Raw genomic sequence first — 56922 nt, 5'->3', positions numbered from 1 at the left:
TCGCGGCCGTCCGACGGTCGGTCGACGAGGCAGCCCCCGTCCTGGTCGATGCCGGGGTCACGCTTCCTGACCGCTACCAGGAGAGCTCCGGCGGCAAGGTGTCCGAGGGCAGCGGAACCTTCTACGTCGACCCGTACCTGACCGCCGAACGCTCCTTCCGGGACTCGGTGCTCCTGCTGGCGCGACCGGCGGACTGCCCGCAGTGGTCGAGTGACAAGGGCCCGCCGTACGCCGCGTGGGACGCCGAGCAGCTGATCGCGGAGTGGGCGGTGGCACGCCACGGCGGCCGGCCGGAGGCCTTCAACCGGGAGATGAATGCCTGGCTGCCCCAGATCGATGACGGGGCGACGAGGACCTGGGTCGTGGAGACGTTCGACATGCTGAAGTCGTGCCGGTTCGACCGCATCGTGATGCCGTGGGAGTGAGACGGGCCCGGGGGAGTGCGGTCCGCGCGTGGGTGGCGGGACACGACGGCTTCCGCGTGGGCGCGATGCTCGTCGCCGTCGGCATCGTGGTCTCGCTCTACGCCTACGTGCGCGTTCCCTCGCCGTACGGCGGACCGATCCCCATGTGGTTCCTGACACCGCCGACCCTGGCGATGTTCGCCGCGCTGGCCGTGCAGAACGAGATCCCCGAGGTCGGCTGGTCGACCGGCCGGCTGCGCCGGGCGCGGCTGGGCTGGGCGTTGGCGATGGTGATGCTGACAGGGCTGGCCGCGGCGGTCGTTGGCGCCAGTGCGGGCCAGCACCGCCTACCGGAGCTGACGATGGCGCTGACCGGCCTCACCTTCGGGCTGGCGGTCCTGGTGGGCCGGGGGAGCGTCGCCCTGGGCACGGGCTGCCTCGTCGTCATCGTGGTGTCGACCCGGGCGCTCTACCACCTGACGCCCGCCGGCGTCTGGGAGCGCCTGTCCGGGCCCGGTCAGCTGGCGCTGGGCGCAGCCTGCGCCGGTTGCGTCGTTGCCTACGCTCACGTCGGCCCGCGCAGCTCGCGAGCCGCCTTGACGGGTTAGAAGCCGTGAGGCGGGGCGGCTAGTGCCCGTGGCGCATGGCGGTGCGGAGGTCCTTGTTGAGCTGGCTGATGACGTCCAGCGGGATCTCCTTCGGGCACGCAGCCGTGCACTCGCCGATGTTGGTGCAGCCGCCGAAGCCCTCGTGGTCGTGCTGCGCCGCCATGTCGACGACCCGGCTCCACCGTTCCGGCTGGCCCTGGGGCAGCTCGCCGAGGTGGGTGATCTTCGCGCCGAGGAAGAGCGAGGCGGAGCCGTTGGGGCACGCCGCCACGCAGGCGCCGCAGCCGATGCAGGTCGCGACGTTGAACGCGCGCACCGCGTTGTCACGGGGGACCGGCACCGAGTTGGCCTCCGGCGCGGACCCGGTGTTGGCCGAGATGTAGCCGCCGGACTGGATGATCCGGTCGAACGCGGAGCGGTCGACGCAGAGGTCCTTCAGCACCGGGAACGCGCCCGAGCGCCACGGCTCGATCGTGATCGTGTCGCCGTCCTTGAACGAGCGCATGTGCAGCTGGCAGGTGGTGGTCACCTCGGGTCCGTGCGGCTCGCCGTTGATCATCAGCGAGCACATGCCGCAGATGCCCTCGCGGCAGTCGGAGTCGAACGCGATCGGTTCCTCGCCCATCTCGTTGAGCTGCTCGTTGAGGACGTCGAGCATCTCCAGGAAGCTCATGTCCTGGGAGATGCCGGAGACCTGGTAGGTGTGGATCTTGCCCTTGTCCTGGCTGTCGGTCTGGCGCCAGATCTTGAGGGTCAGGTTCATGTTGCCGCTGCTCACTTGTAGCTCCGCTGCTTCATCTCGATGGCGGTGTAGACCAGGTCTTCCTTGTGGAGGATCGGCGTCTCGTCCTCGCCGGCCCACTCCCACGCGGCGACGTACGCGAACTCGTCGTCGTGACGCAGCGCCTCGCCGTCCTCGGTCTGCGACTCGGCCCGGAAGTGGCCGCCGCAGGACTCGCGCCGGTTGAGCGCGTCGATGCACATCAGCTCTCCGAGCTCGAGGAAGTCGGCCACCCGGCCGGCCTTCTCGAGGCTCTGGTTGAGCGTGTCGGCGGTGCCGAGCACCTTGAGGTCGGTCCAGAACTCGCGCTTCAGCTCGCGGATCATGTCGATCGCCTTGCGGAGGCCCTCGGCGTTGCGCTCCATGCCGCAGTACTCCCACATGATGTGGCCGAGCTCGCGGTGGAAGCTGTCGACCGAGCGGGACCCGTTGATCGACAGGAACTTGGCGATCCGCTCCTCGACCGCAGCCCGCGCCTCGAGGACCGCGGGGTGCGACTCGTCGACGACCTCGAAGGGTCCCTCGGAGAGGTAGTCGCGGATGGTGTGCGGCAGGACGAAGTAGCCGTCGGCCAGGCCCTGCATCAGCGCCGAGGCACCGAGGCGGTTGGCGCCGTGGTCGGAGAAGTTCGCCTCGCCGGTCACGAACAGTCCGGTGATCGACGACTGCAGGTCGTAGTCGACCCACAGGCCGCCCATGACGTAGTGCACGGCGGGGTAGATCCGCATCGGGACCTGGTAGGGGTTCTCACCCGTGATCCGCTCGTACATGTCGAAGAGGTTGTCGTACTTCTCGCGGACCGCGTCCTCGCCGAGCCGCGCGATCGCGTCGGCGAAGTCGAGGTAGACGCCGCGTCGGAAGTCGCCGACCATCGGGCCCACACCGCGGCCCTCGTCGCACATGTTCTTGGCCTGCCGGGAGGCGATGTCGCGGGGGACCAGGTTGCCGAACGAGGGGTAGATCCGCTCCAGGTAGTAGTCGCGGTCCTCCTCCGGGATGTCACGCGGGTCCTTGGTGCAGTCCTCGGCCTTCTTGGGCACCCAGATCCGGCCGTCGTTGCGGAGCGACTCCGACATCAGGGTCAGCTTCGACTGGTGGTCGCCGGAGACCGGGATGCAGGTCGGGTGGATCTGCGTGTAGCAGGGGTTCGCCATGTAGGCGCCCTTGCGGTGCGCGCGCCACGCGGCGGTGACGTTGGAGCCCATCGCGTTGGTCGAGAGGTAGAAGACGTTGCCGTAGCCACCCGAGGCGAGTACGACGACGTCGGCGAGGTGGGTCTCGATCTCGCCGGTCACCATGTTGCGGGCGATGATGCCGCGGGCCCGACCGTCGACGACGATCACCTCGAGCATCTCGTGCCGGGTGTACTCGGTGACCGTGCCGAGCTTCACCTGGCGCTCCATCGCCTGGTAGGCGCCGATCAACAGCTGCTGGCCCGTCTGGCCGCGGGCGTAGAAGGTCCGGGACACCTGGACGCCACCGAACGAGCGGTTGTCGAGCAGGCCGCCGTACTCACGGGCGAACGGGACGCCCTGGGCGACGCACTGGTCGATGATGTTGGTGCTGACCTCGGCCAGTCGATAGACGTTCGACTCGCGCGAGCGGTAGTCACCGCCCTTGACGGTGTCGTAGAAGAGCCGGTGGACGGAGTCGCCGTCCTCCTTGTAGTTCTTCGCCGCGTTGATGCCGCCTTGGGCGGCGATCGAGTGCGCCCGGCGCGGCGAGTCCTGGTAGCAGAACGACTTCACGTTGTAGCCGGCCTCGCCGAGCGTCGCAGCCGCGGCGCCACCGGCGAGACCGGTGCCGACGATGATGATGGACAGCTTGCGGCGGTTGGCCGGGTTGACGAGGCGGGCCTCGAACTTGCGGGTCTGCCAGCGCTGGTCGATCGGGCCGTCGGGGGCCTTGGCGTCGGCGATCGGGGCGCCGGCGGTGTAGTAGCCGGAGGCGTCGTCGTACTGCGCGGGTGAAGGAACGTTGTGCGAGCGGTCGGACGTGAGCGTGGTGTCCGGCATGTCAGTCATGTCAACTCCGTTGAACTTAGGGCCATTGCTCAGCGCGGTCAGTCGATGATGCCGGTGAGGACGGCGATCGGGACGATGGAGAAGCCACCCGCGATCACGATCGCGATGGCGAACGAGATCGTCTTCGCACGGGCGCGGCTGGCCGCCGTGCTCGTCAGGCCGAGCGTCTGGAGGGAGCTCCACACGCCGTGGTGGAGGTGGGCTCCGAGCATCGCCATGGCCGCCAGGTAGATCAGCGTCATCCACCAGACGTCGAAGGTGTCGACGAGCAGGTTGTACGGGTCGTCCGTCTCGCCGCCCTGGACGTTGACCTTGCCGAAGGTGAAGTTGACGAGGTGCCAGACGATGAAGAGGAAGAGGGTCAGGCCTCCCCAGCGCATCAGCCGGCTGGCAGGGATGGCGCCGGTGTGCTTCTTCACGACGTACTTCACCGGCCTCGCATTGCGGGCGCGGCGGGTCAGCTCGATCGCGGCGGCGACGTGGATGATCAGGGCGAGCAGCAGCCCGACCCGCATGATCCAGATGAATCCCATGTGGGGGAGCAGCGGCTCGCCGAGCTCGCGCAGGTGGTGCGCGTACTCGTTGAACGTGTCGTGGCCGGAGAGGGCCTTGAGGTTGCCGTACATGTGCCCGAGCACGAAGCCGACGAATGCGAGGCCACTCACGGCCATCAGCAGCTTCAGCGAGATCGAGGTGCGGGAAGCCCGCGCTCCTTCGACGAGACTTGGCCTGGTCTTCACGGGATCTGCCACGGCCGGTCACGCTACCGCGCGCGCCGTTCACCCGCACATCTGTCCGACTGTGACATAAGTCCCTTCAGGTGGACCTAACCTCCGTGCCTCACCGGTGTGGCCCCTTTCCCAAACGCTGTCGAGTGTGCAGACTCAGTGCTCGACCGTCAGCCAGGCAGGGTGGACGGACCCCCCGGAGGTGCAGGTGTCGACAGGCGTACACGGCCCAGGTAGAGCAGAGATCGAGGAGCGAACGCTCCGCACGGACCGATGGTGGCTGACGCCCCTGGCGACATTCCTGGTCTTCAGCGCGTTCGTCGTCTACGCGACGATCCGCGCGTTCATGGGACGCGACTACTTCGCGGAGCCCTATCTCTCGCCGTTCTACTCGCCCTGCCTCGGTGACTGCGTCGACGGCGCCTCGGACTTCGGCCAGCCGTTCCAGTGGTGGCCGCTCTCCGCCGCGCTGATCATCCTGATCTTCCCGCTGGGCTTCCGGATGACCTGCTACTACTACCGCAAGGCCTACTACCGGGCCTTCTGGCTGTCGCCGCCCGCGTGCGCCGTCGCCGAGCCGCACGGTAAGTACACCGGCGAGACCCGGCTGCCGCTGATCCTCCAGAACACGCACCGCTATTTCTGGTACGCCGCCGTCGTGGTCGCCGTCATCCTGACCTTCGACGTGTTCCTCGCGTTCCGGGCGATGCCGGACGAGTACGCGATCGGTGACGGCGAGACCTCCGGTGTCCACATGGGTCTGGGCACCGTGCTGATGGCGATCAACGTCGCACTGATCTGGCTCTACACGCTCTCCTGCCACTCCTGCCGGCACATCGTGGGCGGCCGGCTGCGGCACTTCTCCAAGCACCCGGTCCGCTACCGGCTCTGGACGTGGGTCTCGAAGCTCAACGCCAGCCATCCCAAGTACGCCTGGTACTCCCTGTTCTCCGTGGCGCTCGCGGACCTCTACATCTACCTGCTCGCCGCCGACGTGATCGACGACCTGAGGTTCTTCTGATGAGCACGATGGGCAGCCGGCACCCGATGACCGGCAACGAGATGTCGGGCGAGGCCCCCGGCGGCATCGAGCGGCGTCAGTACGACGTGGTGGTGATCGGGGCCGGAGGGTCCGGCCTGCGGGCCGCGATCGCCGCCCACGAGGCGGGCGCCAACGTCGCGGTCGTCTGCAAGTCGCTGCTCGGCAAGGCGCACACGGTGATGGCCGAGGGCGGCGCGGCCGCAGCCATGGGCAACCTCTACCCCGAGGACAACTGGCAGGTGCACTTCCGCGACACCATGCGCGGCGGGAAGATGCTCAACAACTGGCGGATGGCGCAGCTCCACGCCCAGGAGGCACCCGAGCGGGTGATGGAGCTCGAGGACTGGGGCGCGCTGTTCGACCGCACCGCCGACGGCCTCATCAGCCAGCGTGACTTCGGTGGCCACCGCTACGCACGGCTCGCGCACATCGGCGACCGCACCGGCCTGGAGATGATCCGCACCCTCCAGCAGCGGCTGGTGGCGCTCGGCATCGACGTGTTCATGGAGTGCACGGTCACCGACCTGCTGCTGAGCCGATCGGAAGCGGGAGACAACGCGATCGCGGGTGCGTTCGCCTACTGGCGCGAGTCCGGCCGGTTCATCGTCTTCGACGCGCCGTCGGTCGTCCTCGCCACCGGAGGATTCGGGAAGGCCTGGAAGGTCACCTCCAACTCCTGGGAGTACACCGGTGACGGTCACGCGCTCGCGCTCCGGGCCGGGGCGACCCTGATCAACATGGAGTTCGTCCAGTTCCACCCGACCGGGATGGTGTGGCCGCCGTCGGTCAAGGGTCTGCTCGTCACCGAGTCGGTCCGCGGTGACGGCGGCATCCTGAAGAACTCCGAGGGCAAGCGGTTCATGTTCGACCACATCCCGGAGTACTTCCGGAAGGAGACCGCCGAGTCCATCGAGGAGGCGGACCGGTGGTACGACGACAAGAAGAACAACCGGCGCCCTCCCGAGCTGCTGCCCCGTGACGAGGTGGCCCGCGCCATCAACGCCGAGATCAAGGCCGGCAGGGGATCACCGCACGGGGGCGTCTTCCTCGACATCGCGTCCCGTCGTACGCCGGAGTTCATCCGGAAGCGGCTGCCGTCGATGTACCACCAGTTCAAGGAGCTGGCGGACGTCGACATCACCGCGGAGCCGATGGAGATCGGGCCGACCTGCCACTACGCGATGGGCGGCATCGAGGTCGACCCGGAGACCGAGCTCTCGGTGGTCCCGGGCCTGTACGCCGTCGGCGAGTGCTCGGGTGGCATGCACGGGTCCAACCGGCTGGGCGGCAACTCGCTCTCGGACCTGATCGTGTTCGGGCGGCGGGCCGGCGACGCGGCAGCGTCGTACGCCGCGGGCCTGGCCTCACGACCGCAGATCTCGGACGACGACGTCGCAGCCGCCCAGGCGAGCGCGCTCGCGCCCTTCGAGGTGGAGGGGGCGGAGAACCCGTACACGATCCAGCAGGACCTCCAGCAGGCGATGAACGACCTGGTGGGGATCATCCGCGAGGGGGCCGAGCTGGAGCGCGCGCTCGAGGAGGTCGACCGGCTCAAGGAGCGGGCGGCCCGCATGTCCGTCGAGGGCAACCGGCAGTACAACCCCGGCTGGCACCTCGCGATCGACCTGCGCAACATGCTGTTGGTGGGGGAGTGCGTCGCCAAGGCGGCGCTCGCCCGCGAGGAGTCGCGCGGCGGGCACACCCGCAACGACCACCCGGGACCGAACCCCGAGTGGGGCTCCAAGAACCTCGTGCTGCGGCTCAACGCCGAGGGCACCGGGGTCGACATGACCGAGCAGGCCATACCGGCGATGCCCGACGAGCTCAAGAAGTTCTTCGAGGAGTGATCCGAGACATGAGCACTGGCTACCAGCTGAAGATGCGGGTGTGGCGCGGTGACGCGGACAGCGGCGCGCTCGGTGACTACGCGGTCGAGGTGTCCGAGGGCGAGGTCGTGCTCGACGCACTGCACCGGCTGCAGGCGACGCAGGCCGGGGACCTGGCGATCCGGTGGAACTGCAAGGCCGGCAAGTGCGGCTCGTGCAGCGCCGAGATCAACGGCAAGCCCCGCTTGCTGTGCATGACCCGGCTCTCCGACTTCGACCCGGCGGAGACGATCACGGTCACGCCGATGCGGGCGTTCCCCGTCATCCGCGACCTGGTCACGGACGTCTCGTACAACTACGAGAAGGCGCGCGAGCTGCCGGGCGTCGAGCTCGGGCCGCGGGACGCCGACGGCAAGCGCCGGATGATGCAGGTCGACGTGGAGCGCGGCCAGGAGTTCCGCAAGTGCATCGAGTGCTTCCTCTGCCAGGACACCTGCCACGTCGTCCGTGACCACGACGACAACAAGCCGGCGTTCGCCGGTCCCCGGTTCTTCCTGCGGTACGCCGAGCTGGACATGCACCCGCTCGACATCCGCGACCGGCGGGACACGGCCCGCGACGCCGCCGGGATCGGCCTGTGCAACATCACCAAGTGCTGCACCGAGGTCTGCCCGGAAGGCATCAAGATCACCGACAACGCGATCATCCCCATGAAGGAGCGGGTCGCCGACAGGAAGCACGACCCGCTGGTGTGGCTCGGCAACAAGATCGGGCTGCGCAACAAGGACAACGACGGCCGTACCGCGACCTGACCGGGCTCAGGGGACCAGCGTGATGGTGATCCGCCGGCCGTCGTCGCTCACGGTCAGCTGACCGTCGGCGCCCTGGTAGTCCCCGGTGCCGCCCGTGACGGCGAAGACGTCTCCGTCGCGGCCGTCGATGTTCGGGATCGCCTTGTTGACGCCGCCGCCCGCCAGCGTGATCGACCCGCCGTCGAGGAGGATCGCCATCGTGCACAGGTGGCCTTCGTACGTGCGGTCGAGCACGACGCACTCGTTCTGGAGCCGGCCGGCGATGGCGCCGTCGGCCCGCAGCGTGAGGGCGCCGATGAACCGGTCGCCGACCGTCTCACCCTTGCGGCCGATGTCGATGTACTTGTCCTCAGCGCCGCGCGGTGCGATGCGGAAGGTCAGCGTGGTGCTGTCGGCGGGCTCGTCGGTGGCGCTGACGGACGACGGGTGGACGGTGAGTGCGCCGGTCGCGGCGACAGCGAGGACTGCGGCGCCGGCAAGGAATGCGGTTGTCTTGTTCATGGCACCACGGTGACCCGTAGCCCGGGCCGTCCGCATCAGCCCAGGGAGCGTCCACGCCGCCCGTCCGGATGACTCCAGGGTCGTTCCTGCGAATGACTCCGGCGCAGCGACGGCGCGACTAGCGTGAGCGCGATGCGTGCGACCGGCCTCCTCCGCGACCACCTCGAAGGCCTGGCGGGCCTCGGGGTGGCGTTGGTCTTCGTCGCCGAGGTCGTCGCCCGCGCGGATCGTCCGCTGCCGCTTCTCGCGCTGACGCCGCTGATCGCCGTCGTGGTCTGGGTACGCCGCCGCGCCGCCTTCATCAGCGCGCTGACGGTCCTGTCCGCCTGGCTCCTCAGCGCGGAGATCGACCACGCCTTCAACGAGGAGGGCGGCGTGGCCTGGCTGATCACCTGGCTGGTCGCGCACTACGCGCTCGGACGGTGGACGGTCGGGGTCGCCGCCTGGGTCGCGCCGGTCGTCGCGGTCGTGTCCGGGGTGGCGCTCGGGTGGGACGACATCGCGGGCGCTGGATCGGCAGACCTTGCCTACTTCGTGAGCGTCACCGCGATGCCGTGGGGCGCCGGGCTCGCCGTACGACTCCGGCAGCAGCACGTGACCGCGCTCCGTGAGGAGAACCAACGCCTGGAGCGGGACCAGGCCGCGGCGGCACGCCGCGCGGTGATCGAGGAGCGGTCGCGGATCGCCCGCGAGCTGCATGACGTCGTCTCGCACGCGATCGCCGTGACCGTGCTGCAGTCCCGTGGGGCGCGGCGGAAGCTCGGCCATGACGAGGCGGCCGTGCGCGATGCCCTCGACGCCATCGAGAGCACCAACGCGGCAGCGTTGAGCGACATGCGACGGCTGCTCGCCGTACTGCGGGACACCGAGCCGGGCGACGACCAGCAACGGCGCCGCGAGCCGCTGCCGTCCCTCTCCCGGATCGACCAGCTGGTGGCGGAGGTGCGGGCAGCGGGCCTGTCGGTCGAGCTCACGATGGACGGCGAGGCGACCGAGGTGCCACCCGGTGTCGACCTGTCGGCCTATCGCATCGTCCAGGAGGCGTTGACCAACGTCCTCAAGCACGCCGGGCGGCAGGAGTCGGCAGCGGTTCGGCTCGCGTTCGGGCCCCGGGACCTGCTGGTCACCATTCGCGACAGCGGCGGCCCCGGGCAGGGCGCCGGTGCTCCGGACGCGAGGTCCGGGCACGGCCTGATTGGGATCCGCGAAAGGGTCGCGGTCGTGGGCGGCGAGGTCAGCGCCGGACCGCATGCCGACGGTGGGTTCGAGGTGCGTGCCCGACTTCCCTACGCCCTGGAGGTCTCGTGAACGCGGAGCAGGGCGGACCCGTCACCGTCGTCATTGCCGACGACCAACCGCTTGTCCGCACCGGGCTCCGGATGATCCTCGCCGAGGAGCCGGACATCGAGGTGGTCGGCGAGGCGCGTGACGGGGCCGAGGCGATTCGTGTCTGCGAGCAGCGCCGGCCGCAGGTGGTCCTCATGGACGTGCGCATGCCGGGGACCGACGGTATCGATGCCACCCGCGCGGTGACCGCGCTCGACGGCGGACCCCGCGTCCTGGTGTTGACGACGTTCGACCTGGATGAGGTCGTCTACGACGCGCTCCAGGCGGGCGCGTCCGGCTTCCTGCTCAAGGACGCACCCGAGGAACGGCTCGTGACGGCGATCCGGGTCGTCGCCGACGGCGGCTCGCTGTTCGCGCCGAGCGTGACCCGGCGCCTCATCGAGGAGTTCGCGCGTCGACGGCCCCGTGCGCCGGCCGGCCTGCCGGGACTGACCGAGCGCGAGACCGAGGTGCTGCGGCTGATCGCCCGCGGGCTGTCGAACGCCGAGATCGGTCAGCAGATCTTCGTCACCGAGAACACGGTGAAGACACATGTGGCACGGATCCTGACCAAGTTGAGGGTCCGCGACCGCGTGCAGGCAGTCGTGGTGGCCTACGAGACGGGTCTGGTGACGCCCGGGTGAGGCGCGAAAGATAAGGCGTCCTCCCGATGCCGCCGGCGCGGCTTAGCGCGAGCGTCGGAGCCGTTCGATCGGCACCGAGGAGGCCACCATGTTCAGCGATCCCTACTTCCAGTCGGAGCTGGCGCGCCAGCGCCAGGCCGACATCCGCTCCGCGGCGCGGGCGGCGCGGACCACCCGGGTGTTCCGGCTGGCACGGCGGGAGGCCCGTCGCCAGCGCCGCGCGGCCCTCGCCGTCGCGACGCCGGCGCCGGTGTCGCTCCCGCCCGCGGCGGCCCTGCTGCAGCAGTGAATGCCGGTGCGCGGTCGGCCCGCGCGTGGGAAGATCCCGGCATGGCGCGGATCCGCAGCCAGGTCATGGTCGGCCGCGATGCCGACCTCGCGACGCTGCTCGAGGTCGTCGACGGGGCCCGCCAGGGCCGGCCGCAGCTCGCGATCGTGACCGGGGAGGCCGGGATCGGCAAGAGCCGGTTGGTGCAGGAGCTCGTCGCCACCCTCGACGACGCCTTGGTCGTGGTCGGGCACGGGGTCGGCCTCACCTCGGGTGAGCTGCCGTTCGGGGTCGTCTCCGACGCACTCGGCGATCTCCTGCGCCAGCGGCCCGACAGCCTGACCGCCCAGGAGCGGGATCAGCTGCGCCCGCTCCTGCCGGGCGGGAGGGGCGAGGTGTCGACCGATCGCGCCCGGTTGCTCACCGGCGTGGTCGCGCTCCTGGAGCGGCTCTCCGCCCACGAGCTCGTCTGCTGGGTCGTCGAGGACGTCCAATGGGCGGATCCCGCGACCCGGGACGTCGTGAGCATCCTGGCCCGTCGGGCGCACGGGCAGCTGGCGGTCGTGGTGACCGCGCGCACGGTGGCGGGGGAGCGCGACGAGGGCGCGGCGTCGTACTTGGAAGACCTGGCGCGACTCCCGGCCGCCCGGCGGATCTCCCTCGGCCGGCTGACGACGCACGACGTCCAGCGCCAGCTCGCAGATCTCGTCGACGAGCCACTTCCTCGTGGGGTCGCGCAGCGCATCGTCGAGATCGGCGACGGCGTCCCGTTCGTCGTGGAAGAGCTCGCCGCCGCCCGGGGGCGGCCGGAGCTCAGCACTGCGGCGGCGGTGGCGGAGGCTCGTCTCGGCTCGCTGTCCGGGTCGGCGCGCCGGCTGGAGGCCGCCGCCGTCGGGGACGGCCACCTGCAGTGGCCGTTGCTGGACGCAGTCGTCGGTCTCGCGCCGGAGGAGCTCGACGAGGCGCTGATGGCGGCGATCCGGGTCGGGATCCTCGAGGAGACGACCTCCCGTGACGGCTGCCGCTTCCGGCACGCGCTGCTGCGTGACGCTGCCGACCGGGCGGTCCCTCCGGCGGCCCGCCGGGCGTGGCACCGCCGCTGGGCGGAGGCAATCGAGTCGCACCCCACGCTGATCGCGCCCGATCCCGCGCTGCTCGCGACCGCCCACCACTGGCACGAGGCGGGGGACGCGGAGAAGTCGGCGCTGGCGGCCGCGGCCGCCGCAGACGCCGCCCGGAGGACGGGATCCGGGACCGAGGAGCTCGAGCTCTGGGCGCGGATGCTCGAGCTGTGGCCGAAAGCGGGTCACGTGCTCGAGGAGGTCGGGGTCGATCATCACGTCGTCGTGGCCTTCATCCTCCGGCTCTCGGTGTCGTCGGGCACCCGCACGATCCGATGCCTCGAGCAGGTCGAGGCGAACGCGATCGACGAGATCGAACGAGTGGCGTGCCGTGTCTGGCGCCACGGGACGCGGTACGGCAAGTCCTTCGAACCGGCGGCGTGGAGTGGCGCGTTCCTCGACGAGCACGAAGAGATGCTCCGTGCGGCTCTCCCCGACCTGCTGGCCCAGACGGCACTGATGTTGGCCACCGGGTTCACGGATGTCTCCGATCCTCGGGGGGACGCGATCCTCGTCGAGATGGAGGAGTTCGCCCGCGCCGTGGGCGACTCCCACTCGGAGCTGATCTGCGCGAAGCTCCACAGCTTCCGGATGTTCGCACGCGGGGAGGCGGAGGCGAGCGTGGCGCGGCTCGAGGCGGTGCTGGCCCGGGTCGAGGACGTGAGCGTCTTCCAGCTGTGGACGGCGGACGGCAACCAGATCTGGTCCCTCGCCCAGCTCGGTCGGTACGACGACGCCGAGGCGGTGATCGCGCGGGCCATGTCCCGGGTGTCCGATCCCTACTCCTTGGGAGTCCCGTTCGACCACATCGCGGAGAACGCCTGCTACGTGTGGATCAGCACAGGCCAGTGGGCTCGGGCGGAGGACCTGGTCCGCTCGGCGAAGCCCTACTGGGGCGCGGGACCGCACTGCTCGGACGTCTACCTCGCCGAGCTGGAGCTGTTGCGCACCGGCCGGCTCTCCGACGCCGAACGATGGACGGCCCTCACGTCGGAGTCCCCGCCGATGGCGCCGGACGTCGACTGGATCACTGAGACGGTCGCGTGGCATCACGGGTGCGCGGGCGACCTCGAGGCGATGCGACGCACCCTCGAGCCCGTCTGGGACGCCTCGCATCCGGTGGCCACGAACGAGCTGTGGCCCGCGGTGCTCCGGGCGATCCGCATCGAGGCCGACGCCGCCGTACGACGACGGGACGCCGCGGACCGGCCGCGGGCGGAGGCGCACCTCGCGCGGGTCTCCGAGGTCGCCGACCTGCTCCACCGGCGAGGACCGGTCAGCCGCGCCTGGACCGCGGAGCTGGCCGCGCAGCAGGCCCGCTTCCGCGGCGAGCCGAGCCGCGCGCTGTTCGTCGAAGCGGTCGAGGCCTGGGAGACCGTCGGCCACCCGTACGACGTCGCCTCCGCCCGGCTGTGCCTCGCCGAGGCGGCGCTGGCCGAGGGCGACCGGGACGCCGCCCGCGGCCTTGCCGAGGCTTCTCTCGCGGTGGCGCGCGACCTCGGCGCCGCCCCCCTGGCCGCAGCGGCAGAGGAGTTCCTCGTCAGGCACCGGCTCGGCAGCCGGTCCGTCGAGGAGCCGGGCAAGGCCGGGTCCCTGACCGGCCGCGAGCGCGAGGTCCTCGCCCTGCTCGCCGAGGGCCGGACCAACGAGCAGATCGCGACGGAGCTGTTCATGTCGCCGAAGACCGCGAGCGTCCACGTCTCGCGGATCATCGCCAAGCTCGGCGCCAGCAACCGGACTGAAGCCGCGGCCGTCGCCCGCAGGGCAGGGCTCGTCTAGGCGCTGGGTGTGACCGCGACAGAAGAGGACGCAGCTCGGCGCGCAAGCACGATCAAGCGGCGTACCGCCCCGATGGCGCACCATCGTCGGGTGACCGCGACCGACTCGTTCCACGACTTCGTCGGCCAGCTCGCCGACGCGCTGGCCGTCCAGCTCAGGTTCGTGGCCCAGCGCGCGGAGGCCATCGAGCACGCCATCGCCGCGACGCCGGCGGAGTCCCCGGCCCGCGCGGAGCTGGTCGCGGAGCGCGAGGCCGCCCAGGTCCACCGGCTGACGGTCCAGGAGCGGGTCGCGCTCCAGGAGGAGGCGCGCGCTGAGCGGCGGGTCGTCCTGCCGCTCACCATGCAGGGTCGGGACCTGACACGTGGCGGTTCGGACACCCAGGTCCGGCGGGCGGCGGCAGGAGCTGCCGTCGACGGCCTGGTCGCTGGTCTCGCCATCGCGGCCTTCAGCTTCCGCCGTCGTACGGCGTAGCGACGTCACCCAGGGCAGTTGCCGACCAGGGCGTCGTGCACCTGCCGGCGCTCGTCCTCGGACAGCTGCTGGAACGCGGCGTACTCGAGGTAGCACGCGCCCATGTCGATGCCGGCCCACGCCGCGTCGCTCATCGAGCCGTCGTTAAGCGTGAGCTGCCAACCGTGGGGCGTCTCGGCGGCGGGCAGGCCGGCCAGGTAGCAGTGCCAGCTGCTGGCGGTCGCCGACGGCTCGCCCGGGCCGGGCAGACCTCGTCGTCGGGGCCGAGGCCGTGGTCCTCGAGGACGAGCCGGTCCGGATAGCGCTCGCGCAGCTGGTTGAGGAGGGCGCGCTCGGCCTCCCAGGACCTGCCGTCGACGAACTCCCAGGCACCGTGCCCGGAGATCGAGACGCGGGTCCGGGTGAAGCTCGACGTCATCGCCTCGGTCGATCGCACGATGCCGGCCCGGTGCTTCGGCGTGGTCAGACCGGCCTCCGCGAGCCGGGCCAGTGACGGACCGTCGACGCCCAGGATGAACGGCTCGGCGTACGCCGTCGAGCACGCGCCGTTGGCGACGTCGACGACCTGCCAGTCGTCCTCGTAGCGACGGGCGACCTCCTGCATGAGCAGCGCGAACCGCTCGAGGAACGGCGGCTGCCAGAACCGGACCGTGCACCCGGATCCGCCGTTGTCGGTCGAGGGATCGACGGGGACGCAGCCGCCGGCCTCGTCCTAGCCAGTCAGGGGCGGCGTTCCCGGCCCGGATCCGCAGCCGGAACCTGATGTCGCGTTCGGCGGTGAGGGTCGCATCGACGGCGGAGAAGTCGTACTCGCCCTTCCGGGGCTCGACCTCCGCCCAGGTCGTGTTGATCGTCCCGAACCGTGCGTAGGGGACGGTGGCGAGCGCCGGCGGCTCGGTCACGACCAGCCCGGCCAGAGCGGGCTTGAACGCCGAGTCGTCGTCGGGGTCGGCGGTCGGCTCGGACGGAGGGGTTTCGCCGGACGAGCACGCCGTGAGTGCCAGGACGCACGCCATCGCCCCGATGCTGGACAGCATCCATCTCCCCACGGGTGACACGGTAGACAACTCCCCGATCCTCCGCCGCGACGCCGTGGCGCATTCCCCCGGGAGGCTTGACCGAAAGACCCCGGAGCAGCCAGCACGAGCTGGTCGTACTCCAGGTCGGTCGCCGCCGGTGGTTACGGCGTCACGCTGATCGTCGAGGACAGCGCCGGCAAGCTCAACCTCGCTCCGCGGCCGGCCCAGAAGGTCAGTGTCAGCTGACGGCTGCGGCCGGAGCGGGGTAGAAGGAGCCGACCAGGTCGTCGACTGCGTCGATCCAGGTACGGCGAACGGCGTGCTCGCGCGCGGCGGCACCCATCAGGTGCCGGTGCCGGTCCGCGGCGACGGCCGCGACCGCGCGACGCAGGTCGCGCGGGTCGGCCGGGTCGTAGAGGAGGCCGGTCTCGAGGTGGCGCACCACGTCGGCGGCGCCGCCCGAGCGCGGCGCCACCGACGGGACGCCCGAGGCCCCGGCCTCGCGCAGCGCGTGGCAGTCGGTCTCGTGCTCGCCGGTGTGGACCAGCACGTCGAGGGTGGGCAGCGCGACGGTCAGGTCGCCGGTCTGGAGCGGGCCGGTGAACCGGGCAGCCGGCAGCCGCTTGGCGAGCCACTCGCGCTCGGGGCCGTCGCCGATCACCACCAGCCGGATGCCGTCGACCTGGGCGAGCTCGGCGAGGCGCCGTACTCCGTTGCGCTTGTGGAGGCCGCCGACGTACCCGACGACCACCTGGCCGCCGTCCTTCGCCCGGGCGCGTGACCACGAGTCGTGCAGCCACGGGTCGCGGAGCGTGGGGGCGAACGCGAGCGGGTCGACGCCGGGCTGCCAGAGCCGCGCCTCGGCTCCCAGCTCGGCGGCGCGGCCGATCATCCAGGGTGCGGTGACCAGCAGGGTGTCGGCCCGGTCGGCGACCTTCGCGCGCCAGTAGTCCGCGGCGAGGTCGTGGATCGGCGACTGCTCGACGACCAGCGTCGCTACGCCGGTGCGACGCGCGTGCTTGAGCGCCTTGCGGCCGACGAACCGCGGCGAGGCCGCGTGCACCAGATCGGGCTCGAACGCATCGAGGGCCGCCCGGGTCTGCGCACCGGTGGGCTCGAGCGGGCGGACGCGGACGACGTCGCAGCCGCGGTACGACGAGAGCCCCGGCCCCGGCGCGATGATCCGGACCGTGTGGCCGAGGTCGACCAGGCGGTCGGCCGTGGCCTTGAGCGTGGTCGTCGTGCTGTCGACCGCGGGATAGAAGCTCTCCGTCACCAGTGCGATCCTCATGACCCCAGCGTGGGCGGCCGACCTTGCCGGTTGCCGATCCAGCGGTGGATCCCCGGTGAACGGCTGCCGCTGGTTGAGGTGCGAGCCCAGCGAGCCTCGAAAACCAAGGTGCCCTTGTCGGTGCCGGCGCCTAGCGTGGCGGACATGGAGATCAAGCTGGAGCTGGTGGCAGTCCCCGTGAGCGACGTCGATCGGGCGAAGGAGTTCTACGAGCGGGCGGGGTTCGTGGTCGACCACGACCACACCGTCAGCGACGAGGTGCGGTTCGTCCAGCTGACCCCACCGGGGTCGGCGTGCTCGATCGCGGTCGGGAAGGGCCTCACGACGATGGCGCCGGGCTCGCTCGACAACCTGCAGGCCGTGGTGGCCGACGCCGACGCGGCGCACGCGGACCTCACCGAGCGGGGGATCGAGGCCAGCCCGGTCGACGAGCAGCCGTGGGCCCGTTTCGTGTACTTCGCCGACCCCGACGGCAACCGCTGGTCGCTCCAGCAGCTGCCTAAGTGGAGCTGAGCGAGTCCGGCTCCACGCCGAGGGTGTGCGGCGACCAGTCGCCCGCGTGCTCCTCGAACGGGCGGTGCGGTCGCCGAACGCGACGGGTTGGTGCGAAGGACTGTCACAGGTACGTCCGCATGCCGGGCGTCTCAAACCTCACACCTTGTAGCGACGGCCTCACGGCGGTTCGTAGGGTGCGCTCTATGACTGACGTCGCCGAAGGCGCCTCCGCCGACGCAGCCGCGACCCCGCTCGCGCTCGCGCAGCCCGAGGACCGGCACAGCCGCGAGGAGTGGGAGGCCGCGACCGCCGCCGTCCTCCGCAAGGCTCGCAAGCTGACCGACGAGGACCCGGACGCGGCTGTCTGGGACCGGCTGACCCACACCACCCTCGACGGCATCGCGATCTCCCCGCTCGGTGTGGCCGGCGGCCCCGAGCCGTCGGTGCGTCCCCGCCGCGCCGGTGCCTGGGACATCCGCGCCCTGGTCTCGAACCCCGACGCCAAGCTCGCCAACGAGGAGGCGCTGGTCGACCTCGACGGCGGGGTCACCAGCCTCTGGGTCGCCGTCGACGAGACGACCGACCTGTCCGCGGTGCTGGACGGCGTGCTGCTCGACCTCGCCCCCGTCGTGCTCGACGCCCCCACCGTGCCGACCGAGGCGGCGCGGGCGCTGCTGGCGTACGCCGCCGAGCGCGGCGTCGCCCTGCACCCCGACAGCAACCTCGGTGCCGACCCCCTCGGCGCGATGCTGCGCGACCTGCCGCTCGCGGTCGAGGAGGCGATCGGTGAGCTCCGCGACCTGGCCGTGCAGGCCAAGGGGGCCGGCGTGCGGGCGATCGTCGTCGACGCGACCGCCGCCCACGACCTCGGCGCCAGCGACGTCCAGGAGCTCGCCTGGTCGATCTCGGCCGGCGTCGCCTACCTGCGCTGGCTCACCGACCACGGCCTCGACCTCGTCGACGCCGCGAACCTGATCGAGTTCCGCTACGCCGCCGCGGACGAGCAGTTCCCGACCATCGCCAAGCTGCGCGCCGCCCGCCAGCTCTGGGCCAGCGTGCTGCAGCACTCGGGGCTGGCGGAGGACGTCGTCGTCGAGCAGCGGCAGCACGCGGTGACGAGCCGGCCGATGCTTAGCAAGTACGACCCCTACGTCAACATGCTCCGCGGCACCGTCGCGGCCTTCGCCGCCGGCGTCGGCGGCGCCGACGCGGTGACCGTGCTGCCGTTCGACTCCGCGCTCGGCCAGCCCGAGCTGTTCGGCCGCCGGATCGCGCGCAATGTCAGCCACCTGCTCATCGACGAGTCCCACGTGGCCGTCGTCGCCGATCCCGCCGGTGGCGCGTACGCCGTCGAGCAGCTCACCGCCGACCTCGCTGCCGCAGCCTGGACCGCCTTCCAGCAGCTCGAGGAGGAGTGGGAGGCCGGTCGCGACCTGACGGAGTTCCGCCAGCGGATCGCCGCGACGGTGGCCGAGCGCGAGCGGCAGGTCGCCCGCCGTACCCGCCCGCTGACCGGCGTCACCGAGTTCCCCAACCTCGCCGAGCAGCTCCCCGCCCGTGAGCCCGACCCGCTCAACGACCGGACCGCCCGCTACGGAGCGTCGTTCGAGGCGCTGCGCGACGAGCCGGCCGCCACGCCCGTGTTCCTGGCCACGCTCGGCACCATCGCCCAGCACACCGCTCGCGCCACGTTCGCCACCAACCTGTTCGCCGCCGGCGGCATCGCGGTCGAGGTGGCCGGGCCGACCTCGGGTGTCGACGAGCTGCTCGCGAAGTACGACGGGCAGCCGGTCGTGTGCCTCGCAGGGACCGACGCGGCGTACGCCGAGTGGGGCGCCGCTGCTGTCGAGGCGCTCCGCGCTGCCGGCGCCCAGCACGTGATCATCGCCGGCAAGCCGGACGCCGTCGACGCGGAGGTCGACGACGCCGCTGCGATGGGCGTCGACGCCCTGGCGTTCCTGACCAGTACTAGGGAGAAGCTGTCGTGACGATCCCGAAGAGTTTCGCCGGGCTCCCGCTGACGCCCGCCGAGCCTGTCGAGGCGAGCAGCGCCTCGACAAGCCCGGCGGACGCGTGGCACAGCCCCGAGGGCATCGAGATCAAGCCGTCGTACGACGCCTCCGATGTCGCAGGCCTGGCCGAGGACGGCTCCCTCGACACGTGGCCGGGACTGAGCCCGTTCCTCCGGGGCCCGTACCCGACGATGTACACGACCCAGCCGTGGACGATCCGGCAGTACGCCGGCTTCTCCACCGCAGAGGAGTCCAACGCGTTCTACCGACGCAACCTCGCGGCCGGCCAGAAGGGCCTGAGCGTCGCGTTCGACCTCGCCACGCACCGCGGCTACGACTCCGACCACCCGCGGGTGCGCGGCGACGTCGGCATGGCGGGCGTGGCGATCGACTCGATCTACGACACCCGGACGCTCTTCGACGGCATCCCGCTGGACCAGATGAGCGTCTCGATGACGATGAACGGCGCGGTGCTCCCGGTGCTCGCGCTCTACATCGCCGCGGCCGAGGAGCAGGGGGTGAAGCCGGAGCAGCTCTCGGGGACCATCCAGAACGACATCCTCAAGGAGTTCATGGTCCGCAACACCTACATCTACCCGCCGGCGCCGTCGATGCGGATCATCTCCGACATCTTCGCGTTCACCAGCCAGCGGATGCCGCGGTTCAACTCGATCTCGATCTCCGGCTACCACATGCAGGAGGCCGGTGCGACCGCCGACCTCGAGCTCGCGTACACGCTGGCGGACGGTGTCGAGTACATCCGCGCGGGCCTCGACAGCGGCCTCACCATCGACCAGTTCGCGCCGCGGCTGTCGTTCTTCTGGGCGATCGGCATGAACTTCTACATGGAGGTCGCCAAGATGCGCGCGGCCCGGGCGCTGTGGAGCCGGCTGGTCCGCCAGTTCGACCCGCAGAACCCCAAGAGCCTGAGCCTGCGCACGCACAGCCAGACCTCCGGCTGGAGCCTCACCGCCCAGGACGTCTTCAACAACGTCGGTCGCACCTGCATCGAGGCGATGGCCGCGACCCAGGGGCACACCCAGTCGCTGCACACCAACGCCCTCGACGAGGCGATCGCGCTGCCGACCGACTTCTCGGCGCGGATCGCGCGCAACACCCAGCTGCTCCTGCAGCAGGAGAGCGGTACGACGTACACGATCGACCCCTGGGCCGGCTCCTACTACGTCGAGAAGCTGACCCATGACCTCGCCGAGCGGGCGTGGGCCCACATCGAGGAGGCCGAGGCCGCGGGTGGCATGGCCGCCGCGATCGAGCAGGGCATCCCGAAGATGCGCATCGAGGAGGCCGCAGCCCGCACCCAGGCCCGGATCGACTCCGGCGCGCAGAAGGTGATCGGCGTCAACACGTTCCGGCTGCCGGTCGAGGACAAGCTCGACGTGCTTCGGGTCGACAACGACGAGGTCTACCGCCAGCAGATCGCCAAGCTGGAGCGGCTGCGGGCCGAGCGCGACCAGGCCGACGTCGACGCCGCGCTCGAGGCGCTCACCCGCAGCGCCGAGTCCGGCGACGGCAACCTGCTCGAGCTCGCCGTCGCCGCCGCCCGTGACAAGGCCACCGTCGGCGAGATCTCGGACGCCCTGGAGAAGGTCTACGGGCGCCACCAGGCCGTGATCCGTACCATCTCCGGCGTGTATCGCGACGAGGCCGGCCTGGCCAACGACGGAGCGGGTGACTCGCTGGTCGCCCAGGTGCGCGCCGCGACCGACGAGTTCGCGGAGGCCGAGGGCCGCCGCCCCCGGATCCTGGTCGCGAAGATGGGCCAGGACGGCCACGACCGCGGTCAGAAGGTCGTCGTGTCGGCCTTCGCCGACATGGGCTTCGACGTCGACGTGGGCCCGCTGTTCTCGACGCCCGAGGAGGTCGCCCAGCAGGCGATCGACGCCGACGTGCACATCGTCGGTGTCTCGTCGCTCGCGGCCGGACATCTCGCCCTGCTCCCCGCGCTGAAGCAGGCGCTGGCCGAGCACGGCCGCGAGGACATCATGGTCTCCATCGGTGGCGTGATCCCGCCCGACGACGTACCGACCCTCAAGGAGATGGGTGCTGCCGCGGTGTTCCTGCCCGGCACGGTCATCGCCGAGTCGGCGCTCGACCTGCTCGCCAAGCTCCGCGACCAGCTCGACCACTGACCCGGTGTCGCCCCCACCACCCGACGACCGGGTAGCGGCGCTCCTCGAAGGCATCCGTGAGGGCCGTCGCGCCCAGGTCTCACGTGCGATCACGCTGGTCGAGTCGACCAGCCCGAAGCACCGCGAGCAGGCCCGCGACCTGATGACCGAGCTCCCGCACGGTGACGCGGTGCGGGTCGGCATCTCGGGCGTCCCCGGTGTCGGCAAGTCGACGTTCATCGAGGCGCTCGGCAGCCGGCTGACGGCCGACGGCCACCGGGTCGGCGTACTGGCGGTCGACCCGTCCAGCGTCCGCACCGGCGGCTCCGTGCTGGGGGACAAGACGCGGATGTCGCGGCTCTCCGCCGACCCCGACGCCTACATCCGGCCGTCGCCGTCGGCCGGCACCCTCGGCGGTGTCGCCCGGGCGACCACGCAGGCGATGGCGGTGCTGGAGGCTGCGGGGTACGACGTGATCCTCGTCGAGACCGTCGGCGTCGGTCAGTCGGAGGTGACCGTGGCGGGCATGGTCGACACCTTCCTCTTCCTCACCCTCGCCCGCACCGGCGACCAGCTCCAGGGCATCAAGAAGGGCATCCTCGAGATCGCCGACGTCATCGCCGTCAACAAGGCCGACGGCGATCGCGAGCAGGAGGCCAGGGGAGCGGCGCGCGAGCTCGCCGGCGCGCTCCGGCTGGTCCGCGGCCATGGCGACGGCGGCGGGTGGACGGTCCCCGTCGTCACCTGCTCCGGCCTCAACGACGTCGGCGTCGAGGACGTGTGGCAGCAGGTCCTGAACCACCGCGGTCACCTCGGCGAGGACGGGCTGGCCAAGAAGCGCGCCGAGCAGCAGCTCGACTTCACCTGGGCGCTGGTCCGCGACGAGCTCGACCAGCGGCTGCGTCACTCCGCCGGGGTGAAGGCGATCCAGGCCGAGGTCCGGGCGGCCGTCCGCGCCGGCGAGCTCACCGCGCCCCTGGCCGCCGACCGGATCCTCGAGGCCTACGACCGCGACTGATCACGGCTAGGCTCATCTCGATGTCCATCTCTTCCGATCCGACCGCCGCCGACCCGAGCCCTGACCAGGTCGAGCGCGTGATCAACCACGTCGTCGAGAAGCACGTGGACGACCTGGTGGACCTGCGTCGTGACCTGCACCGGCACCCGGAGCTCTCCTGGGAGGAGCGGCGTACGACGGACCGCGTGGTCGAGCTGCTCGAGCTGGCCGGCTGGCGGGTGACTCCCTCGCAGCGCAGCGGCGCGATCGCCGAGATCGGCGAGGGCGACCGGGTGATCGCGCTCCGGGCCGACCTCGACGCGCTGCCGGTCCACGACCTGACCAAGGACCCGTGGACCAGCAAGGTGCCGGGCGTCGCCCACGCGTGCGGGCACGACGTGCACACGGCCGCCCTCATCGGCGCCGCGCAGGCACTCGCCGAGGTGCACGGCCGCGGCATGCTCCCCGGCCGGGTCCGGCTGCTCTTCCAGCCCGCCGAGGAAGTCATGCCGGGCGGTGCCGTCCACCTGATCAACCACGGTGTCCTCGAGGACGTGGAGCGGATCTTCGCGCTGCACGCCGAGCCCGCGGTCGACGTCGGCACGATCGGCGTCCGCACCGGGCCGATCACCAGCGCCGCCGACCGGATCGAGGTCCGCCTCGAGGGCACCGGCGGCCACACCTCCCGTCCGCACCTCACCGGCGACCTCACCTTCGCCCTCGCGAAGATCACCAGCGAGCTGCCCGCGGTCCTGAGCCGCCGGATGGATCCCCGCGCCGGTGTCAGCGTGGTGTGGGGCATGCTCCGTGCCGGCGCTGCCCCCAACGTCATCCCGGACCAGGGCATCGCGGCCGGCACCGTCCGGATCCTCGACTCCGTCGCCTGGGCCGGCGTGGAGGCCGTGGTCCGCGAGGCCGTGATCGACATCGTCCGGCCGTACGGCGTCACCGCGGCGGTCGACTACCTCCAGGGCGTGCCGCCCGTGGTCAACGACCCGGTCAGCGCACGGATCATCAACAACGCGGTCGACGCCGTGCTCGGCATCCACCACCGCACCGACGTGCCGCAGAGCCTCGGAGGCGAGGACTTCGGGTGGTATCTCTCGGACGTGCCGGGCGCGATGTTCCGGCTCGGGACGCGCACGCCCGGGGGCGCGACGTACGACCTCCACCAGGGCGACCTCCGGATCGACGAGCAGTCGGTCGCGATCGGAGCCCGGGTGCTGGCGGCAGTCGCGGCGCGGACGCTCATCACCGCTCGATAACAACCTCAGAAACTTTCGTTGCAACCCACCCCGCGGCGGAAACTCGCCGTTAGGGTGCACGGGATGCCCCGCCGTGGGGCCTGACGAGTATCAATCCCAGGAGGATGCCGTGAAGAGAACGGCTCGATTCGCTGCGGTGGGTGTCATCGCGGCCCTCGCCCTGACCGGTTGTGGCAAGAACGACGACGACGGCGACGACAACGAGAACGGCGCCGACGCCAACGCGAGCGTCTGCGAGTCGGCCGACGGGGACGGGCCGGCGATCGGCCTGGCCTACGACGTGGGCGGTCGCGGCGACCAGTCGTTCAACGACTCGGCGTACGCGGGCCTGGAGAACGCCGTCGAGGAGTACGACGCCACCTGTGTCGAGGGTGAGGCGACCGACGGCGAGGCCGAGTCGGCTCGCGAGGATCGTCTCCGTAACATGGCCGACCAGGGCCTCAACCCGATCATCGGTGTGGGCTTCGCCTACAGCGAGTCGGTCAACGCGGTCGCGCCGGACTTCCCGGACATCAGCTTCGCCGTGATCGACGGCTTCGACCCCGACACAGAGCCCAACGACAACGTCGCCTACCTGGGCTTCGCCGAGGAGCAGGGTTCCTTCCTGGTCGGCGTCGCAGCGGCACTGAAGACCGAGACCGACCAGCTCGGCTTCGTCGGTGGTGTCCACAACGACCTGATCAAGAAGTTCGAGGCCGGATTCGTGGCAGGCGCGACGGCCGTGAACCCCGATATCAAGGTCGCGGTGAACTACATCGAGGAGAGCGACCTCGCTGGGTTCAACGACCCCGAGGGCGGCAACCAGGCGGCCACGGCCCTCTACGAGGGTGGCGCGGACATCGTCTACCACGCCTCCGGCGCGTCGGGCTCGGGCGTCTTCGAGGCAGCGGCCACGGCCGACGCGTGGGCCATCGGCGTCGACTCCGACCAGTACCTGACCGCTCCCGCGGACCAGCAGGAGCACATCCTCACCTCGATGCTCAAGCGCGTCGACGTGGCGACGTTCAACATGGTCGAGTCCGTGGTCGACGGGGAGCCGCTCACCAGCTACGTGGTCTACGACCTGTCGCAGGACGGCGTCGGCTACTCCACCTCGGGCGGGTTCATCGATGACATCACCACCGACATCGACGAGTACGCCGACCAGATCATCAGCGGCGAGATCCAGGTTCCGACCGCGCCGTAGTGATCGGCCGAGCACACTGCCGGTCCCGACACCCCTAGGGTGACGGGTAGCTCAGCGAGGCCCGGGTCCAGCCTCTGGTCTGGACCCGGGCTTCGCGGCTGATTCTGGTCGCGCGGAGTGGGGATCGAGGAGGGATCATGACAACCGAGGTCGAGACCGCGCCGGGAGCGGCGCCCCCCGGTGGCGGCGGGATCTCCGTGGTCGGGGTGACCAAGCGGTTCCCCGGCGTCGTGGCCAACCACGACGTCAACCTGACCATCCGGCCCGGAACGGTGCATGCGCTGATCGGCGAGAACGGCGCAGGCAAGTCGACGCTGATGAAGATCCTGTACGGCGTGCAAAAGCCCGACGAGGGCCAGATCCTGGTCGACGACAAGCCGGTCAGCTTCCACTCGCCGACCGACGCGATCAAGACCGGGATCGGCATGGTGTTCCAGCACTTCATGCTGGCCGACAACCTCACCGTCCTGGAGAACGTCGTCCTCGGCGCCGAGGGCCGGTTCGGGATCGGCGACCGGGCCAGAGAGGAGATCCGCCGGATCTCCGACGACTTCGGGTTCGACCTCGACCCGGACCAGCTCCTCGAGAAGCTGGGGGTCGGGCAGCGGCAGCGGGTGGAGATCCTCAAGGTGCTCTACCGCGGCGCCAGGACCATCATCCTCGACGAGCCGACCGCGGTGCTCGTGCCGCAGGAGGTCGACGCGCTGTTCGCGAACCTCCGCGAGCTGCGCGACAGCGGTCGCACCATCCTGTTCATCTCGCACAAGCTCGACGAGGTCCTCGCCATCGCCGACGACATCACGGTGATGCGTCGCGGCGAGACCGTCGGCGAGGCCGACCCGAAGACCGCCACCAAGCATCAGCTCGCCGAGATGATGGTCGGCGCCGAGCTGCCCTCCCCGGAGACGGAGGAGTCGACGGTGACCACGACCCGGATGCTCGAGCTGGCCGGCGTCTCGCTGGTCGACGACGGTGGCCGGTACCTGCTGCGCGACATCGACCTGGCCATCCACCGCGGCGAGGTCCTCGGCGTCGCCGGGGTCGAGGGCAACGGGCAGGCCGAGCTGGTCGAGACGATCATGGGGATCCGCAAGGCGACCGTCGGCACCGTGAGCCTGGCCGACCAGGACCTCACTCGCTGGCCGACCCGGCGACGACGCGAGGCGGGGATCGGATTCATCCCCGAGGACCGGCACCGGCACGCACTCGTCCTGGACGCGCCGCTGTGGGAGAACCGGCTCCTCGGTCACCAGACGAGCCCTGCCCTCAACCGCCGCGGGTTCCTCCGGCGACGAGCCGCGAAGGCGGAGACGTCCCGGATCGTCGAGGCCTATGACGTCCGCACCCCCTCGATCAACACCCACGCCCGGGCGCTGTCCGGCGGCAACCAGCAGAAGCTGATCGTCGGCAGGGAGATGAGCGGTGACCCGATCCTGGTGATCGCCGCCCACCCGACGCGCGGTGTCGACGTCGGCGCCCAGGCGGCGATCTGGGAGCACATCAAGAACGCGCGCAGGGAGGGCCTGGCGGTGCTGCTGATCTCCGCGGACCTCGACGAGCTGATCGGCCTCTCCGACCGGATCCAGGTGATCCTGCGGGGTGAGCTGGTGGGCGAGTTCGACCCCTCGACGGTCACCCCGCAGCAGCTCGGCTCGGCGATGACCGGCGGACGAGGTGATCGCTCGTGAACGCCGGCACCGTGGTGCTGAAGGTCGGGCAGGCGGTCCTCGCCCCGCTGATCGCTCTCGCGTTCGCGGTGGTGGTCACCAGCGTGATCGTGTCGGTGGCCGGGAGCTCGGTCTCCGAGTTCTGGGAGGTCATGCTCGAGCCGCCGAGCAAGCGCAGCTGGGTCAACATCCTCAACCAGACGTCGATGCTCTTCCTCGCCGGGATGGCCGCGGCGATCGCGTTCCGGATGAACCTGTTCAACATCGGCATCGAGGGGCAGTACCTGCTGGCGTCGTACTGCGCCGCGGTCGTCGCCGGTGCCGCACTCCTCCCCGGCAAGCTAAACGTCGCGGCCGCGGTCGTGGTCGCGATGGTCGTCGGTGCGGTCTGGGCGGGGATCGCCGGCGTACTGAAGGTCACCCGCGGAGTCAGCGAGGTGATCTCGACGATCATGCTCAACGCGATCGCGCTCACCCTCGTCGGCTGGCTGCTGAACCAGTACGGCGACTCGGCCGGCCAGGGCCGACGGACGACACCGATTCCCGAGTCGAGCAGGCTCGACGGCTTCTCGTTCTTCGGGTACTTCGCGCAGGCTGACGGCCGGGTCTGGACCCTGTCGTTCGTCGCGATCGTCGTGGGCGTGGTGCTCGCGGTGGTGATCAACCGCACGCGCTTCGGGTTCGACCTGCGGGCGACCGGCAGCAATGACGAGGCCGCGGTCGCGTCCGGTGTCGGCATCAAGAAGATGGTCGTGGTCGCGATGCTGCTCTCCGGAGGGGTCGCCGGCCTGATCTGGCTGCCGGCGTTCTTCGGCGACGGCTACTACTACGGCACCCCGTTCCAGTCGAACCTCGGCTTCACCGGGCTCGCGGTCGCGCTGCTCGGCCGCAACCGCCCGATCGGCGTCGCGGTCGGCGCGCTGCTGTTCGCCTGGTTGAGCGTGCAGGCCAACCCGCTCCAGCTGTTCGCCGACATCTCACCGTCGATCGTCCAGGTCACCCAAGGTGTCGTCGTCCTCGCGGTCGTCGCCGCCTACGAGGTCGTCCGCCGGTTCGGGGTCGCCCAGGAGCAGCGCAGCATCCGTAAGGCGCTGCAGCGGACCGGTCGCCTCGAGGAAGGAGCCGCGACATGAGCGCGACGACCACCGAGGCGAAGCGCCCGGCCGAGCCCACGAGCCGCTTCCGGGTGACCGGTACCGCCCGCGTCCTGCTGATCGTCGCCGCCGTCCTCGTCTCGCTCTCGGCGGTGCGGGTGCTGACCGGCGCCAACCAGATCGACTCGCCGGGCAGCCTGCGGGCCGCCCTGACGGCCACCTGCCCGATCCTGCTCGCCGCCCTCGGTGGCCTGTGGGCCGAGCGGGCCGGCGTCGTGAACATCGGCCTCGAGGGTCAGATGCTCCTCGGCACCTGGGGAGCGGCGTACTTCACCTATTGGTACGACCCCTACGTGGGGCTGCTGGGGGGCATCCTGTTCGGCGTCGTCGGCGGTCTGGTGCACGCGGTCGCCACCGTCACCTTCGGCGTCGACCACATCGTGTCCGGTGTTGCGCTCAACATCATTGCGCTGGGGCTGACGACGTTCTTGGCGGAGGCGTTCTTCGCCGACCTGAACTCCGAGCACGGGCGGGGTGGGCCGCAGCAGCTGACCGGCCTCGACAAGCCGGCGTCCTTCACCGTGCCCGGGATCAGCGACGCTGCGAACGACCTCGCCGACAAGCAGTGGTTCGTGGTGTCGGACCTGGCCAGCTTCGTTGCGGTGGTGACGACGAACATCTCGGTGGTCACGATCGGCGTCTTCGTGCTGTTGCTGGCGACGGCCTACATCCTGTGGCGCACCCGGTTCGGGCTGCGGCTGCGGTCCTGCGGCGAGAACCCGCAGGCAGCCGAGAGTCTCGGCGTCGGCGTGCTGCTGCACAAGTACGTCGCCGTCCTCATCTCCGGCGGGTTCGCCGGCCTCGGCGGCGCCTACCTGGCGCTCGTGTCCTCACCGGGCTTCAACACCAACCAGACGAACGGGCGCGGCTACATCGGCCTGGCGGCGATGATCTTCGGCAACTGGCGACCGGGGGGCGTGCTGGTCGGCTCCGGGATGTTCGGCTACACCGACAGCCTCCGGCTCCGTGATCCCGACACCATCCACGCGCTGCTGCTGTTCGTGGCGTTCTGGTTGCTGGTGCTGGGCGCGTGGCGGGTCTTCAAGGCGTCCCGCACGACCACGGCGCTCGGCCGCCGCAGCTTGTTCGGCCAGGTCGGGCTGCTGGTCGCGGGCATCGTGTTCCTGTTGTGGTACCTGCTGACCGACAGCGTGCCGCGCGACCTCACCAGCATGACGCCCTACCTCGCGACGTTGCTCATCCTCGCGTTCGCGGCGCAACGACTACGAATGCCCAAGGCCGACGGCCAGATCTATCGCAAGGGCAGCGTGGGCTGAGCCGGATGGACGACGAGTTCGACTGGGCCGCACTCCAGGCCGAGGCGGTCGCCGCGATGGGGCACGCGTACGCGCCGTACTCCTCGTTCCCGGTCGGCGCCGCCGCGCGCGTCGACGACGGCCGGGTCGTCGTCGGCTGCAACGTCGAGAACGCGGCGTACGGCGTCGCCCTGTGCGCCGAGTGCGGCCTGGTGAGCCAGCTCCACATCACCGGCGGCGGTCGGCTCACGCACTTCGTGTGCGTCAACGGCGAGGAGGAGGTGCTGATGCCCTGCGGACGGTGTCGCCAGCTGCTCCACGAGAACGGCGGGCCCGACCTGCTGGTGATGACAGTGTCCGGGGTCCGGCCGATGAGCGAGGTGCTGCCCGATGCGTTCGGTCCCGACGACCTCGCTTGACCTGACGTCGGCGGAGGTCATCGCCGACCCCTACCCGTTCTTCGACGAGGAGCGGTCCCGGCACCCCGTGGCCTGGCACGAGCCCACCGGTATGTACCTCGTGTTCGACCACGCCACAGTCAGCGCCGTCCAGCGCGACCGGAGGCTGGGACGCATCTGGGCTGACAAGCAGCCGGCCGACTACCTCGAGCCCTTCAACCTGCTCCACCGCAACCAGATGATGGAGAACGAGCCACCCGAGCACACCCGGCTGCGGCGCCCGGTGGCGCGCGCCTTCGCGCGCGGGCACGTCGAGCGGCTGAGGCCGCGAGTGCGGGAGCTGGCCGACGGGCTGCTCGACGAGGTCGACCCCGCGGGCTTCGACGTCGTCGGTGACTTCGCCGAACCGCTGCCCGTGCTCGTGATCGCCGACCTGCTCGGGGTGCCCCGCTCCTACGCGTCGTCCCTGCGCGACTGGTCGCAGGCGATCGTGCGGATGTACGAGGTGCCGCCCGGACCCGGTGTCGTCGACGCTGCGGTGGCCGCGGCGGCGGAGTTCGCCGGGCTGGTCCGCGAGCTGATCGCGGAGCGGCGTAACGCCCCCCGGGACGACCTGATCAGCGATCTCGCCGCGACCGAGCTCACCGAGGACGAGCAGGTCGCCGCCGTCGTCCTGCTGCTCAACGCCGGCCACGAGGCTTCGGTCAACGTCTTCGGCAACGGTCTGACCGCGATGCTCCGCCGTGGGCTGCGCCCGGCCGACGACGTCGCCGCGACGGTGGAGGAGATGTTGCGCTTCGACTCGGCGCTCCAGCTCTTCGAGCGCACGGCCACCGAGCCCGTGGAGATCGCTGACCTCACGCTCGAGCCGGGCGACAAGGTCGCGGTGCTGCTCGGCTCGGCCAACCGCGACCCGGCGGTCTTCGACCAGCCGGCCGAGTTCCGTCCGGACCGCACCCCCAACAACCACGTCGCCTTCGGTGTCGGTGTGCACTTCTGCCTCGGCGCCCCGCTGGCCCGGATGGAGCTGGTCGAGTCGGTGGGACTGCTCTTCGAGCGTTTTCCCGACCTCGGACTGCGCAACGAGCCGGTCAGCCGCGGCACGTTCGTGTTGCGGGGGTTCACGTCGGTCCCCGTCGGTGGCGGCTTAGGGTTCACGTCATGACGCGCGGATCCCCCCACGATGCCGTCGAGGTCATCAGCAGCAAGCGCGACGGCGCCTCCCTGAGCCGCAGCCAGATCGAGTGGGTCGTCGACGCCTACACCAAGGGCGTGGTCGCTGACGAGCAGATGTCGGCGCTCGCGATGGCGATCCTGCTCAACGGCATGGACCGCCGCGAGATCGCCGACTGGACGGCAGCCATGATCGCGTCGGGGGAGCGGATGGACTTCTCCGGACTGTCGCGCGCCACGGCGGACAAGCACTCCACCGGTGGCGTGGGGGACAAGATCACCCTCCCGCTGGCGCCCCTCGTGGCCGCCTGCGGCGTCGCCGTACCCCAGCTCTCCGGCCGCGGACTGGGCCACACCGGCGGCACCCTCGACAAGCTGGAGTCGATCCCGGGCTGGCGCGCGACGCTCTCCAACGAGGAGATGGTCGCCCAGCTGGAGTCGGTCGGCGCCGTGATCTGCGCGGCCGGCGACGGTCTCGCCCCGGCCGACCGCAAGCTGTACGCGCTGCGCGACGTGACCGGCACCGTCGAGGCGATCCCGCTGATCGCGTCGTCGATCATGAGCAAGAAGATCGCCGAGGGCACCGGCGCGCTGGTGCTCGACGTCAAGGTCGGCAGCGGTGCCTTCATGAAGGACGCCGCACGGGCGCGCGAGCTCGCCGAGGTGATGGTCGCGCTCGGCACCGACGCCGGTGTCCGCACGGTGGCACTCCTGACCGACATGGACGTGCCGCTGGGCCGCACCGCCGGCAACGCGATCGAGGTCACCGAGTCGGTCGAGGTCCTCGCCGGCGGCGGTCCCGCCGACGTCGTCGAGCTGACGCTCGCGCTGGCCAGGGAGATGCTCGCCGGCGCCGGGGTCACCGACGTCGACCCGGCCGACAAGCTCGCCGACGGTTCGGCGATGGACGTGTGGAAGGCGATGATCCGCGCCCAAGGGGGCGACCCCGACGCTCCGCTGCCCACCGCACGGGAGTCGCACGTCGTGACGGCCGACGCCGATGGTGTGCTCACCCGGCTGGACGCCCTCGCCGTCGGTGTTGCCGCGTGGCGGCTCGGGGCCGGGCGGGAGCGCAAGGAGGACCCGGTCCAGGCCGGCGCGGGCGTCGTCTGGCACGCCCGGCCGGGTGACAACGTCACCGCCGGCCAGCCCCTGCTCACGCTCCTGAGCGACACGCCGGAGCGCTTCGACCGCGCACTGGCCGCGCTCGAGGGTGGCTACCGGGTCGATCCGCCCGGGACGCCGTACGACGCCCGGCCGCTGGTCATCGACCGCGTCGGCTGACCGCTCAGTCCGCCTCGGCGGCCTCTTCGCGGGCGGTGGCGACCCCTTCCTGGAGCTCCCGGACCTCCTGTGCCTCGGAGTGCTCCTCGGAATCGCTGCCGTGGTCCTCGAGCCAGTCGAGGTAGAGCGACGGACCGCTGAGAGGGTCGCCGTCCGGGACCGAGGCCTGCGCCTCGGGGTCCTCCGACCACTGCTCGTAGAACGGGGACGGGCCGTCCTGGTGCCGGATCGCGACGGCGACCAGCTCGTCGAGCGCCCCGCCGGTCACGTCCGGGTCGTCCGGGTCGCCCGCTGCGCCGGCGAGGCTACCGGCGACCCGCGCCGCGTCCTCGGCCGTGGCGTCGGTGTGCTCGACCCATGCGGTGAGGGCCGTCGCGAGCTCGTCGTCGGTGAAGACGTCGGCCAGCACGTCACGCTGCTCCGAGGCCGTCAGCGCGGTGACGCAGTCGAGGGCGGCGGGGTCGGCGAAGGCGTCCGCACGAGCCTCCGCCGAGTCGAGGTCGTCGGGGTCGGCGCCCGCGCCGGTCAGGCAGTCGCGGAAGTCGCCGGACTCGGGAAGGTCACCGACGTCGGAGCACCCAGCGAAGAGGACCGGAACAGCGACCAGCGCCGCCACGACGGTGGTTCTCCTCACTTACGGGCACCTTCGATCTGTTGCTGGAGATCGCGCAGCTCCTGCGCCAGGTCGTACTCTTCCGTGCCCGGTCCGTGGTCCTCGAGCCAGTCCAGGTACAGGGACGCGGGTGCCAACGGGTCCGCGTCGGGCACCGAGTTCTGCGCGGCCTGGTCCTCCAGCCACGTCTGGTACGACGGCGGCGCGCCGTTGTTCTGGAGGTAGATGAGCCAGGCGAAGTTCTCGTGGACGGCCTCCTCGCTCCAGGCGTCCCCGAAGTTCTCGCGGCGATCGGCCGCCTCGGCGCTCTGCGCCGAGAACGCCTCCAGGATCGCGATCGCGTCCTTGATGTAGGGGAGCTTGCCGGCCAGCCGGGTGCCCTCGGCTGCCGTCTCGACGAGGGTCTCGAGGTGTCCGCGGGCCTGCTCGACCGCGGTGTCGAGCACGCCGGCGATGTTGTAGTCGAAGTCGGCGGCCTCGGCCAGCCCGAGCAGGTAGCCCACGCTGCGCGCGGTGACCTCCAGGCCGACGCCCTCCTCCGCATCCCGGATGATCAGGTCGCGGATGAGGTCGTTCATGTCCTCCTCGTCGACGAAGTCCTCGAAGATCTCCGCAATCAGCCCCTGGTTGATGGTCTCGCGCAGCTGGGCGAGCACGTCCAGGGTCTTGGGGTCCTTGAGGAACGCGCTGATGTCGATCGGGTACATGTCGGCGTTGAGCTGGTCGTCGTAGCGCTGCAGGTGCTGCAGCAGCCCCTCGATCGCGGCGGGCTGCTCGTTGTCCCGTGCGGCCTCGAGAACCGCGGGCACGAGCTCGCTGATCCGCTGGTTGAGGTCGGCGTCCCGGGCGCCGCGGTGGTCGGCGGCATGGTGGTCGAGCAGCGCGCGCAGCCAGGCGTCGCGGTCGTCCGGTGACATCTCGTTGACCAGGCGCGCCACGAGCTCCGGGTCGGCAGCGTCGGCGAAGCCGTTGACCATGTCCTCGTAGGAGAGGTCGCCGGTGGCGAGGTCCTGGATGTGGCGGGCCATGTCGGTCCCGTCCCAGTCGTCGTTGCGCAGGTCGTACCGCATGTCGTAGCTGAGCGCGAGGGCGAGTGCCTTGATGCGTTCGTCGGCGTGGTCGGACCCGGTGATGGAGCCGATGACCGGCGCCCACTCCGGACTGTCGAAGTTGCCGACGAACTCGCCGAGCTCGTTGTCGTCGAAGCGGCTGAGGCCGTTCGCCATGAGGTCGTTGATGGCGAGCAGACCTTCCTCCCAGTCCTCCTGGCTCGTCTCGCCGGTGCTGGTGAAGTAGTTGGCGGAGTCGTAGATCCGGCGGACCGCCTCCGGCCCCAGCTCGTCGAGGAACGCCTCGGCGTAGATCGGGTCGCTCCCGTTGCCGCCGTACTCCTCCAGCAGCCGGCGGATCTCCTCGCTGCTGTCGGTGTCGAAGTCGTCGGTGTCGACCAGCTCGCGGAGTCGTTCGGCGTCCTCCCGCGCCTGCTCCCTGGTCTCGTCCTGCTCCCGGAGCAGTGCGTGCCTCTGCTCGGTGAGGGACAGCAGCGGCAGGAGGGCGTCGACGTTGGTGCCGTAGCCGAGGGTCGAGCCCTGGTAGCCGTAGTAGGCGATCGGTGAGCTGAGGGCCAGGGCCTCGCCGCACTCCTGCACGCGTGCGCGGACCCAGGACTTCAGGGTCTCGAACTCGGTGTCGGTGGCTCCCTGCAGGCGGTCGCGTCGCTCGCCGGCGGTCTCGCCGCCACCGTCGGGGTCGTGATCGCCGATGGGGGCGTCGTCGTACTCGGTCTGGGCGTTGGACCAACGCGTGTTGAGCGCTGCGAGGTCCTCCTGCGCGGAGTCGAAGTGCCCGGCGAGCGTGACCAGGGCCTGCTGTCCCGCGTCTAGCCCGTGGGAGAAGCTGTCGGCGCCGCCGGTCATCACGCCGCCCAGCGCACGCATCTCGCCCTTGATCACGGTCGCTGCCTGGCCGGTCCACTGGCCGCCGATCTCGTCCGGGGTGCCCGCAGCCTGCGTGCCCTTCGTCCGGAGGTGGTCCTCGGCCTCGCCGAGGAACTTCGCGACGTTGCGCACCTGCTGCGGGTCGAGGTTGAGCGTGTAGTGGTCGGCCATGGCAACGGGTCAGAGGGTGATCGGAGTGGTGTGCGAGGCGTCGCGGTCGACCGCCTCGAGATCGACCTGGAGCTGGTTGGTGTTGCCCGCGATGAGCCCGGCGGACTCGGAGCCGATGTCGAAGGTCTGCGTCCAACCGCTCTCGAAGGTGGCCGTGTAGGCCTGCATGTCCGCGGCGAAGTCGCCGCAGCCGCTCTCGACGGTGGTGCGCGCCGTGCTGATCAGGTCGCTGAGGTTGTAGAAGTCCTGGGAGAGGTTGTCGAACCGGTCCTCCACCTGGGCAGCCACCTCGGGGCTCATCGTTATGGCCATGTGGTGTGGTCTGCCCGCGGGACGGGAACTGAAACGCAGTTAGCATGCCTGAGCGCCCGCTCGGGCGAAGGGAAGGATTCTCGGTGCGATTCAGCCTCAGCGTCGTCAACGGAGCGACCGGCGTCCGGCGGGACGTGCTCGTCGACGCCGACCCTGAGACGGAGCTCGAGGAGCTGCTGCCGCGACTGCTGGACGCCACGAACGGGCAGATGCACCCGGGCTTCGCCCGGCAGGTGGGTGTGTGGATCGACGGTCAGCCGGTCGAGAGGGACCGCACGCTCCGCGACGCACGGCTCGCGCCGGGCTCCGTCGTCGCGCTCCACGAGCCCGACGGGTACGACGCCGCGCTGCCGCGCGGGGTCGTGGAGCTGCGCGTCGTCTCCGGGCCCGGCGCCGGCCGGATCCACCGGTTCGGCATCGGCGAGCACCAGATCGGCAACGGCGCGTCGGGGATGTCCCTGCCCGACCTGTTCCTGCCGACCGACGCTCTCGTCATCCGCGTGACCGCCGATGCCGAGGTCGAGGTCGTCGAGCGTTCGCGCGCCGTACGCATCGACGGCCGCGACCCCGCCGCACCCGACCCCGAGCACGACGAGGAGGACGCGACCGCGGTCGAGTTCCTCCCGAAGGAGGCACTCACCCGGCGGGAGCGCAAGCGCCGCAAGCGGACCGAGAAGCGGGAGCGGAAGGCCGAGCGGAAGGCCGCGCGGCGTGCGAAACGGAAGAGGGCACCGGCCGAGGAGCCGGAGGAGGAGACCTTCGAGGACGTCGAGTGGCCGGAGGGCGCCGACCTGAGGATCGGGGAGTCGCTCCTCCAGTGGCACCGGGTCTGGGTGCCCGACGCCGACGCCGGTCCGAGCGAGGACGTCCTCGGCATCGACTTCAACCGCCCGCCGCGGCTGCTGCGGCCCGAGCGCGAGAGCTCGTTCGTGCTGCCGGGCGAGCCGATCGCGCCGCGGCGACAGACGATCCCGTGGCCGGTCGTGTTCGCGCCGATGTTCATGGCCGTGCCGATGTGCTTCCTGGTCGGGAGCTGGCGGTTCCTGCTGTTCGGCCTGATGTCCCCGGTCCTGGCGTTCTTCAACTTCATCGCCCAGCGCAAGGGCGCGGCGGTCGAGTACCGCCGGCAGATGATCGAGTTCCGCGAGGACACGATCTCCGTACGGCGCCGGCTGGCCCGCGCGCAGCGGCTGTTCCGCGAGGACCTCCGCCGCGACCGTCCCGACCCGGCCCGGGTGCTGCTCGACGCCGTCGGTCCTGGCCAGCAGCTGTGGATGCGGCGGCGGCCGGACCCCGACTACCTCGAGCTGCGGCTCGGCGTCGCCGACCGCCCGTCGCCGATCCAGGTCTCGGACCGGTCCCGGAAGGAGAGCGAGGAGCCGCCGGAGCCCGACGTCCTCGGCGACGTACCGGTCTCGATCGCGATGCGCGACCTCGGCGTGATCGGTGTCTGCGGCGAGGCCGGCGGAGTCGACGCGCTCGCCCGCTGGCTGGTGGGTCAGGCCGCGGTCCTGCACGCGCCGGGCGACCTCGATGTCGTCGTCCTCACCAACGCCGAGCGCGAGCAGCAGTGGGGATGGACGCGCTGGCTCCCGCACTGCCGGCGCCCGGGGGAGCCGGTCGCGGCGGTGCTCGGCACCGAGCAGCAGTCGGTGTCGCGGCGGCTGGCCGAGCTGAGCCAGCTGATCTCCGACCGGGCGGGGGACGAGCGCAAGGTCAAGCTCCCTGGCGACGTCAGCCCGCGGCCCGACGTGCTGGTGGTCGTCGACGGCGCCCGGCGGCTGCGGGCGCTCCCCGGCCTGGTGACCCTGCTGCGCGAGGGCCCTGCCGTCGGCGTGACCGTGATCTGCCTCGACGAGGACGTGCGGCTGCTGCCGGAGGAGTGCCGTGCTGTCCTCGACGTGCACGAGGGCCTCGTCGAGCTGCGCCGGACCGGGTCGGAGGCCGTGGCCAGGATCCGGCCCGATCTTGTCGAGTCCACCTGGGCGACCCGGATCGGGCGGGCGCTCGCGCCGGTGCGCGACACCACCCCGACGATCGAGGTGTCCGGGTTGCCGTCGTCCGCGCGGCTGCTGGAGTGCATCGCGCTCGAGGACCCCACACCGGAGACCGTTGCCCGCCGGTGGGGGCCGGAAGCACGTACCGATGTCGTGATCGGCGAGGGCTTCGACGGCCCGTTCCGGCTCGACATCCGCAAGGACGGCCCGCACGCGCTGATCGCCGGTACGACGGGCTCCGGCAAGTCCGAGCTCCTGCAGACGATCGTGGCCTCGCTGGCTGTAGCGAACAGCCCGGAGCAGCTGACCTTCGTGCTCGTCGACTACAAGGGCGGTTCGGCGTTCAAGGACTGCGCCCGCCTGCCCCACACGGTGGGCATGGTCACCGACCTGGACACCCACCTGGTCAGTCGCGCACTGACCTCGCTCGGGGCCGAGCTGAAGCGCCGTGAGCACCTGCTCGCCGTACCGGGGGCCAAGGACCTGGAGGACTACTGGGCGCTCCAGCGGCGAGACCCCAGCCTGCCGACGATCCCGCGGCTGGCGATCGTGATCGACGAGTTCGCCAGCCTCAAGGCCGAGCTGCCGGACTTCGTGACCGGGCTGGTGACGATCGCCCAGCGCGGTCGATCGCTCGGCATCCACCTGATCCTCGCCACCCAGCGGCCCTCCGGCGTCATCTCCAACGACATCCGGGCCAACACCAACCTGCGGATCGCGCTCCGCGTGACCGACGAGTCGGAGTCCAAGGACGTCATCGACGCAGCCGAGTCCGCGACGATCGGACCCGACCAGCCGGGCCGCGGCTACGCCCGGCTCGGCCACTCGTCGCTGCTGCCGTTCCAGGCCGGTCGCGTCGGTGGCGCCCGTCCCGAGTCGACCCCGGTCGAGGACGTCGTGCGGGAGCCACCGCTGGTCTGGCCGGTCGGCTGGGACGTCGTCGGGCACCCCGCGCCGGGCCGGCCGAAGCAGGAGGGCAAGCAGACCGACGAGGGGGAGACCGACCTGTCCGTGCTGGTCGAGGCCATCACCGGCGCGACCGCGCTGCGCGGCATCGAGGACCAGCACTCCCCGTGGTTGCCGGAGCTGCCGGCGCCGGTCACCCTCGCGGACCTCAGGAAGATCGTCGGGGCCGAGCCCGACGCCGCCCGCGTGACCGGCTGGTCGGCGCCGTGGGTGCTCGAGGACCATCCGGCGGACCAGGCGCAGCGGCCGCGCGAGTTCACCCTCGGGAAGTCGGGGCACCTCTACATCGCCGGCGGGGCCAGGTCGGGCCGGTCGACCGCGCTGCGCACGATCGCCGTCGGACTGGCCGAGGTCACCCGCTCGCGGGACCTCCACATCTACGGACTCGACTGCGGCAACGGCGCCCTGCTGCCCCTCACCGCGCTTCCGCAGACCGGGGCGGTCGTCCAGCGGACCGAGGTCGAGCGCGCGAGCCGGCTGCTCGAGCGGCTCGGCGAGGAGGTCAAGCGCCGCCAGGACGTGCTCGGCCAGTCCGGGTACGCCGACATCGACGAGCAGCGGCAGGCAGTGCCGGCGGACGAGAGGCTGCCGTACGTCGTACTCCTGCTGGACCGGTGGGAGGGCTTCATCTCCGACCTGAGCGAGGTCGACGTCGGGCGGCTCAACGACCGGATGCTCGGACTCCTCCGTGAGGGCGCGAGCGTCGGCATCCACGTGGTGGTGGCCGGCGACCGGTCGCTGCTGTCGGGTCGGGTCGCGTCGCTGGTGGAGAGCAAGCTGCTGCTGCGGCTCCCGGACCGCAGCGACTACACGAGCGGCGGGCTCAAGTCGAAGGACGTCCCCGACAACCTCGCCGACGGGCGGGGGCTGTGGGCCGAGTCCGGGATCGAGGCCCAGATCGCGGTCCTCGGCGACCCCACCGACGTGGTCTCGGGTGCCGCGCAGAGCGCCCTGGTGCGCGAGCTGGGGGCCAGGCTCACCGCCGCGGAGGCTGCCGATGGCCCCGTCCCGGAGGCGCAGCGTCCGTTCGGACTCGCCGCCCTCCCCAACGAGGTCGACGCCGCGTCGGTGCTGGCGTCCCCGCCGTTCGTGCCGCAGGGGCACATCCCGGTTGCCATCGGGGGAGACCGCCTCGAGCTCGTCACGGTCGATGCCGCCAACACCGCGATGTTGGTCGTCGGACCGCCGTCCAGCGGGCGCACCAACGCGCTGCGGTTCATCTGCCGCTGGGCGCGGAACGAAGGGCGTCAGGTGCTCGGGTTCACGCCGAGCGCCAACCAGCTCAGCCAGGACCTCGGCGACAGGTGCCTGGTCGGCATCGACCACGCCCAGGAGGACGTGGTCGAGCGGCTGCGCGCGCTCAGCAACGGTTCGATCGTGCTCATCGACGACGGCGAGCGGCTGAAGGAGGGCCCGCTCGCGCCGGTCATGGGGGCGTTGGTGCGGCAGGCCCGCGACCGGGGCTTCCACGTGGTGCTCGGCGGTGGTGTGAGCGAGCTGAGCTCGGGCTTCTCGGGCTGGGTCGTCGAGGCCCGGTCCGGCCGCAAGGGGCTGCTGCTCTCACCGCAGGAGGCCCTCCAGGGCGACGTGTTCGGCGGGCGGGTCTCGCGGACGTCCTTGGTCCCGCGGGTGAAGCCCGGCCGCGGGGTGGTCTTCCCCGGCACGGGCGATCAGATCGGCGTGCAGGTCCCGCTGGTCAGGTGAGTGGGGACGCAGAACGGCCCGGCACCCTCCGTTGGATGGAGGCGGTGCCGGGCCGTTGAGCTGGGTGGCGGCGTCCTGAGCGCGCCGCAGCCGTCACAGCTTGATCGTGAAGGCCTGGTCGACCTCGGAGAAGGCCGAAGAAGCCTTGCCGAGATAGGAGACGAACTCGTCGATGACCGCGAAGAGGTCGCCGGCTTCCTTGTTCCACCGGGTGAAGATCTCCTGGAACGACGAACCCGACAGACCCTTGAAGGCGCCGGACTCGTAGAGGCTCTGGATCTGGCCTGTGGTGGTCTGCACCGCGTTCTCGAGCTCGTTCTTCAGGTCACCGAGGTTCCTGGCCTGGGCCTCGATGGAACCATGATCGATGGAGATGCTGCCGTCGGGTCCTGCCATGTCGAACTCCTGTGATTGTGGAAACGCTGACGGCCTCCGGGTTACCCGGGCTGTGACCCTGCAAACATCCGGTGGCAGAAAAGACGCTTCCGGCACTTATCATGCTGGCCGGACCAGATGGCGTACGACGTCGAGGCAACCATTGAGGTTCGCGGAGCGTCGTAGGGGGTACACGGGTTCGCATTGGCATGCGGACACGTGGACGTGGGTCTGCTCGGAATCTCGGAACCTCTCGGAAGGACGAAAGTGGCACCTCGGGTACACCTTTTCGGCTTGGTGACGGCAGCAGCGCTTCTTCTGGCGCTGTCCGGCTGCGGCGACGACGAGTCGCCCGAGCCCAACCTCGACCCGACGCCCACTGAGGAGACGTCCCCGGCCGACGCCACCTCGTCGCCGACCTCGAAGCCCACGGAGCCGTTCGATGCCGAGGGCAGCGAGACGCACGCGGGCCGGCTGAAGACCGATGGGCCGGACGAGCGCGCGGTCGCGGAAGCCTGGGTGGCCTACTGGGAGGTCCGCGGCACCGCCTACCACGAGGCGGAGGTCGACGTCGACGCCCTCGGTGAGGTCGCGCGCGGCGAGGCGGTCGAGGAGATCGTCAACTACGTGGCCGAGCTGCAGAGCGATGGCGAGCACCTCGTGGGCGACACCCGGGTCGGTGTGTCCAAGGTCGAGATCCAGGGCTCGTCCGCAGCCGTCCAGGGCTGCCTGCAGGGCAAGCGGAGGGTGGCCGGCGAGGCGCCTGGCCCGATTCAGTACGCGACGGTCGTCGGCACGCTGACGAAGGTGGGCGACACCTGGCTGGTCGACACCAAGACGGTGACGGGAGACAAGAAATGCAAAGCCTGAAGTGGAAGCGGATGGCCGTCGCTCTCGTCGCGGTGACGCCGGTGGTCCTGGCGTTGCAGGTCGTCGGACCGCATGCAGCCGCGGAGGGCTGCGAGAACCAGGACTGGTGTGACGTCGAGACCGGGCCCAACGGCGGCAGCGTCAGCGTGCACCTGTCGGGGACAGGCGTGTCCACGGGGAGCGGGTCGACGGCCAGCGTGCCGCCGGACTGCTGGTTCCAGGACGGCGTGGCGCTCGAGCCCGCCCTCGCGCAGCGGCGGATCCTCGCCATCTTCGAGTACCTCCTGCCGATCCTCCAGCTCCCGCTCCACTCGGTCGCCGACTACGAGGCCGCGCTCGAGGCGCACCCGAACCGGCCGAACTCGGACTACGACGACTGGAAGTGGTACTGGCTCAAGTGCAAGCCGGGCTTCGACATCACCTCCGACGAAGCGCTCAGCGTCAGCGAGGCCACCAACTGGTACGGCCTCCAGGTCGCCCGGCTCGACAAGCTGCTGCAGACCGGCCAGCCGACCGAGGGCGGCGTGAGCGTCGAGACCCTGCTCCAGGTGGCCCAGGACGCGTTCACGATCCCGGAGCCCGAGATCCAGCAGAGTCCCGCGGCGACCGACGAGAACGGCGCGACCCTGGTCAACCTCGACACCTGGTTCTGGTCCGAGGAGGCTCAGGCGTCGTACACGATCACGGCGACCGCTGGTCCGGTCTCGGTCACGCTGACCGCCGAGAACACCGGGTACAAGCTGGTCTCGCCGGCCGGTGGGGCCAACTGCACCTACGAGCAGTTCACGACGAAGTGGTCGGAGGAGCTCAACTCCAACCCGGACGCGGGCTGCACGATCGCGTTCAGCGAGCCGTCGACGGGCGACGGCCACGAGGTGTCCGTGTCCTCGACCTGGGACGTCACCTGGACGGCGACGGGCATCAACGGCACCAACACGCTCGACCCGATCACTCCGTCTTCGACCATCACGGTCCCCGTCGTCGAGCAGTGGGGCGACGTCACCGACGTCCACTGAGCGAGTGCGACCGGTACTAACGGAGGAGAGCTTGTGACCACGGACATCAGCGGCACCGTCGCAGACCGCCAGCGCACGCGTGCCGGGCGACGGGCCGCCAGCCCCGGTGCGGCCAGCCAGGTCTCCCCGCCGCGGCAGCGTCGCCCCGCGCTCGCCGCGCTCGCCCTGCTGCTCATCGTGGGAGGTGCGCTCGTGGCCGGTCTCCTCGCCGTCCGCATGGACAGCCGGGTGCCGGTCCTCGTCGCCGCCCGGGACATCGAGCCGGGAGCCAAGATCTCCGCCGACGACCTGCGCACGGCCCGGGTCGCCAGCGAGGGGCTGGACCTGATCGACGAGGAGTTCGCCGAGGACGTGGTCGGGACCTACGCCACGACGTCGATCCCGGCGAACACGCTGCTCGACCAGCGGATGCTCGCCACGGACGACCCGGTACCCCCGGGCCGCGCGATCGTGTCGGTGCCGCTCGGCGGCAAGGTCGCACCGGGCCGGATCTCGGAAGGCGACGTGGTCCAGGTGATCCGGACCACGGCCACCGATGCCTCCTCGAAGCCGGAGGTCATCGGCACCGGCTACGTCCTCGAGGTCAGCGAACCCTCGACCGATGACCTCGGCGCCGCCACCGAGGGACCGATCGCCGACCTGCTGGTGCTCGACGACGCGGCTCTCTCCGTGCTCGACGCGGTCCAGTCGGAGGAGGTCGCCCTGGCGATCACCGACACGGGCCAGAAGCCGGACATCCCTCTCCAAGGACCGAGCGAGTGACGGTCATCGCCTGCGCTTCTGCCAAGGGCTCGCCCGGGGTCTCGACCACGGCCGCCGCTCTGGCCCTCTGCTGGCCGGCGCCGGTGGTGCTGGCCGACGTCGACCCTGCGGGCGGCGACGTGCTCTGGCGCAACCGGACGACGGCCGGTGGGCCGCTCGACCCCGACCGCGGCTTGCTCTCGCTGGGCGCAGCGGTCCGCCGCGGTGCCGCCCAGGCCGACCTGACCGAGCACCTCCAGCCGACGGCACTCGGTATCGACGTACTCGTCGGCGTGTCCTCTCCAGACCAGCTCGCCGGGCTCGGCGCGGCCTGGGGGCAGCTGCCGGCGGTGTTCGCCCAACACCGCACCGACGTGATCGTCGACTGCGGGCGGATCGTGCCCGGGAGCTCGGCGCTGCCGGTGTTCGCGGGTGCCGACGTGGTGGTCATGGTCGTCGTGCCCGCCGTGTCCGGCACTGCGCACCTGCGCGAGCGGCTGCGCTCGATGCGCTCGTCGATGGGGATCGGCGGCCCCGGAGGCACTCCGGTCGGCGTCATCGTGCGGTCGCCGTTCAAGGACACCCGCAGCGCGACCGACCTCCAGCAGCTGTTCGACGCGGAGCGGCTCGGCGTGGCTGTGCTCGGCACGGTGACCGACGAGCCCAAGGCGGCCAGGATCCTGTCCGGCGAGCGGGTCGGGCAGCTGCGCAAGACCATGCTCGGCCGGTCCGCCGCCGAGCTCGCCCAGCGGCTCGCGTCACCCCAGCGCGCGACCGACCGATCGATCGGGCGGTGACGGCGATGGACCAGCAGCTGGTGCGCGGGCTGCGCGAGCAGGTCGCCGACATCATCTCCCGGCAGCGCCGCGAGGACGCCGACAACCACCTGCCGCCGATGTCGGCGGAGGACGAGCGTCAGTTCGCCCGGGCCGTCATCGGCCGGGTGCTCGACCAGCTCGCCCGCGAGGAGGTCCGGGCCGGACGCACCCCGCCGACCCCGGACGAGGAGCAGAGCCTCGCCGACGGGATCCACGCCGCGCTGTTCGGTGTCGGACGGCTCCAGCCGCTGCTCGACGACCCCGAGGTCGAGAACATCGACATCAACGGGTTCGACCAGGTCTTCGTCGGCTACGCCGACGGTCGTGAGGAGCGGGCCGAGCCGGTCGCGGAGTCGGACGACGACCTGATCGAGCTGGTGCAGACGCTCGGCGCGTACTCAGGCCTGACCAGCCGGCCGTTCGACACCGCCAACCCGCAGCTCGACATCCGCCTCCCGGACGGCTCGCGGCTCTCGGCCGTGATGGGCGTGTGCCCCCGGCCGTCGGTGTCGATCCGGCGCGCTCGGTTGTCCCGCGTCTCGCTCGACACGCTGGTCGACTACGGCACCATGTCGCCCGACCTGGCGGCGTTCCTCTCGGCAGCGGTCCGGGCCCGCAAGAACATCATGATCGCGGGCGCGACGAACGCCGGGAAGACCACGCTGCTGCGCGCGCTGGCCAACGAGATCGAGCCGGCCGAGCGGCTGATCACCGTCGAGCGAGCGCTCGAGCTGGGGCTCGGCGAGTTCCCCGACCTGCACCCCAACGTCGTGGCGTTCGAGGAGCGGCTGCCGAACTCCGAGGGCGCCGGCGCGATCGCGATGGCCGAGCTGGTGCGCCGGTCGCTCCGGATGAACCCGAGCCGGGTGATCGTCGGCGAGGTGCTCGGCGACGAGATCGTCACCATGCTCAACGCGATGAGCCAGGGCAACGACGGCTCGCTGTCGACGATCCACGCGAACTCGTCGGCCGAGGTCTTCAACCGGATCTGCACCTACGCGATCCAGAGCGCCGAGCGGCTCCCGTCCGACGCGGCCATGATGCTCATCGGCGGCGCGATCGACTTCGTGATCTTCATCGAGCGGGTCAACGAGTTCGCCGACGGTGGCACGCTCCGCCGGATGGTGACCTCGGTCCGCGAGGTCAACGGCGTCGACGGCCGGGTCCTGTCGAGCGAGGTGTTCGCGCGTGGCCCCGAGGGGTACGCCGTACCGGCTGCTGCCGTCTCCTGTCTCCCTGAGCTCGAGGCGGCCGGCTATCGCGCGGGTGCCGCCGCGGGCTGGGTGGAGCGTGTCGGATGACGCTCACCCCGACCACGCTGCTCATCGTCCTGCTCGGCGCGCTCGTCGGCGGCGCGATCGTGCTGCTCGTGCGATCGCTGGTCGGGTTCCCGGTGGACGACCGGATCGCCACGACCACGAAGCCGCTGGTCGAGCGGCTCGAGGCGCTGGGCCGCCGGGTGCCGTTCGCCGTCGGGGTGTTCGTGCTCACGTTGCTCCTGACCCGATGGGTGGTGCTCGCGATCGCCTGCGCCTTCCTCGTCCTCATGTGGGACCGGCTCTTCGGTGGCGCCCGGGCCGCCCGTCACAGCCTGGCCCGGCTCGAGGGCCTCGCCGCCTGGACGGAGTCGCTGCGCGACACCGTCGCCGGCGCGGTCGGTCTGGAGCAGGCGATCCCCGCGACGTCGTACGCCGCCTCCCCATCGATCCGGGACGACCTGACGACCATGGCGGACCGGCTCCGGGTTCGGATGCCCCTGCCCGATGCGCTCAAGCGCTTCGCCGAGGAGGTCGACGACCCGGGTGCCGACCTGATCATCGCGGCACTCATCCTCAACTCGCGGCTTCGCGGTCCCGGCCTGCGTGACGTGCTCACCTCGCTGGCGCGCTCGGCCCGGTTGGAGCTGGAGATGCGGCAGCGGATCCACGCCAGCCGGGCCTCGACCCGGCGCAGTGTGCAGATCGTGCTCGGCATCACCGTCGCCGTCGTGGTCGGGCTGCGGATCGTCAACCCGACCTACGTCGAGCCCTACGGCACCCCCTTCGGCCAGATCGTCCTGGTCGGGATCCTCGGGCTGTTCGGAGCCGGCATCTTGTGGCTGCGCGCGCTCGCGACCGACGAGACGCCCGAACGTTTCCTGCACTTCCGCAAGGCGGAGGCGGTCCGGTGACGATCTCCCTGGTGATGCTCGCCGGCGCCGTCGCCGGCCTGGGTGTGCTGGTCGTGGTCTGGCTGGTCGCCCAACCGCGGACGACCGGCCCGGTGGCGCTCGCGCTGCTCGACCAGCGGCTGGCGCGGGGGCGCCGCGAGGCGTCGCTCACCGCCGACCGCCGGCACACCGAGGAGTCGCAACGGATGCGCCGGGTCGGTGCCCGGATCGGCGACGTCCTGGACAGCCAGGGCCTGCGGCTGCCGGCACGCCTCGAGGCCGATCTGGGGATCGTCGGTCAGTCACGGGAGATGTTCCTCGCCCGGATCGCCGGGGGAGCGCTCCTTGGCGGTGTGCTGCCCAACTGCGCACTCCTCCCGTTCGCGCTGCTCGGCCAGATCGGGTTCGCGGTGCCGCTGTGGCTGGTGCTGATCGGTGCCCTGGTAGGCGGTGTCATCCCCTATCTCGAGCTCGCTCGGCAGGCGGAGGAGAAGCGTCGCGCCTTCCGGCACATGGTGAGCGCGTTCCTCGACCTGGTCGCGATGAACCTGGCCGTCGGTCGTGGTGTGCCGGAAGCGCTCCAGGCGGCTGCCTCGATCAGCGACAGCTGGGGCGTGGTGCGGATCCGGGACACGCTCGAGTCCGCCAAGCTCCAGGGCATCACGCCGTGGTACGCGCTCGGCCAGCTGGGGGAGGAGGTCGACGTCGACGAGCTCCGCGACCTCGCGGCTGCCCTGGCGCTGGTGGCCGAGGACGGGGCCAAGGTCCGCGAGTCGCTCACTGCCCGGGCGGCCTCGATGCGGCACCGCGAGCTCGCCGACGCCGAGGCCAAGGCCGAGGAGCGCTCGCAGTCGATGCTGGTCGCGCAGCTGCTGCTGTGCGTCGGCTTCCTCGTCTTCCTGATCTACCCGTCGCTGGCGCGGGTGCTCGCTTAAACCGCTCCGTCGCGGGGAAGACGGAGTCCAACTCGGAAAGGAACCACCATGAGTCCCGAAGTGCAGTACCTGATGATCCTGGTCCGCGGCCATCTGGCCCGTGCTCGCAACGAGGAACGCGGCGTCTCCGCGGTGGAGTGGGTGATCATCGCGGTGGCCGTGGCCGGCATCGCGATCGCCATCGCTGCCACCATCGAGACGAAGATCAACGACAAAGCGGACTCGCTCAACCTGGGCAACTGAACCCGTGCCCAACCGTCCGCGTCGGCTCCGCCGCGATGAATCGGGAGCCAGCAGCATCGAGCTCGTGCTCTACATGCCGCTGCTCATCCTGATCATGTTCATCGCGGTGCAGTTCGGGCTGGTCTGGTTCGGCAACCAGGCCGCCAGCGCGGCGGCCCGCGAGGCGGCGCGTCAGGCGCGGGTCTACGGCAACGAGGCCGCGGCGCAGGCCGCCGGGCGGGAGTACGCCGCGCAGATCGGCAAGGGCGTCCTCGAGGACTACCAGGTGCACGTCGAGATCGTCGGCGACCGGGTGCGGGTGACCGTCACCGGCCACGCCCAGGAGATCTCCCCGATCGGGGTGCCGACCGTCAGCCAGACCGTCGAGGGTCCGCTCGAGCCGACGACCGGGGCCGACTGATGAGTCGGTGGCGGCGCGACGAACGAGGATCGATGGCGGTCGAGATCGTCATCCTGGCTCCGGTTCTCTTCATGTTCGCGATGCTCGTCGTCGCGGGCGGCCGCTACGTGGGCGTCGAGGGCGACATCGAGGCCGCCGCGCGGGATGCCGCACGCGCAGCGTCGCTCGAGACCACCAGGTCCGAGGCCATCGCCGCTGCGTCGGCGACCGCGTCTGCCTCGTTCGAGGACGGCGACCTCGACGCCGACTGCACCACCGTGGTCGACCCCAGCAATTGGGGACCCGACGGTTCGATCCGAGTCGTCCTCAACTGCTCGGTCCCGTACGACGGCCTGGGCCTGATCGGTCTCCCCGGGAGCGTCGACATCGAAGCCGAGTCGACGGTCCGCCTCGATCCCTACCGGAAGTACGAATCATGACGAAGCGGGACGAGCGCGGATCGGCATCGGTCTTCATCGTCGGCATGGCGATCACGCTGGTCGTCGTCGCCGGTCTCGTCTTCGACGGCGGCGGCGCCCTCAACGCCAGGATGACGCTCGCCGACGACGTCGAGGCCGCCGCCGTTGCCGGTGCCCAGGCCACCGACGAGATCTATGCGCACACGAACAACGAGTTCAGGATCGACCGCGACGAGGCACAGGACCGTGCCGAGGCAGCGATGCGAGCCCAGGGCTACAGCAACTTCCAGGTCTACGTGCCCGCCGACGGCAGCTACGTGCGGGTGACGGCGACCGACACGATCGGCACCAAGATGTTGAGCCTGATCGGCTACAACTCGTTCGAGGTCCACGCGACCGCCACCGCAGAGCCAGGGATCCCCGACTAGCCATGAACACCGACGCCCCCACTGACAGCACCCGTCGCGGGCCGGAGCGCTTCACCGCCCCGGCCGTCGCGGAGAAGAAGTCGTCCCCCGTCGCCGTGCTCGGCGCCGGGCTGGCGCTTGCCGTACTGCTGGTCGGCATCCCGGTCGGCCTGTGGCTCTGGCAGGGGCTGCCGCCGTACCCGACCGGCCTGCCGTCCCGGGACGACCTGACCCAGCCGCTGACGTTCGACGCGCTGATCACCGTGCTGCTGGTCGTGGTGTGGCTGGCGTGGCTCCAGTTCGCCGTCTGCGTCGTCGTCGAGGCGGTGTCGCTGCTCCGCGGCGGTGGCCTGCCCCGGCCGGTGCCGCTGTCGGGCCGCTCGCAGGCGCTGGCCCGTGCATTGGTCGGCACCATCCTGGTCGGCGCGTCCCTGATCGGCAGTGCCGGAGCGGCGTCGGCGGACGACGGGGGCCGGCCCGCCTCGCGCCAGGCCACTGTCGCGGTCCAGGACGCCCAGGCCAGCGTGGACCAGCCCGGGCGCCCGATGCAGCAGGCCGCGCCGGAGGACTTCGTGGCTCCGGCCCTCTACACCGAGACGAAGCAGGAGCTCGGCGAGGCGGCCAGCGACCTGCTCGGTCGCAAGATCGTGACGGTCAAGCCGCCCGAGGGTCGCTACCACCACAACCTCTGGGACATCGCGGCGGAGTACCTCGGCGACGGGCGGCGCTGGAAGGAGATCTTCGAGCTCAACAAGGGCCGGCAGCAGCCGGACGGTGGCGAGCTGGTCATCGGGCGGCTGATCCAGCCCGGCTGGGTGCTGGTGCTGCCCGACGACGCCGTCGGCGCCGACCGGGTCGACCAGGTCCAGCACCGGCAGCACGAAGACAAGGGCGACCGCCACGAGGTCGTCCCGGTGGTCGACCAGGCGGACGACGAGAACCAGGCCGTGGAGCCGTCGTACGACGGGCTGGCCGGTGACCTGGTCGGCGGCGGTCTGCTGGCGGCGACCTTGGCCGGCGCGATCGCGATGGAGCGGCGACGCCGACGCGGCGCCGACCTGTCCGCCTCCCAGATCGAGACCGAGGTCGCGCTGCTCGTCGGCGCCGACCTGGACCGGGCCGAGCGCGTCGACCGGGCCCTGCGCCGCCTCGTCGTGAGCGCCAAGGCCGACGGCATCCCGCTGCCGCCCGTCTACGCGGTGACGGTCGACGACGACGAGATCGAGCTCCGGATCGCGCCGGCCGCGCCCAACCCGCCAGCCCCGTGGGTCCCGCTCAAGGAGGGCCGCCGCTGGCGGCTCGACCGGGAGTCCGCCGAGGCGGACCAGGGACCGCTCGGCAGTGCGCCGTACCCCGGACTTGTGTGCATCGGCCGCGACGACCGCGGTGCCGACGTCCTCATCGACCTCGAGGCGGTCGGAGGGCCGGCCTCGGTCAGCGGCGCCCACGCAGTGGCCCGGGAGGTCGTCTCCGCACTCGCCGTGCAGCTGGTGACCTCGCCGTGGTCCGACGACCAGCTGGTGCACTCCTTCGAGCTGTCACCGGTGCTCGCCGACATCTCCGACGGCAGCTTCGCGGTCGTCGACGACCTGGCCGCGCTGGTCACCGGCCTCGAGGCCGACCGTCCCGACCGCAGCGGCCAGGACGTGCTGTCCGGCCGGGCGGGGAGCAGGCCAGACCTGACGCCGCAGTACCTGATGCTCGGCGCCGTACCCGACGACGAGCTCGTCGACCGGCTGCAGCCGATGATCCGCACGGGTGACCGGGGCCTGGGCGTCGTCGCTGTCGGGAAGCTGCCCGGCACCCGCTGGCACCTCACCGTCGACGAGTCCGGGCACCTGGCGCTGCCGCTGCTCGACATCGCCGTGACCGCCGTACGACTCACCGAGCGCACGGCCGTCCAGCTCGCGGGACTGTTCGCCAAGGCGCGCGAGCAGCGGGCGCCGGCGACCGACGCCGGCGTCGTCATCCCGCGGGCACCGCGTCCGGGGGACGACGCCCACTGGGCGTCCGCGGCCGTCCGGATCGGCGTCCTCGGTCCGCTCGAGGCGCGGGTCCCCGGTCAGATGGACGATGTCCGCCTCGGACTCGCCACCGAGGTCGCGACGTACCTCGCGCTCCAGACCGCGCCGGTGCACCCCAGCGTGCTTTCCGCTTCGGTGTGGCCGCGCGGTGTCACCTCCGAGGTGCGCGACGCGACCATCGAGCGGGTGCGGGAGTGGCTCGGGCACGCGACCGACGGCAGCTACCTGCTCCGCGAGAACGACGAGGGGCGCCTGTTCCTGGCTGACGAGGTCGCCGTCGACTGGCACGCGTTCTGCACGCTCGTGCAGCGGTCGCGGGGCGCTGCGGCGAAGACCGAGATGGAGCTGCTCCGTCGTGCCCTCCAGCTGATCCGCGGGCCGTTCCTCGACCGGCGCGAGCGAGGCCGCTACGCGTGGCTCGCCCGCACCCGGCTGGACACGACGATCGCCGACGCGGTCGAGTCCGCCGCGCACCGCCTGGTCGAGCTCTCGAGCGACGACCCCGACGGCGCGGCGGGGGCCGCGCGCGCCGGGCTGCGGCTGGTGCCGCACTCCCAGCTGTTGTGGCGCGACCTGCTGCGGGCGGAGTACGACGGGCCCGGCGGCCCCGGCATCGCTGCCGCGGTCGACGAGATGCTGGTCGCTCTGTCGGAGCGCGATGCCGACCTCGAGGCCGAGACCGAGGCGCTCGTCGAGGAGCTCGTGCCCGGGTCGCGCCCGGTCGTCGGCTCGCTGGTCGGCTGATCGGGTCCTCCATGGTGCGACCCGACGAGGGCGGTGCAGGAGCGCCGCCGGTGCTGAAGATGACCGACGAGGCGGTCAGCACCGTGCGGCAGCGGTTCAACGGGCTGGCGCAGCTGTGCGGTGGCATCGTCGAGGACCTCCCCGACGGCTACTCGCTCGTGACCGAGTCGTGCGGCTCGTTCTTCGCGCAGATCGATCCCGGGATCACCGCGTTCACGGCGTCCTGGCAGGTCGCGCTCGCGCTGACGGCCGATGAGGCGGGCGCGATCGCCCTCAACGTCAACGAGCTCGCGATCAACCTGAAGGACCTGGACCGCACCCTCGCCGGGGGTTGACGTGGGTCACTACCAGCTCGATGTCGACCCCGACGGCCTCCGCCAGGTCAAGCGGAGCTATGCCGCGGCGGCCGAGGCCCTCGGCAACCGGGCGGCGAACGTCAAGGCCACGCCCGGGGAGATCGGCGACGCGTGGCAGGGGAGCGCCGCGAGCTACGTCAAGGCCGACATGGGCACGGTCGGGACCCTCCTCGTCACCTACCAGGGCCACCTCGAGACAGCGGCCGGTGCGCTCGGGACGCTGGCCAAGGTCTACGACGACGCTCTCCAGACGCTCGGCCGGCTCAACAGCCGCCGTGCTGACGCCGAGGCTGACTGCACCCGGGAGCTGAAGTCGCTCGGCACCAAGTACGAGGAGGACCGGGACGGTCTCGCCGAGGGCGGCCGCAGGTCCAGCAGGTGGGAGCACGAGGAGCTCGCCGACATCTACTCGGGCAAGCGGTCGGCCGCGACTGCGGAGCGCGACCGGATCTTCGGCACCCTGGACGGCCAGTACGAGGATCTCGTCGAGGAGTGCCGCACGGCCACGACCACCTGCGCCACCAGCCTCGCGAACGCCACCTACGTCAAGGTCCCGAAGGACATCCAGCTCAACCTGAGCGACCCGCGGGCCGCGCAGGCCGCCTACGTGGCGATGTACGACGCCGCCGAGGAGGCGCTCGGCGACGAGCTGATCCTGCTCGAGGATCTCGACCAGCTCGACGACGGGCAGAAGGCCGAGGACCTCGAGCGCGTCAAGGAGATCATCTACAACTACAGCAACCACGCCCCGGAGGACCGCGAGGCGCTGCTCGCGATCCTCGAGCGGCACCAGGGCGACCCCGAGTTCGCCGGGATGCTCGCCAACGGGGTCGACCTCCAGCAGATGGCGAACGCCATGGCGGCCGCCCAGGACGGTCTGTGGGCCGACGGCACCACGATCGAGGACTCGGACGCCTACAACCAGCGGATGATCAAGGCGCTCGGGCCGTTGCTCGGCCTCGCGTCGATGGTCCAGGGCGACTACAAGCTGCCGGGCGACACGGCCGACAAGTGGGTCAGGTCGGTCACCGCCCAGGGCACGAACATCATCGAGGTCGCCCCGGGGAGCCAGATCATCCTGGCGTCGCTGCTCGGCCAAGGTGGCTGGGACCCGGGGTTCCTCGCCGACGTGAGCGCGCGGGTCATCAAGTTCGAGCGCGACGAGCTCGACGGGGCCAAGGGCTGGGACTTCCACCTCGGGTCTCACAACGTGCTCACCCCCGACGGCTACGCGCTCGACCCGGTCCAGGCCCTCGCGACCGCCCTGTCCCGCAACCGGTCGGCCGCCCAGCTCGTGCTCACCGGGGGCGGCGCCCGGACGCTGGAGCTCGACGGCGACGACGTCGTCGTACCGGATGTGCTGGCGTACCTGCTGCTCGAGCGGGAATGGCGGGGACCCAACGGCGAGAACGCCGTCGGCGCGCTGCTCACGACGGCGCTGTCCGAGAAGCCGGGGGACCTGGTGCCGGCGGAGCTGGCGCGGCAGCTGCAGGGGGTCGTCACCTACGGCGAGGAGCAGGCGGCCAAGGCCAAGGCGGAGGCCGAGAAGAACGACAAGCCCTGGTACGTCGACCTCGGGCACCTCGTGCTCGACCTCGGCGGCCTGATCCCGCTCGTCGGCGAGATCGCCGACCTGATCAACGCCGGCTGGTACGAGCTCGAGGGTGATCACGTGAACGCCGGCCTGTCGGCCGCGGGCGCCATCCCGTTCGCCGGCTGGGCGGCGACCGGCGGCAAGCTGACGCTCAAGGGGCTCAAGGGCGTCGTCTCTCCCGAGCTCTACGCCAAGCTGAGCAAGCAGCTCGAGGCGCTGGGCGACCGCGCGTCGTACAACGTCCAGTACCTCAACGGCCAAGAGCTGCTCCAGATCGAGTTCAAGAACGCCGACGACCTGGCGGCGGCGCTGAAGGCGCCGCAGCCGAACACGATCTACCAGTCCGGCGACCTGATCATCTACACCGACGCCAAGGGCGTGATCTCCGTCGGCGGCAAGGGCGGCATGCGCCGCTTCATGGCGCTCGGCGACCACTTCAAGCACCTGCCGGCCGGCACCGAGCTGAAGTACGGCGGGCACGTCTTCAGGCTCGGCGACGACGGCGCTCTCGAGCTGATCGCGCTCAACCGGTTCAAGCCGATCTGGGGGCACGGCGAGGCGTTCAACGCGCAGAACTGGCACCGGTACAAGTACAACGAGGTCTTCGTCGACGGGGGCCGGCGGCTCGACTCCTACGAGCCCGGAAAGTGGATCGTCGAGCGGAAGTACCGGCAGTACGGCGATCTCGCCGACCCGACCCGGCTCAAGCAGGACATCGATCTCACCGTCGATCACTACGCCGGCCGGATCGTCCCGGACACCCCCGGGAACCGCGCGAACTTCCCTGACGAGGTGGGGGAGCCGCTGAGGGGTGACCTCGTGCTCGAGATCCCACCGCAAGCCGGCCCGCTCGACGCCAAATACCTCAGGTACGCCGCGAAGAAGGACCCGCCGGTGATCATCCGCGACACCGACGGCAAGATCTACACGCCAGATTTCCCCGAAGGAAGGCTTCCGTGATGCCGCACCTGCTCTACGGGACCGGGTGGAGTGAGATCTACAAGGTCATGCTCACACCGATGAGCGAGGACGAAGCGCGGGCACGTTATGAGGCCGGCGACAAGGTCAAGGTCGCTTGCGGCGTGGAGCCACTGACGCCGGACGACCCCGACGACCTCGACCTGGAAGGCGACGAGCCGGCCGTGTGGACGCTGCTCGCCGAGCTGAAGCGGAGCACCCGGGAGCCGGGCCAGCCCGACGTGGTGGAGGTCGAGTTCTTCAACTTCTGGGGCACCCGCGAGGCGTCGTACTACTTCCGCCTCCAAGCCGACGGCCGACTGTTCCTCACGAACGTCTATGAGTACGAGTTCGCGGACAGCAGTGGTTTCGTCCGTGGTAACGACTGGTCGGTGCTGACCGAGCACTCGTTCCGGCCGGACGGCACGAGCTCGGTCGTCGTACGCAGGTCGCAGCCGGACGGCAGCACGGACGTGTCGAAGACCGAGTTTCAGGGCGGCGACTTCTCGACGCACTGGGAGCCCGTGCCGGCATGGGGTGACTGGGCGTCGATCACCCGCCGCGACCGGTCACGCCCGGCCTGACCTCCGGGTCAGTTCGGGAGCAGGAGCACCACGGTCTCGGCGACGCAGGCCGGCTTCTCCTGGCCCTCGATCTCGATCGTGTGCTGCACGATCAGCTGCTTGCCCTTGGGGATGTCGGAGACGCTGGTGATCGTCAGGTGCGCGCGGATCCGGGAGCCCACGAGCAGCGGCGTCGGGAAGCGGACCTTGTTGACGCCGTAGTTGAGCTTGGCGCCGGGAGTCGCGAGCTTGAACACCTGGCTGCCGAGCCAGGGGATGAGCGCCATGGTCAGGTAGCCGTGCGCGATGGTGCCGCCGAACGGGCCGTCCTTCGCGCGCTCGACGTCGACGTGGATCCACTGGTGGTCGCCGGTCGCGTCCGCGAACTGGTTGACCCGGCGCTGGTCGATCGTGACCCACTCGCTCGTGCCGATCTGCTCGCCGGCGGCGGCTTCGAGCTCCTCGAACGTCGTGAAGACCCGCATCCGTCGTCTCCTTCATGCCGTGTTTGACCCGATGAAACAATGCTGGGCATGGAACCTACACGCGTACCGCCGGTCGAGGATTTGAGGTCCGCACCCAAGGTCCTGCTCCACGACCATCTCGACGGTGGCCTCCGCCCGGCCACGATCGTCGACCTCGCCGCCGAGGCCGGCCACGAGCTCCCGGCGACCGATCCGCAGGCCCTCGGCCGGTGGTTCGCCGAGGCGGCCGACTCCGGCTCATTGGTGCGCTACCTCGAGACGTTCGAGCACACGGTGGGGGTCATGCAGACGCCGGCAGCGATCACCCGGGTCGCCCGCGAGTGCGCCGAGGACCTGGCCGCGGACGGGGTCGTCTACGCGGAGATCCGCTACGCGCCGGAGCTTCACGTCCAGCAGGGGCTCGCCCTCGACCAGGTCGTCGCGGCCGTGGAGGAGGGCTTCCGGCAGGGCGTCGAGCTGAGCGGTGGGCGGATCGTCGTACGGCAGCTGCTGACGGCGATGCGGCAAGCGGCACCGTCGCTGGAGATCGCGGAGCTCGCGATCCGCTACCGGGACCGCGGCGTCGCCGGCTTCGACATCGCCGGCCCCGAGGCCGGCTACCCGCCGACCCGGTTCCTGGACGCGTTCGACTACGTGCGCCAGGAGAACGGGCACGCCACCTGCCACGCCGGTGAGGCCTTCGGGCTGCCGTCGATCTGGGAGGCGGTCCAGTGGTGCGGCGCCGACCGGCTCGGGCACGGGGTCCGGATCATCGACGACATCGCGGTGGCGGAGGACGGCACTTCGAAGCTCGGCCTGCTGGCGTCGTACGTCCGCGACAAGCGGATCCCGCTCGAGATGTGCCCGTCCTCCAACCTGCAGACCGGCGCCGCCACGTCGATCGCCGAGCACCCCATCGGGCTGCTGGCCGACCTGCGGTTCCGGGTCACGGTCAACACCGACAACCGGCTGATGAGCGGCACCTCGATGACCAACGAGTTCGCGCTGCTGTGCGAGGCGTTCGGGTGGGGGCTCGACAAGGTCGAGTGGCTGACGGTCAACGCGATGAAGTCGGCATTCCTGCCGTACGACGAGCGCTACCGGCTGATCATGGACGTGATCAAGCCCTGGTACGCCGAGCGTCGCTGACGGGGCGGGAATCCCCGGCTCAGACGACCGCCCAGAAGTGGGACCAGCCCGCGACGCCGACCTCGTGGTGGTGCCAGCGGTCACGGGGGACGGTGACCAGGGCGCCGCGGGCGGGGTCGAAGAGGCGGATCGCGGCGCCGTGCTCGGCGGTGGCGAACGCGAGGACGACGTGGCGGGGGAGCCAGCGGTTGCCGAGGTAGACGACGACGGGGCGGGTGCGGACCTGCTCGGCCAGGACCTCGTAGCCGACCAGCGGCCGCGGGCGGGTGTGCACGGAGACGACCCGTTCCCCGGTCAGCGCGGACAACGCGTTGGCGACGGCCCAGGGGGGTGTGCCGAGCCGACGCGGCCAGGGCACCTGGAAACGCTCGCGGAGGCTGTGCGACGACGTGAGACGGCGGTGGGTACGGGCGATCTCGGCGGCGAGGTCGGTTGGGCGCCACTCCGGCTCCAGCAGCATCCGGGCGGCGATCACGCTGGTCGGGCCGCAGGACACGCCGTCCGGCTGCTTGAGGGCGGCCGGACGGACGTCAGCGGGCCAGTCCACGCCGGTCGCTCTGGCCGTTGCGAGCGTGGCCGGCCACGATCTCGTCGTACGCCTTGTCGCCGGTGGCGACCCGGCACCCCACGGCGACGGCGCGCTGTACGACCTCCCGCTGTCCTCGCGCCAGGGCGAGGCCGCGGCGCACCAGCACCAGGGGCGGCTTGCGATGCTCCCGCAGGTCGCGGGTGAGCCGGCGCCAGAACGTCACGGCCCGGTGCTGGGTGATGCAGTACGCCGCGTCCAGCACCCCTGCCTCGCGACAGGCAGCGACGACGTCCGGGGCGAAGATGCCCTCGGCGCAGAACACCTCGGCGCCACCGAGGTCGAGCCGGTGGGCGCCGGTGCGACGGCTCTCGGAGATCGAGTAGACGGGCACGTCGCTCGCGCCGGTGCGGCACAGCTCGAGGAGGGCGGCGACGGCGTCGTGGCAGTGCCAGGTGCCGGCATCGTCCCAGTCGACCAGCCCGGCGTTCGCGCCCTCCGCGATGCGGGGCAGGCCGGGCTCGTCGCCGTCGCGGTAGAAGTCGTCCAGACGCAGGGTCGGCCACCCGAACCGCTGCTCCAGCCGCTCGGAGAGCCGGGACTTCCCGGAACCCGAGGGTCCGGCAAGCACGATCACACGAGCAGGCACCGATCCAGGGTAGTCGGCGACTACCGCTTGATGACCACCCGGACGGGCGTCGCGCGCGACGCCCGCATCGTGTCGGTCGCCCGGAAGCGCGCGACCAACCGGTGTCCGCCCGGCGACATCCGGTGCAGCCGGAGCCGCAACCGGCCGTCGTGCAGCCGGCCGGCGCCGACCCGGTGCCCG

General features: G+C 71.0%; 53 protein-coding genes (2 of these 53 running past the window's edge). 39 read left to right on the top strand and 14 right to left on the bottom strand.

Features of this window, described 5'->3' with window-relative positions; translation table 11 throughout:
* Both D0Z08_RS03075 and D0Z08_RS03070 read left to right on the top strand, forming a co-directional pair.
* Window positions 1-425, top strand: partial view of a DUF7224 domain-containing protein gene (locus D0Z08_RS03075; protein ID WP_118922471.1) — the 3' end only. The gene continues 811 nt to the left of window position 1, outside the view; the window shows 425 of its 1236 coding nt (coding positions 812-1236); the start codon falls outside the window, past its left edge; the stop codon is at window positions 423-425.
* A complete protein-coding gene (locus D0Z08_RS03070) occupies window positions 416-1012 on the top strand; it encodes a hypothetical protein (RefSeq protein ID WP_147381302.1) in 597 nt (198 codons plus the stop codon). Before D0Z08_RS03075 ends, D0Z08_RS03070 begins: the two co-directional genes overlap by 10 nt.
* Before the next feature lie 19 nt (window positions 1013-1031).
* On the opposite strand, the gene D0Z08_RS03065 is transcribed toward D0Z08_RS03070, so the two are convergent.
* The 3 genes from D0Z08_RS03065 to D0Z08_RS03055 are packed head-to-tail and all read right to left on the bottom strand — an operon-like array spanning window position 1032 to window position 4569.
* Window positions 1032-1775 carry a succinate dehydrogenase/fumarate reductase iron-sulfur subunit gene (locus D0Z08_RS03065; protein ID WP_118922778.1) on the bottom strand — a complete coding sequence of 248 codons (744 nt, stop codon included), beginning with the start codon at window positions 1773-1775 and terminating at the stop codon, window positions 1032-1034.
* 11 nt (window positions 1776-1786) lie between these two features.
* Entirely contained in the window at window positions 1787-3808 is a 2022-nt protein-coding gene (locus D0Z08_RS03060) for a fumarate reductase/succinate dehydrogenase flavoprotein subunit (protein WP_220454018.1), read from the bottom strand.
* Between the two features lie 47 nt (window positions 3809-3855).
* The gene (locus D0Z08_RS03055; protein ID WP_245993576.1) at window positions 3856-4569 is read right to left on the bottom strand and encodes a succinate dehydrogenase cytochrome b subunit; all 714 of its coding nucleotides are present in this window, start codon (window positions 4567-4569) and stop codon (window positions 3856-3858) included.
* Window positions 4570-4753: 184 nt separating this feature from the next.
* On the opposite strand from D0Z08_RS03055, the gene D0Z08_RS03050 reads away from it, so the two are divergent.
* From D0Z08_RS03050 to D0Z08_RS03040, 3 genes are read left to right on the top strand one after another with little or no spacing between them, the layout of a single operon-like run.
* On the top strand, window positions 4754-5566 hold the full coding sequence (locus D0Z08_RS03050) for a hypothetical protein (protein WP_182481109.1): 813 nt from the start codon (window positions 4754-4756) through the stop codon (window positions 5564-5566).
* Window positions 5566-7434, top strand: coding sequence for a fumarate reductase/succinate dehydrogenase flavoprotein subunit (locus tag D0Z08_RS03045; protein ID WP_182481108.1), 1869 nt, complete (start codon window positions 5566-5568; stop codon window positions 7432-7434). Before D0Z08_RS03050 ends, D0Z08_RS03045 begins: the two co-directional genes overlap by 1 nt.
* Before the next feature lie 8 nt (window positions 7435-7442).
* The gene (locus D0Z08_RS03040) at window positions 7443-8225 is read left to right on the top strand and encodes a succinate dehydrogenase/fumarate reductase iron-sulfur subunit (protein WP_118922463.1); all 783 of its coding nucleotides are present in this window, start codon (window positions 7443-7445) and stop codon (window positions 8223-8225) included.
* Between the two features lie 6 nt (window positions 8226-8231).
* On the opposite strand, the gene D0Z08_RS03035 is transcribed toward D0Z08_RS03040, so the two are convergent.
* Window positions 8232-8726: a hypothetical protein gene (locus tag D0Z08_RS03035; RefSeq protein WP_118922461.1), complete on the bottom strand. Its 495-nt coding sequence runs from the start codon at window positions 8724-8726 to the stop codon at window positions 8232-8234.
* Window positions 8727-8858: 132 nt separating this feature from the next.
* Between D0Z08_RS03035 and D0Z08_RS03030 the strand changes: the two genes are divergently transcribed.
* From D0Z08_RS03030 to D0Z08_RS03010, 5 genes are all read left to right on the top strand, one after another.
* Complete coding sequence (locus D0Z08_RS03030; protein WP_147381301.1) at window positions 8859-10034, top strand: sensor histidine kinase; 1176 nt, start codon at window positions 8859-8861, stop codon at window positions 10032-10034.
* Window positions 10031-10696: a response regulator gene (locus D0Z08_RS03025; protein ID WP_281271702.1), complete on the top strand. Its 666-nt coding sequence runs from the start codon at window positions 10031-10033 to the stop codon at window positions 10694-10696. Before D0Z08_RS03030 ends, D0Z08_RS03025 begins: the two co-directional genes overlap by 4 nt.
* Window positions 10697-10784: 88 nt before the next feature.
* Entirely contained in the window at window positions 10785-10985 is a 201-nt protein-coding gene (locus D0Z08_RS03020) for a hypothetical protein (RefSeq protein WP_118922457.1), read from the top strand.
* 41 nt (window positions 10986-11026) lie between these two features.
* Window positions 11027-13864 carry a helix-turn-helix transcriptional regulator gene (locus D0Z08_RS03015; protein ID WP_118922455.1) on the top strand — a complete coding sequence of 946 codons (2838 nt, stop codon included), beginning with the start codon at window positions 11027-11029 and terminating at the stop codon, window positions 13862-13864.
* Between the two features lie 90 nt (window positions 13865-13954).
* A complete protein-coding gene (locus D0Z08_RS03010) occupies window positions 13955-14338 on the top strand; it encodes a hypothetical protein (RefSeq protein WP_147381300.1) in 384 nt (127 codons plus the stop codon).
* 5 nt (window positions 14339-14343) lie between these two features.
* On the opposite strand, the gene D0Z08_RS33340 is transcribed toward D0Z08_RS03010, so the two are convergent.
* The 3 genes from D0Z08_RS33340 to D0Z08_RS03000 all read right to left on the bottom strand — a co-directional run bounded on the left by D0Z08_RS33340 (window position 14344) and on the right by D0Z08_RS03000 (window position 16648).
* On the bottom strand, window positions 14344-14472 hold the full coding sequence (locus tag D0Z08_RS33340) for a hypothetical protein (protein ID WP_281271701.1): 129 nt from the start codon (window positions 14470-14472) through the stop codon (window positions 14344-14346).
* Window positions 14469-14942 carry a hypothetical protein gene (locus tag D0Z08_RS03005; RefSeq protein WP_118922451.1) on the bottom strand — a complete coding sequence of 158 codons (474 nt, stop codon included), beginning with the start codon at window positions 14940-14942 and terminating at the stop codon, window positions 14469-14471. Before D0Z08_RS03005 ends, D0Z08_RS33340 begins: the two co-directional genes overlap by 4 nt.
* A gap of 653 nt (window positions 14943-15595) precedes the next feature.
* On the bottom strand, window positions 15596-16648 hold the full coding sequence (locus tag D0Z08_RS03000) for a glycosyltransferase (protein WP_118922449.1): 1053 nt from the start codon (window positions 16646-16648) through the stop codon (window positions 15596-15598).
* A 144-nt stretch (window positions 16649-16792) separates the two neighbouring features.
* Here D0Z08_RS03000 and D0Z08_RS02995 point away from each other — a divergent pair, with 144 nt between their 5' ends.
* The 12 genes from D0Z08_RS02995 to D0Z08_RS02940 all read left to right on the top strand — a co-directional run bounded on the left by D0Z08_RS02995 (window position 16793) and on the right by D0Z08_RS02940 (window position 31664).
* A complete protein-coding gene (locus D0Z08_RS02995; RefSeq protein ID WP_118922448.1) occupies window positions 16793-17161 on the top strand; it encodes a VOC family protein in 369 nt (122 codons plus the stop codon).
* 185 nt (window positions 17162-17346) lie between these two features.
* Window positions 17347-19131, top strand: coding sequence for a methylmalonyl-CoA mutase family protein (locus tag D0Z08_RS02990; RefSeq protein ID WP_118922446.1), 1785 nt, complete (start codon window positions 17347-17349; stop codon window positions 19129-19131).
* Entirely contained in the window at window positions 19128-21305 is a 2178-nt protein-coding gene (scpA, locus tag D0Z08_RS02985; RefSeq protein WP_118922444.1) for a methylmalonyl-CoA mutase, read from the top strand. The genes D0Z08_RS02990 and scpA overlap by 4 nt, the downstream gene beginning before the upstream one ends.
* A 4-nt stretch (window positions 21306-21309) precedes the next feature.
* Complete coding sequence (gene meaB / locus D0Z08_RS02980) at window positions 21310-22302, top strand: methylmalonyl Co-A mutase-associated GTPase MeaB (RefSeq protein WP_118922442.1); 993 nt, start codon at window positions 21310-21312, stop codon at window positions 22300-22302.
* 20 nt (window positions 22303-22322) lie between these two features.
* Window positions 22323-23546 (top strand): amidohydrolase, encoded by a 1224-nt coding sequence (locus tag D0Z08_RS02975; protein ID WP_118922440.1) that lies wholly within the window; start codon window positions 22323-22325, stop codon window positions 23544-23546.
* A gap of 109 nt (window positions 23547-23655) precedes the next feature.
* Window positions 23656-24732, top strand: a complete 1077-nt coding sequence (locus D0Z08_RS02970) for a BMP family lipoprotein (protein ID WP_118922438.1) — start codon at window positions 23656-23658, stop codon at window positions 24730-24732.
* Between the two features lie 137 nt (window positions 24733-24869).
* A complete protein-coding gene (locus D0Z08_RS02965; protein ID WP_118922436.1) occupies window positions 24870-26420 on the top strand; it encodes an ABC transporter ATP-binding protein in 1551 nt (516 codons plus the stop codon).
* Window positions 26417-27532 carry an ABC transporter permease gene (locus D0Z08_RS02960; protein ID WP_118922434.1) on the top strand — a complete coding sequence of 372 codons (1116 nt, stop codon included), beginning with the start codon at window positions 26417-26419 and terminating at the stop codon, window positions 27530-27532. The genes D0Z08_RS02965 and D0Z08_RS02960 overlap by 4 nt, the downstream gene beginning before the upstream one ends.
* A complete protein-coding gene (locus tag D0Z08_RS02955) occupies window positions 27529-28830 on the top strand; it encodes an ABC transporter permease (protein WP_118922432.1) in 1302 nt (433 codons plus the stop codon). The genes D0Z08_RS02960 and D0Z08_RS02955 overlap by 4 nt, the downstream gene beginning before the upstream one ends.
* Before the next feature lie 5 nt (window positions 28831-28835).
* On the top strand, window positions 28836-29228 hold the full coding sequence (locus tag D0Z08_RS02950) for a cytidine deaminase (RefSeq protein WP_118922430.1): 393 nt from the start codon (window positions 28836-28838) through the stop codon (window positions 29226-29228).
* Window positions 29200-30372, top strand: a complete 1173-nt coding sequence (locus tag D0Z08_RS02945) for a cytochrome P450 (protein WP_118922428.1) — start codon at window positions 29200-29202, stop codon at window positions 30370-30372. Before D0Z08_RS02950 ends, D0Z08_RS02945 begins: the two co-directional genes overlap by 29 nt.
* Window positions 30369-31664, top strand: coding sequence for a thymidine phosphorylase (locus D0Z08_RS02940; RefSeq protein ID WP_118922426.1), 1296 nt, complete (start codon window positions 30369-30371; stop codon window positions 31662-31664). The genes D0Z08_RS02945 and D0Z08_RS02940 overlap by 4 nt, the downstream gene beginning before the upstream one ends.
* A 4-nt stretch (window positions 31665-31668) precedes the next feature.
* Here the strand turns inward: D0Z08_RS02940 and D0Z08_RS02935 are convergent, their stop codons facing one another.
* From D0Z08_RS02935 to D0Z08_RS02925, 3 genes are read right to left on the bottom strand one after another with little or no spacing between them, the layout of a single operon-like run.
* On the bottom strand, window positions 31669-32298 hold the full coding sequence (locus D0Z08_RS02935) for a hypothetical protein (RefSeq protein ID WP_147381299.1): 630 nt from the start codon (window positions 32296-32298) through the stop codon (window positions 31669-31671).
* Complete coding sequence (locus D0Z08_RS02930) at window positions 32295-34385, bottom strand: WXG100 family type VII secretion target (protein ID WP_118922422.1); 2091 nt, start codon at window positions 34383-34385, stop codon at window positions 32295-32297. The genes D0Z08_RS02935 and D0Z08_RS02930 overlap by 4 nt, the downstream gene beginning before the upstream one ends.
* Before the next feature lie 9 nt (window positions 34386-34394).
* Complete coding sequence (locus D0Z08_RS02925) at window positions 34395-34697, bottom strand: hypothetical protein (RefSeq protein ID WP_147381298.1); 303 nt, start codon at window positions 34695-34697, stop codon at window positions 34395-34397.
* Window positions 34698-34780: 83 nt separating this feature from the next.
* Between D0Z08_RS02925 and D0Z08_RS02920 the strand changes: the two genes are divergently transcribed.
* On the top strand, window positions 34781-39364 hold the full coding sequence (locus D0Z08_RS02920) for an FtsK/SpoIIIE domain-containing protein (RefSeq protein WP_118922418.1): 4584 nt from the start codon (window positions 34781-34783) through the stop codon (window positions 39362-39364).
* A 93-nt stretch (window positions 39365-39457) separates the two neighbouring features.
* Here the strand turns inward: D0Z08_RS02920 and D0Z08_RS02915 are convergent, their stop codons facing one another.
* Window positions 39458-39760: a WXG100 family type VII secretion target gene (locus tag D0Z08_RS02915; RefSeq protein ID WP_118922416.1), complete on the bottom strand. Its 303-nt coding sequence runs from the start codon at window positions 39758-39760 to the stop codon at window positions 39458-39460.
* 273 nt (window positions 39761-40033) lie between these two features.
* Between D0Z08_RS02915 and D0Z08_RS02910 the strand changes: the two genes are divergently transcribed.
* The 15 genes from D0Z08_RS02910 to D0Z08_RS02840 are packed head-to-tail and all read left to right on the top strand — an operon-like array spanning window position 40034 to window position 53975.
* Window positions 40034-40609 carry a hypothetical protein gene (locus tag D0Z08_RS02910; protein ID WP_147381297.1) on the top strand — a complete coding sequence of 192 codons (576 nt, stop codon included), beginning with the start codon at window positions 40034-40036 and terminating at the stop codon, window positions 40607-40609.
* A complete protein-coding gene (locus D0Z08_RS02905; protein ID WP_147381296.1) occupies window positions 40597-41625 on the top strand; it encodes a hypothetical protein in 1029 nt (342 codons plus the stop codon). Before D0Z08_RS02910 ends, D0Z08_RS02905 begins: the two co-directional genes overlap by 13 nt.
* Before the next feature lie 33 nt (window positions 41626-41658).
* Window positions 41659-42387 carry an SAF domain-containing protein gene (locus tag D0Z08_RS02900; protein ID WP_118922410.1) on the top strand — a complete coding sequence of 243 codons (729 nt, stop codon included), beginning with the start codon at window positions 41659-41661 and terminating at the stop codon, window positions 42385-42387.
* Window positions 42384-43163: a CpaE/TadZ family protein gene (locus D0Z08_RS02895; protein WP_118922408.1), complete on the top strand. Its 780-nt coding sequence runs from the start codon at window positions 42384-42386 to the stop codon at window positions 43161-43163. Before D0Z08_RS02900 ends, D0Z08_RS02895 begins: the two co-directional genes overlap by 4 nt.
* Before the next feature lie 5 nt (window positions 43164-43168).
* Window positions 43169-44485, top strand: a complete 1317-nt coding sequence (locus D0Z08_RS02890; protein WP_118922773.1) for a TadA family conjugal transfer-associated ATPase — start codon at window positions 43169-43171, stop codon at window positions 44483-44485.
* Window positions 44482-45354 (top strand): type II secretion system F family protein, encoded by an 873-nt coding sequence (locus D0Z08_RS02885; protein ID WP_118922406.1) that lies wholly within the window; start codon window positions 44482-44484, stop codon window positions 45352-45354. Before D0Z08_RS02890 ends, D0Z08_RS02885 begins: the two co-directional genes overlap by 4 nt.
* The gene (locus D0Z08_RS02880) at window positions 45351-46268 is read left to right on the top strand and encodes a type II secretion system F family protein (protein WP_245993573.1); all 918 of its coding nucleotides are present in this window, start codon (window positions 45351-45353) and stop codon (window positions 46266-46268) included. The genes D0Z08_RS02885 and D0Z08_RS02880 overlap by 4 nt, the downstream gene beginning before the upstream one ends.
* A gap of 48 nt (window positions 46269-46316) precedes the next feature.
* Window positions 46317-46511, top strand: a complete 195-nt coding sequence (locus D0Z08_RS02875) for a hypothetical protein (protein WP_118922404.1) — start codon at window positions 46317-46319, stop codon at window positions 46509-46511.
* A gap of 4 nt (window positions 46512-46515) precedes the next feature.
* Window positions 46516-46911: a TadE/TadG family type IV pilus assembly protein gene (locus D0Z08_RS02870; RefSeq protein WP_245993571.1), complete on the top strand. Its 396-nt coding sequence runs from the start codon at window positions 46516-46518 to the stop codon at window positions 46909-46911.
* Window positions 46912-46943: 32 nt separating this feature from the next.
* Window positions 46944-47330 carry a TadE family protein gene (locus D0Z08_RS02865; protein WP_245993569.1) on the top strand — a complete coding sequence of 129 codons (387 nt, stop codon included), beginning with the start codon at window positions 46944-46946 and terminating at the stop codon, window positions 47328-47330.
* Window positions 47327-47737: a hypothetical protein gene (locus D0Z08_RS02860; protein WP_118922400.1), complete on the top strand. Its 411-nt coding sequence runs from the start codon at window positions 47327-47329 to the stop codon at window positions 47735-47737. The genes D0Z08_RS02865 and D0Z08_RS02860 overlap by 4 nt, the downstream gene beginning before the upstream one ends.
* Before the next feature lie 2 nt (window positions 47738-47739).
* Window positions 47740-50484, top strand: coding sequence for an AfsR/SARP family transcriptional regulator (locus D0Z08_RS02855; RefSeq protein WP_118922398.1), 2745 nt, complete (start codon window positions 47740-47742; stop codon window positions 50482-50484).
* Window positions 50485-50495: 11 nt separating this feature from the next.
* Window positions 50496-50819, top strand: coding sequence for a hypothetical protein (locus D0Z08_RS02850; protein WP_118922396.1), 324 nt, complete (start codon window positions 50496-50498; stop codon window positions 50817-50819).
* Window position 50820: 1 nt separating this feature from the next.
* Complete coding sequence (locus D0Z08_RS02845; protein WP_118922394.1) at window positions 50821-53394, top strand: WXG100 family type VII secretion target; 2574 nt, start codon at window positions 50821-50823, stop codon at window positions 53392-53394.
* A complete protein-coding gene (locus D0Z08_RS02840) occupies window positions 53394-53975 on the top strand; it encodes a hypothetical protein (protein WP_147381295.1) in 582 nt (193 codons plus the stop codon). Before D0Z08_RS02845 ends, D0Z08_RS02840 begins: the two co-directional genes overlap by 1 nt.
* A gap of 8 nt (window positions 53976-53983) precedes the next feature.
* Here D0Z08_RS02840 and D0Z08_RS02835 read toward each other — a convergent pair whose 3' ends face one another.
* On the bottom strand, window positions 53984-54439 hold the full coding sequence (locus D0Z08_RS02835) for a MaoC family dehydratase (RefSeq protein WP_118922390.1): 456 nt from the start codon (window positions 54437-54439) through the stop codon (window positions 53984-53986).
* A 48-nt stretch (window positions 54440-54487) separates the two neighbouring features.
* On the opposite strand from D0Z08_RS02835, the gene D0Z08_RS02830 reads away from it, so the two are divergent.
* Complete coding sequence (locus D0Z08_RS02830) at window positions 54488-55567, top strand: adenosine deaminase (RefSeq protein WP_118922767.1); 1080 nt, start codon at window positions 54488-54490, stop codon at window positions 55565-55567.
* A gap of 19 nt (window positions 55568-55586) precedes the next feature.
* On the opposite strand, the gene D0Z08_RS02825 is transcribed toward D0Z08_RS02830, so the two are convergent.
* Entirely contained in the window at window positions 55587-56114 is a 528-nt protein-coding gene (locus D0Z08_RS02825; RefSeq protein ID WP_118922388.1) for a hypothetical protein, read from the bottom strand.
* Window positions 56098-56922, bottom strand: partial view of a hypothetical protein gene (locus D0Z08_RS32865; RefSeq protein ID WP_245993567.1) — the 3' portion only. The gene runs 798 nt beyond the window's last position; the window shows 825 of its 1623 coding nt (coding positions 799-1623); its start codon lies off the right edge, out of view; it ends in the stop codon at window positions 56098-56100. Before D0Z08_RS32865 ends, D0Z08_RS02825 begins: the two co-directional genes overlap by 17 nt.

Origin of the sequence: Nocardioides immobilis (assembly GCF_003515065.1) — a bacterium.
In the GTDB taxonomy this organism is placed as follows: Bacteria; Actinomycetota; Actinomycetes; order Propionibacteriales; family Nocardioidaceae; genus Nocardioides; species Nocardioides immobilis.
This window is presented reverse-complemented; position numbering and strand designations above follow the sequence as displayed.

What these genes read in the sequence shown, in the direction of transcription:
- D0Z08_RS02930 (WP_118922422.1), bottom strand. Translation starts at nt 34,385, where the DNA reads ATGGCCGACCACTACACGCTCAACCTCGACCCGCAGCAGGTGCGCAAC.
- D0Z08_RS33340 (WP_281271701.1), bottom strand. Translation starts at nt 14,472, where the DNA reads ATGAGCGACGCGGCGTGGGCCGGCATCGACATGGGCGCGTGCTACCTC.
- D0Z08_RS03015 (WP_118922455.1), top strand. Translation starts at nt 11,027, where the DNA reads ATGGCGCGGATCCGCAGCCAGGTCATGGTCGGCCGCGATGCCGACCTC.
- D0Z08_RS02860 (WP_118922400.1), top strand. Translation starts at nt 47,327, where the DNA reads ATGACGAAGCGGGACGAGCGCGGATCGGCATCGGTCTTCATCGTCGGC.
- D0Z08_RS02840 (WP_147381295.1), top strand. Translation starts at nt 53,394, where the DNA reads ATGCCGCACCTGCTCTACGGGACCGGGTGGAGTGAGATCTACAAGGTC.
- D0Z08_RS02890 (WP_118922773.1), top strand. Translation starts at nt 43,169, where the DNA reads ATGGACCAGCAGCTGGTGCGCGGGCTGCGCGAGCAGGTCGCCGACATC.
- D0Z08_RS03005 (WP_118922451.1), bottom strand. Translation starts at nt 14,942, where the DNA reads ATGCAGGAGGTCGCCCGTCGCTACGAGGACGACTGGCAGGTCGTCGAC.
- D0Z08_RS02965 (WP_118922436.1), top strand. Translation starts at nt 24,870, where the DNA reads ATGACAACCGAGGTCGAGACCGCGCCGGGAGCGGCGCCCCCCGGTGGC.
- D0Z08_RS03065 (WP_118922778.1), bottom strand. Translation starts at nt 1,775, where the DNA reads ATGAACCTGACCCTCAAGATCTGGCGCCAGACCGACAGCCAGGACAAG.
- D0Z08_RS03020 (WP_118922457.1), top strand. Translation starts at nt 10,785, where the DNA reads ATGTTCAGCGATCCCTACTTCCAGTCGGAGCTGGCGCGCCAGCGCCAG.
- D0Z08_RS02885 (WP_118922406.1), top strand. Translation starts at nt 44,482, where the DNA reads ATGACGCTCACCCCGACCACGCTGCTCATCGTCCTGCTCGGCGCGCTC.
- D0Z08_RS02945 (WP_118922428.1), top strand. Translation starts at nt 29,200, where the DNA reads ATGCGTTCGGTCCCGACGACCTCGCTTGACCTGACGTCGGCGGAGGTC.
- D0Z08_RS02990 (WP_118922446.1), top strand. Translation starts at nt 17,347, where the DNA reads ATGACTGACGTCGCCGAAGGCGCCTCCGCCGACGCAGCCGCGACCCCG.
- D0Z08_RS03045 (WP_182481108.1), top strand. Translation starts at nt 5,566, where the DNA reads ATGAGCACGATGGGCAGCCGGCACCCGATGACCGGCAACGAGATGTCG.
- D0Z08_RS02995 (WP_118922448.1), top strand. Translation starts at nt 16,793, where the DNA reads ATGGAGATCAAGCTGGAGCTGGTGGCAGTCCCCGTGAGCGACGTCGAT.
- D0Z08_RS02905 (WP_147381296.1), top strand. Translation starts at nt 40,597, where the DNA reads ATGCAAAGCCTGAAGTGGAAGCGGATGGCCGTCGCTCTCGTCGCGGTG.
- D0Z08_RS03000 (WP_118922449.1), bottom strand. Translation starts at nt 16,648, where the DNA reads ATGAGGATCGCACTGGTGACGGAGAGCTTCTATCCCGCGGTCGACAGC.
- D0Z08_RS02855 (WP_118922398.1), top strand. Translation starts at nt 47,740, where the DNA reads ATGAACACCGACGCCCCCACTGACAGCACCCGTCGCGGGCCGGAGCGC.
- D0Z08_RS02940 (WP_118922426.1), top strand. Translation starts at nt 30,369, where the DNA reads ATGACGCGCGGATCCCCCCACGATGCCGTCGAGGTCATCAGCAGCAAG.
- D0Z08_RS03060 (WP_220454018.1), bottom strand. Translation starts at nt 3,808, where the DNA reads ATGCCGGACACCACGCTCACGTCCGACCGCTCGCACAACGTTCCTTCA.
- D0Z08_RS02875 (WP_118922404.1), top strand. Translation starts at nt 46,317, where the DNA reads ATGAGTCCCGAAGTGCAGTACCTGATGATCCTGGTCCGCGGCCATCTG.
- D0Z08_RS03035 (WP_118922461.1), bottom strand. Translation starts at nt 8,726, where the DNA reads ATGAACAAGACAACCGCATTCCTTGCCGGCGCCGCAGTCCTCGCTGTC.
- D0Z08_RS02950 (WP_118922430.1), top strand. Translation starts at nt 28,836, where the DNA reads ATGGACGACGAGTTCGACTGGGCCGCACTCCAGGCCGAGGCGGTCGCC.
- D0Z08_RS02830 (WP_118922767.1), top strand. Translation starts at nt 54,488, where the DNA reads ATGGAACCTACACGCGTACCGCCGGTCGAGGATTTGAGGTCCGCACCC.
- D0Z08_RS02975 (WP_118922440.1), top strand. Translation starts at nt 22,323, where the DNA reads ATGTCCATCTCTTCCGATCCGACCGCCGCCGACCCGAGCCCTGACCAG.
- D0Z08_RS02955 (WP_118922432.1), top strand. Translation starts at nt 27,529, where the DNA reads ATGAGCGCGACGACCACCGAGGCGAAGCGCCCGGCCGAGCCCACGAGC.
- D0Z08_RS02915 (WP_118922416.1), bottom strand. Translation starts at nt 39,760, where the DNA reads ATGGCAGGACCCGACGGCAGCATCTCCATCGATCATGGTTCCATCGAG.
- D0Z08_RS03030 (WP_147381301.1), top strand. Translation starts at nt 8,859, where the DNA reads ATGCGTGCGACCGGCCTCCTCCGCGACCACCTCGAAGGCCTGGCGGGC.
- D0Z08_RS02850 (WP_118922396.1), top strand. Translation starts at nt 50,496, where the DNA reads ATGGTGCGACCCGACGAGGGCGGTGCAGGAGCGCCGCCGGTGCTGAAG.
- D0Z08_RS02925 (WP_147381298.1), bottom strand. Translation starts at nt 34,697, where the DNA reads ATGGCCATAACGATGAGCCCCGAGGTGGCTGCCCAGGTGGAGGACCGG.
- D0Z08_RS02865 (WP_245993569.1), top strand. Translation starts at nt 46,944, where the DNA reads ATGGCGGTCGAGATCGTCATCCTGGCTCCGGTTCTCTTCATGTTCGCG.
- D0Z08_RS02835 (WP_118922390.1), bottom strand. Translation starts at nt 54,439, where the DNA reads ATGCGGGTCTTCACGACGTTCGAGGAGCTCGAAGCCGCCGCCGGCGAG.
- D0Z08_RS03040 (WP_118922463.1), top strand. Translation starts at nt 7,443, where the DNA reads ATGAGCACTGGCTACCAGCTGAAGATGCGGGTGTGGCGCGGTGACGCG.